This is a genomic window from Pseudomonas sp. GW822-FHT07A10, assembly GCF_058798795.1.
Genome location: NZ_JBXAKV010000002.1, coordinates 1 through 56,072, shown reverse-complemented (window position 1 = coordinate 56,072; position 56,072 = coordinate 1). Strand labels below are relative to the sequence as shown.

The window sequence follows — 56,072 nt, the reverse complement described above, 5'->3', positions numbered from 1 at the left end:
GTGGGTTCGGCGATTGGCTGGATCATGTGGAAAACCCCCAACCGTTCCCGCGACGTGGTGCGGATCAACCTCGCCAAGTGCTTTCCGCAGATGGACCCGGCCGAGCGTGAGCGTCTGGTGGGTCAAAGCCTGAAAGACATCGGCAAGTCTCTGACTGAAAGCGCCTGCGCGTGGATCTGGCCGGCCCAGCGTTCCATTGAACTGGTGCGCGAAGTCGAAGGCCTCGACGTTTTGAAAGAGGCGTTGGCGTCCGGTAAAGGCGTGGTTGGCATCACCAGCCACTTGGGCAACTGGGAAGTGTTGAACCACTTCTATTGCAGCCAGTGCAAACCGATCATTTTCTACCGTCCGCCAAAACTGAAGGCGGTGGATGAGTTGCTGCGCAAGCAGCGGGTGCAATTGGGTAACCGGGTGGCGGCTTCCACCAAGGAAGGCATCCTCAGCGTGATCAAGGAAGTGCGCAAGGGGGGCGCGGTAGGCATTCCGGCTGACCCGGAACCGGCCGAATCCGCCGGGATCTTCGTGCCGTTCTTCGCCACTCAGGCCCTGACCAGCAAATTCGTGCCGAACATGCTCGCCGGTGGCAAAGCGGTCGGCGTGTTCCTGCATGCCCTGCGGCTGCCGGACGGTTCGGGTTACAAAGTGATTCTCGAAGCCGCGCCAGAGGCCATGTACAGCACCGATACCGAAACCTCCTGCGCGGCCATGAGCCAGGTAGTCGAGCGCTACGTGCGGGCTTATCCGAGCCAGTACATGTGGAGCATGAAGCGCTTCAAGAAGCGTCCACCGGGCGAAGCACGCTGGTATTGACGCTGCTGTGGATAACTCAGCAGGCTGCGTTCTATTGATCTTGGCCTGCGTTATCGCTGATCAGTGCGTCTGTCGCTCAAGCTTTTTCAGAAACACCGTCATCTCTTTCTCCGCCTGCTTGTCGCCATGAGCGCGGGCGGCTTCCAGGCCCTGTTCCCAGGCCTGCCGCGCCGCCGCGTAATCCGCCAGCGCCAAATGGGCCTTGCCCAAGAGCTTCCAGGCTGCCGAATACTTCGGATCGAACTCGACGCAGCGTTGGAAATGCTCTGCGGCCTTGGCGTTTTCCCCAAGATCCAGATAACCCTTGCCCAGGCCGAAGCGCAGCAATGAGTTATCCACACCCTTGGCGAGCATTTTTTCCAGGGATTCGATCATTGGGTGGCACCTCTGGTTTTTTGGGGGAGTTCGAAATCGCCTTCGCGGGCAAGCCTCGCTCCTACACGGTTCAGTCGTTCGCATAATAGCTGGACGGCTCAAACCTGGAGCGAGGCTTGCCCGCGAAGAGGTCTTCGGATCAGAAGAAGCTCAACCCCACATGGAACAGCTTCTCCACGTCCCGAATATGCTTCTTATCCACAAGGAACAGAATCACATGGTCGCCGGTTTCGATCACGGTGTCGTCGTGGGCGATGATCACTTCTTCGTCGCGGATGATCGCGCCGATGGTGGTGCCCGGTGGCAGGCCGATGTTTTCGATGGCCTTGCCTATCACCTTGCTCGACTTCGCATCGCCGTGGGCAATTGCCTCGATGGCTTCCGCCGCGCCCCTGCGCAGTGAGTGCACGCTGACAATGTCCCCGCGCCGGACGTGGGCCAGCAAAGTGCCGATGGTCGCCAGTTGCGGACTGATGGCGATGTCGATGTCGCCGCCCTGGATCAGGTCGACGTAGGCCGGGTTGTTGATGATCGTCATCACCTTCTTCGCGCCCAGGCGCTTGGCCAGCAGCGAAGACATGATGTTGGCTTCGTCGTCGTTGGTCAGGGCGAGGAAAATATCGGCGTCGGCGATGTTCTCTTCCAGCAACAGATCCCGGTCTGAAGCACTACCTTGCAACACCACGGTGCTGTCGAGGTTGTCCGAGAGGTAGCGGCAGCGGGCCGGGTTCATCTCGATGATCTTCACCTGGTAACGGCTTTCGATGGCCTCGGCCAGGCGTTCACCGATCTGCCCGCCACCGGCGATGACGATGCGTTTGTAGCTTTCATCGAGGCGGCGCATTTCGCTCATCACTGCGCGAATGTTCGCTTTGGCGGCGATGAAAAACACTTCGTCGTCAGCCTCGATCACCGTATCGCCCTGGGGCAGGATCGGCCGGTCACGACGGAAAATCGCCGCGACGCGGGTTTCGACATTCGGCATGTGTTCGCGTAACTGGCGCAATTGCTGGCCCACCAGCGGCCCGCCGTAGTACGCCTTGACCGCTACCAGCTGCGCTTTGCCTTCGGCGAAGTCGATCACCTGCAATGCGCCCGGATGCTGGATCAGGCGCTTGATGTAATTGGTGACTACCTGTTCCGGACTGATCAGCACGTCGACCGGAATCGCTTCATTGTCGAACAGTTCGGCACGGGTCAGGTACGCGGCTTCGCGGACCCGGGCGATCTTGGTGGGGGTGTGGAACAGGGTGTGGGCGACCTGGCAGGCGACCATGTTGGTTTCGTCACTGTTGGTCACGGCCACCAGCATGTCAGCGTCGTCGGCACCAGCCTGCCGCAGCACGGTCGGCAGCGAGCCGCGACCCTGCACGGTGCGGATGTCCAGCCGATCGCCGAGGTCGCGCAGGCGTTCGCCATCGGTGTCGACCACGGTGATGTCGTTGGCCTCGCTGGCCAAGTGTTCTGCCAGCGAACCGCCGACCTGCCCTGCGCCGAGGATGATGATCTTCATCCAGTCACTCCCTTAAACCCGGTTAACCGCGCGCGGCGGCAATTTTGATCAGCTTGGCGTAGTAGAACCCGTCGTGGCCGCCTTCCTGGGCCAGCAACTGGCGACCATGGGGCTGCTTGATGCCGGCCGCCGTGGCGAGGTCCAGTTCACGGGCGCCTGGCGTGCGGGCGAGGAACGCTTCGATGACTTCGGTGTTTTCGGTCGGCAGCGTGGAACAGGTGGCGTAAAGCAGAATGCCGCCCACCTCCAGAGTTATCCACATGGCGTCGAGCAGTTCGCCCTGAAGCACCGCCAGTGCGGCGATGTCGTCGGGTTGGCGGGTTAGTTTGATATCCGGGTGACGACGGATCACCCCGGTGGCCGAGCATGGCGCGTCGAGCAGGATGCGCTGGAACGGTTTGCCGTCCCACCAGGTGGCGGTATCGCGACCGTCGGCGGCAATCAATTCTGCGCTCAGGCCCAGGCGTGCGAGGTTTTCCCGCACCCGCACCAGACGCTTGGCTTCCAGATCCACAGCCACCACGCCGGCCAGTTTGGGCTCGGCCTCAAGGATGTGGCAGGTCTTGCCGCCCGGTGCGCAGCAGGCGTCCAGCACCCGTTGGCCCGGCGCGAGGTCCAGCAGATCGGCGGCCAATTGAGCGGCTTCGTCCTGCACGCTGATCCAGCCTTCAGCGAACCCAGGCAGGCTGCGTACGTCGGCGGCGGCGTCGAGAATGATGCCGTCGCGACTATAAATACAGGGCTTGGCGGCCACGCCAGCGTCACTCAGCAAGCCAAGGTAAGCGTCGCGAGTGTGATGACGACGGTTGACCCGCAGAATCATCGGCGGGTGTGCGTTGTTCGCTGCGCAAATGGCTTCCCATTGTTCAGGCCAGAAGGCCTTGAGGGATTTTTGCAGCCAGCGCGGGTGGGCGGTGCGCACCACCGGGTCGCGTTCCAGCTCGGCCAGCAGCGCTTCGCTTTCCCGTTGGGCGCGGCGCAGCACGGCGTTGAGCAAGGCTTTGGCCCACGGCTTTTTCAGTTTATCGGCACAACCGACGGTTTCGCCGATGGCGGCGTGAGCCGGGACGCGGGTATAGAGCAGCTGATAAAGCCCCACCAGCAACAGCGCCTCGACATCGGCATCAGCCGCCTTGAACGGCTTCTGCAGCAATTTGGCCGCCAGCGCCGACAAACGCGGCTGCCAGCGAGCCGTGCCGAAGGCCAAGTCCTGGGTGAAGCCGCGATCGCGGTCTTCAACCTTGTCCATTTGTGTCGGCAGAGAACTGTTGAGTGAGGCTTTTCCGTTAAGAACTGCAGCAAGTGCCTTGGCGGCGGCCAGACGTGGGTTCATTGAGCGTCTGCCGTTTGACCGAGGACGGTGCCGACGGCAAATTTCTCACGACGGCTGTTGAACAAGTCGCTGAAGTTCAGTGCCTTGCCGCCGGGTAATTGCAGACGGGTCAGGCACAGCGCCTGTTCACCGCAGGCGACGATCAAGCCGTCCTTGCTGGCGCTGAGGATTTTCCCCGGTGCGCCCTGCCCTTCGGCCAGGCTTGCGGCCAACACTTTCAGCGCTTCGCCGTTCAGCGTGCTGTGGCAGATCGGCCATGGATTGAAGGCGCGAACCAGACGCTCCAGCTCAACCGCCGGGCGGTTCCAGTCGATGCGCGCTTCGTCCTTGTTCAATTTGTGTGCATAGGTGGCGAGGCTGTCGTCCTGCACTTCGCCTTCCAGTGTGCCCGCAGCCAGGCCGGCAATCGCCTGGATCACGGCCGGTGGGCCCATTTCTGCGAGGCGATCGTGGAGGCTGCCGCCGGTGTCTTCGGCGCTGATCGGCGTGGTGACCTTGAGCAGCATCGGTCCGGTATCGAGGCCGGCTTCCATGCGCATCACGGTCACGCCGCTTTCGCTGTCGCCCGCTTCAACGGCACGCTGGATCGGCGCCGCACCGCGCCAGCGTGGCAGCAAGGAGGCGTGGCTGTTGATGCAACCCAGGCGTGGGATATCCAGCACCACTTGCGGCAGGATCAGGCCATAGGCGACCACCACCATCAAATCCGGTTTCAGCGCGGCCAGTTCCGCCTGAGCGTCTTCGTTGCGCAGGGTTGGCGGTTGCAACACCGGGATGTTGTGCTCCAGAGCCAATTGCTTGACCGGGCTTGGCATCAGCTTCTGTCCACGGCCCGCCGGACGGTCCGGTTGGGTGTAGACCGCAACGATCTCGTAAGGACTGCCCAGCAGGGCCTTGAGGTGTTCGGCGGCGAATTCCGGGGTGCCGGCAAAGACAATGCGCAGTGGCTCAGTCATGGAAGCTCTCAATTGCAAAGCATCTTGAAAAGAAAAAGGCTTGCCGCGGCAAGCCTTTGAAAGAAGGGCATCAAGCGTTCTGGCGGTGGAGCTTTTCCAGTTTCTTCTTGATCCGGTCGCGTTTGAGCGTGGACAGGTAATCGACGAACAACTTGCCGTTGAGGTGGTCGCATTCATGCTGGATGCACACGGCGAGCAAGCCTTCGGCGATCAGTTCGTAAGGCTGGCCGTCGCGGTCCAGGGCCTTGATCTTGACCTTTTGCGGGCGATCGACGTTTTCGTAGAAGCCTGGCACCGAGAGGCAGCCTTCCTGGTACTGGCCCATCTCGTCGGTCAGGGTTTCGAACTCGGGGTTGATGAACACCCGCGGTTCGCTGCGGTCTTCGGAGAGGTCCATCACGACGATACGTTTGTGCACGTTGACCTGGGTAGCGGCGAGGCCGATGCCTGGCGCTTCATACATTGTTTCAAACATGTCATCGACCAACTGACGCACTTCGTCGTCCACTACGGCCACTGGTTTGGCGATAGTGCGCAGGCGCGAATCGGGGAATTCGAGGATGTCTAAAATGGCCATAAGCTTAATTGCTGCACGTGTGAGGTAAAGTCGGGTCGATGGCCTGGCGAGTCCGAAGATGCAGGCTACCGTTGTGAACGTAGCTTCCGGTTTTTCAATAATGAGCCGGAGGCGAGCCACGAGGGCTCTGGCGTTTCACGCGAACGTACATAATAAAGGGATTCACCGCATGAGGAAATCACTACTCGCCTTGCTCCTTCTGGCCTCGGCCGGTTTTGCGCATGGGCAAGTGCAACTCAGGGAAGGTTTTCCACAGCAATACACCGTGGTGGCAGGGGACACACTCTGGGACATTTCTGGCAAATACCTGCGTGAGCCGTGGCAGTGGCCGCAGCTTTGGCAAGCCAATCCACAGATTGAAAACCCCAATCTCATCTATCCCGGCGATACGCTGTCGCTGGTCTACGTCAACGGTCAGCCACGCCTGACCCTCAACCGCGGCGCTTCCCGGGGCACCATCAAGCTGTCGCCACGAGTCCGCAGTTCACCGGTGGCCGACGCCATCCCGAGCATTCCGCTGAAGTCGATCAACAGTTTTCTGTTGAGCAATCGTATCGTCGACAAGGTCGAGGATTTCGACAAGGCGCCGTACATCGTTGCCGGCGACGCCGAACGGGTACTCAGCGGCACCGGCGATCGAATCTTCGCGCGTGGCCATTTCGACCCGGCGCAGTCGGTCTACGGCATCTTTCGTCAGGGCAAGGTCTACACCGATCCGCAGAGCAAGGAGTTTCTGGGGATCAACGCCGACGATATCGGTGGCGGCGAGATCATTGCCACTGAAGGGGATGTCGCCACCCTGGCCCTGCAACGCACCACTCAGGAGGTGCGACTCGGCGACCGGTTGTTCAGCGGCGAAGAGCGCTCGATCAATTCGACCTTCATGCCCAGTGCGCCAACCACCGACATCAATGGCCTGATCATCGATGTGCCGCGTGGGGTCACCCAGATTGGCGCGCTGGATGTCGTCACGCTGAACAAAGGGCAGCGCGATGGCCTGGCCGAGGGCAATGTGCTGGTGGTGATGAAAACCGGCGAAACCGTGCGCGACCGGATCACCGGTCAGCCCTTGAAAATCCCCGACGAACGGGCCGGCCTGCTGATGGTATTCCGCACCTACGACAAGCTCAGCTACGGGCTGGTGCTCAACGCATCGCGCTCCTTGGCGGTGATGGACAAGGTGCGAAATCCTTAAGCCTGCTCACAAGTTACCAACAGAGTTATCCACAGCTTATTCCCGATTCTACGGGACCTTATAACGATCAAGGATGATCCATGTCGCTGTCTGCCTGTACGTCCGTTTCCCCTGCGGAACTGGAAGCCCGTTTACGCCTGCACCTTTTGCCTGAACTCGGTCCGGCACGTTTCAAGAAGTTGCTGGAGGCTTTCGGTTCTGCCTCCAAAGCCATCAGCGCACCGGCCAGTGCCTGGCGCGCGTTGGGGCTGCCCCTTGCTTGCGCGGAGGCTCGGCGCTGCAGTGAAATTCGTGATGGCGCCAGCCACGCATTGGCCTGGCTAGAGCGTCCGGGCCAGCATTTACTGATGTGGGACCAACCTGACTACCCCGCGCTGCTGGCGCAAATCAGTGATGCGCCGCCGCTATTATTCGTCGCGGGCGATCCGGGCATTCTGGAAAAACCGCAGTTGGCGATGGTCGGCAGCCGTCGCGCATCGCGACCGGGCATGGATACCGCTAGTGCGTTTTCTCGCAGTCTGGCCAGCGCCGGTTTTGTCATCACCAGCGGTCTGGCCCTGGGCATCGATGCCGCCGCGCATCAGGCGGCTCTGGACGTTGGCGGGCAAACGGTAGGGGTGCTTGGCACGGGACTTGAAAATTTTTATCCACAGCGCAATCGACGACTGGCGGACGCCATGATTGCCTCGGGAAGCGCGGTACTTTCGGAGTTCCCGCTGGACGCCGGGCCTTCCCCGGGCAACTTCCCCCGGCGCAATCGAATCATCAGCGGTTTGTCCCTTGGTGTGCTGGTGGTCGAGGCGAGTATTGCCAGCGGTTCATTGATTACCGCGAGGCTGGCGGCGGAACAGGGGCGTGAGGTGTATGCGATTCCAGGTTCGATTCACCACCCTGGCGCAAAGGGTTGCCATCAGTTGATTCGCGACGGTGCGGTGCTGGTGGAAACCATCGAACACATCCTTGAGGCCTTGCGCGGCTGGCAACGGCTGCCGTTATCCACAGAAACGCCGCAAACGACGGTGACCCATCCACTGCTCATGTTGCTCCACGCGGCGCCTCATACCAGCGAAGCCCTGGCGGTCACCAGCGGCTGGGCCTTGTCGAAAGTGCTGGCGGCGCTGACGGAGCTGGAGATGGATGGCCGGGCGGTCTGTGAGAGCGGTCGATGGTTTGCGCGGGTAAACTAGGTTTTATAAGGAAGATCGGTAAACTGCGCAGAGCCTTATTCCGGAGAGTTTTTTCATGGTTAACAGTTGGCGTGTGCAACAAGCCGCACGAGAAATTCGCGCCGGGGCGGTCATTGCCTACCCAACGGAAGCCGTCTGGGGACTGGGTTGCGACCCGTGGAACGAAGAGGCGGTGGATCGTCTGCTGATGATCAAGGGCCGATCTGTGGATAAGGGCCTGATTCTGGTGGCCGACAATATTCGTCAGTTCGACTTCCTGTTCGAAGACTTCCCGGAGTTGTGGATGGACCGCATGGCCAGCACCTGGCCGGGCCCCAACACCTGGTTGGTGCCGCATCAGAATCTGTTGCCCCAGTGGATTACCGGTGTGCATGAAACGGTGGCGTTGCGGGTCAGCGACCACCCTCTGGTGCGGGACTTGTGTGCGGCGGTCGGCCCGCTGGTGTCGACCTCGGCGAACCCTCAGGGCCGACCGGCGGCACGGACGCGGATTCGCGTGGAGCAGTATTTCCGGGGGCAGGTTGATTATGTACTCGGTGGCAATCTGGGCGGGCGCAAGAATCCGAGTGTGATTCGCGATCTGGCGACGGGGCATGTGGTGCGCCCGGATTAATGTGGCGAGGGGGCTTGCCCCCGTTGGACTGCGCAGCAGCCCCCAACCCGATGATGCGGTCTGCCAGTTAGAACGCGTCGCTCATTGGGGGGCGCTTCGCACCCGAACGGGGCGGTGCGGCGTTCCGACAAGCCCCCTCGCCACAGTCTGGTGTCAGGGCAACAGAATCGTCGAACCAGTCGTACGCCGCGCCGACAACTCAGTCTGCGCCTTCGCTGCATCAGCCAGTGGATACCGCTGGCTGATGTCCACCTTCAGCTTGCCGCTGATGATCATCTCGAACAGTTCATCAGCCATGCGTTGCAGGTTTTCAGCATTGTTGGCGTAGGTCGCCAGCGTCGGCCGGGTCACGTACAGCGAACCCTTGGCCGCGAGAATCCCCAGATTCACCCCATCGACTGCACCTGAAGCATTACCGAAACTCACCACCAGCCCCCGCGGCGCAACGCTGTCGAGCGATGTCAGCCAGGTATCTTTGCCTACACCGTCGTACACCACCGGGACTTTTTTACCGTCAGTCAATTCCAGCACGCGTTGTGCGACGTTCTCATGGCTGTAATCGATGGTCGCCCAGGCACCATTGGCTTTTGCCAGGGCGGCTTTTTCCGCTGAACTGACCGTGCCGATCAGCTTCACCCCCAAGGCTTTGGCCCATTGGCAGGCAAGCGATCCGACGCCGCCGGCCGCGGCGTGAAACAGGATGGTTTCGCCACCCTTGAGCTCATATGTCTGACGCAGCAGGTATTGCACGGTCAGGCCTTTGAGCATCACGCCGGCGGCTTGTTCGAAGCTGATGGCGTCCGGCAGGTGCACCAGGTTGGCTTCCGGCAAGACATGCACGTCGCTGTAGGCGCCCAACGGGCCACTGCCATAAGCCACGCGATCGCCAACCTTGAAGCGGGTGACTTCGCTACCGACTGCGTCGACCACGCCCGCGCCTTCGGCGCCCAGGCCCGATGGCAGGGCTGGCGGTGCATAAAGGCCACTGCGGTAATAGGTGTCGATGAAGTTCAGGCCGATGGCCTTGTTGGTCACGCGTACTTGTTGCGGGCCGGGCTCGGCGGGTTGGTAATCCACGTATTCGAGCACTTCGGGGCCGCCATGGACGCGGAACTGGATACGCTTTGCCATCTGCTCTCTCCTTAGGTCTTTGGCTTCTAGAGTCGTAGCGCCAAGCGCCCTATCGAACTCCCAAGCTTGATCTTCGTCAACTGCGACGGCACAAGGTGCAGTGTTATCCTACGCAGCAATTTGCCGCCGGCCTGTTTGAGCGCCGCGTAGCTTTGCCCGATTCAAGGTGATGCCATGACTACCCGCACCGAGGCCGTAAAAGCCTACCTGCTCGACCTGCAAGACCGCATTTGCGCTGCCCTCGAAGCCGAAGACGGCGGCGCGCGTTTCGTCGAAGACGCCTGGACCCGGCCTGCCGGCGGCGGTGGTCGCACCCGGGTGATTGAGAACGGCGCAGTCATCGAAAAGGGCGGCGTCAACTATTCCCACGTGTTTGGCAGCGGTCTCCCACCGTCCGCCAGTGCTCATAGGCCGGAATTGGCCGGTCGAGGCTTCGAAGCCTTGGGCGTGTCGTTGGTGATTCACCCGCATAACCCCCATGTGCCGACGTCCCACGCCAATGTGCGCTTTTTCATCGCCGAAAAAGAAGGTGAAGAGCCGGTCTGGTGGTTCGGTGGTGGCTTTGACCTGACCCCTTATTACGGCAATGAAGAAGATTGCGTGCATTGGCACCGCGTCGCCGAACAGGCCTGCGCGCCGTTTGGCCCGGACGTTTACCCGCGCTACAAGGCTTGGTGCGACAGCTACTTCCACATCAAGCATCGCCATGAGCCACGGGGCATCGGCGGCCTGTTTTTCGATGACTTGAACGAGTGGGACTTCGATACCAGCTTCGCCTTCATGCGCGCCATCGGCGATGCGTTCATCGACGCGTACCTGCCGATCGTGCAACGTCGCAAGAATGATGCGTTCACCGCCAAACAGCGTGAGTTCCAGGAGTTTCGCCGTGGTCGTTACGTTGAATTCAACCTGGTCTATGACCGCGGCACGCTGTTCGGCCTGCAATCGGGCGGGCGTACCGAGTCGATTCTGATGTCGCTGCCGCCGCAAGTACGCTGGGCCTACGATTGGAAGGCCGAGCCGGGCAGCGAAGAAGCGCGCCTGACCGAATACTTCCTGCAAGACCGCGATTGGTTGGCCAAGGCCTGAACGAGGAATTCTGATGGACCGTTATGTCGTATTCGGTAACCCGATCGGCCACAGCAAGTCGCCGCTGATCCACCGTCTGTTCGCCGAGCAGACCGGGCAGAAACTGGACTACAGCACCTTGCTGGCACCTCTCGACGACTTTTCCGGCTGTGCGTTGGAATTTTTCCGCGAAGGCCGTGGGGCGAATGTGACAGTGCCGTTCAAGGAAGATGCCTATCGCCTGGCGAACAGCTTGACCCAGCGGGCGCAGCGGGCCGGCGCGGTGAATACCCTGAGCAAACTGGCCGATGGCAGTCTGCTGGGCGACAACACCGATGGCGCCGGGTTGGTACGGGACCTGACGGTCAACGCCGGATTCAGCCTCGCGGGCAAACGCATCCTGCTGCTGGGGGCCGGTGGCGCGGTGCGCGGCGCGCTGGAGCCGCTGCTGGCGGAGCAACCGGCGTCGGTGATCATTGCCAACCGCACCGTGGAAAAAGCCGAATTGCTGGCGCAATTGTTTGCCGATCTGGGGCCGGTGTCGGCCAGCGGTTTCGACTGGCTGCGCGAGCCGGTGGACCTGATCATCAACGCCACATCCGCCAGTTTGTCCGGCGATGTACCGCCGATTGCCGGCAGTTTGATCGAACCGGGCAAGACGGTTTGCTACGACATGATGTACGGCAAGGACCCAACCTCGTTCTGCCGTTGGGCCAGTGAACATGGGGCTGGTGTGTCGATGGATGGCTTGGGCATGTTGGCCGAGCAGGCGGCGGAAGCTTTCTATCTGTGGCGCGGTGTGCGCCCGGATACGGCGCCGGTGTTGGCCGAACTTCGCCGGCAACTGGCGCTGTAGTTCTGTGGCGAGGGAGCAAGCTCCCCCGCCACAGGTTATCTGTTTGTCATAACAGTGGCGTTTAGTCCTCAAACCGGATCGGGCATTTCTCCGGCCCTTCCAGCTTCCTCAATTCCTCCACCACTTGGGGCCGTGCCTGCCGCAGGGTCAGGCTGCGATCCTGACGCAGCAGCCGTCGTGCTTCCTGGTGCAGCATTTCCACGCCCGAGTAGTCGATGAAGTTGATCTGCTGCGCCTCGATCACCACCCGTGGGCCTTGCATCCGTTGCAGGCGCACTTGCAGGTAATGGCTGGCGCCGAAAAAGATCGAACCGCCGACCCTCAGAATGTCTTCGTCGCCATCACGCCAGTGCTGCACCCGTGGCTGTGAGGTGCGTTTGAGGTAGAAGAACAGTGACGCCAACACCCCGGCGTAGATCGCCGTCTGCAACTCGAGCAACAGGGTGGCGACACAGGTCAGCGCCATGACCAGGAATTCGGCATGGCTGACCCGCAACAACGCACGAATGCCGCGATGATCCACCAATCCCCAAGCGATCAAAAGGATGCTGCCAGCCATAGCCGGGATCGGGATATGCGCAATCAATGCCGCACCGAAGATCGCGAACAGCGCCACCCACAGCGCCGAAAAAACCCCGGCCAGCGGTGAACAGGCTCCGGCATCGTAGCTCAGGCCCGAGCGAGTGAAGGAACCGGCGGACAGCGAGCCGGAAAAAAACGCCCCAACCATGTTCGAGAAACCCTGGGCGCGAACTTCCTGATTGGCATCGAGCAACTGTTGCGAGCGGGCCGACAGGGAGCGGGCAATCGACAGGCTCGTCACCAGCCCGAGCATGCCGACCGCCACCGCACTGGGCAGCAGGCGCAATATCAGGTCCAGATCCAGCGGCAGCGGGCTGAAGGGCGGCAGCCGCCCGACAAACGCGCTGACCAGCTTCACATGACCGAACATCGCTGGCCACAGCCACACCAGCAATCCGCTCAGGGCCAGCGCGATCAACAGCGTCGGCCAGCGCGGCACCAGCAGTTTCAGCACGATGCCAACCGCGACCGTGGCCAGGCCCAGCAGCAGCGAGGGTTTGTCCACTTCGCCCAGATGATTGAGCAGCATCATCAAGCTGTTGAGCGCCGTGGCCTGGTTGGGCACATCCAGCCCCAGCAGGTTCGGCAGCTGCCCGATGGCAATCACCACCGCCGCGCCGAGGGTGAAGCCCAGCACCACCGAGTGAGAGACGAAATTCACCAGGGCGCCGAACCGCAGCAAACCCAGCAACCACTGGAAAATGCCCGCAAGGAAAGTCAGAAGCAGGATCAGCGTGACGTAGTCTTGCGATGCAGGGACGGCCAGAGGACTGACGCTGGCGTACAGGACGATGGAAATGGCCGCCGTAGGGCCGCAGATCAAATGCCACGACGAACCCCAGAGGCAGGCAATCAGCACCGGGATGATGGCGGCGTACAGGCCATATTCCGGTGGGAGGCCGGCGATCAGGGCGTAGGCAATCGATTGTGGCAACGCGAGAATCGCGCCGCTCAGGCCGACGATCAGGTCACGACCAACGCTGGCGCGGGTTTGCCGGGGCAACCAGGTCAGGAAGGGAAAGAGTGAATGGCGGCTGGGGAAGGCCATGGGTCCTCTCGGTACGGGGTAAATCGTCAGGGTAAAGCATTGGCTCGTAGTGGGCAGATCATTGTGGCGAGGGAGTTTGCTCCCGCTCGGCTGCGCAGCAGTCGCAAATCCGGACAACTCGGTGAGGCTGATAAACCGAGTTTGCCGAAATGGGAGTGCTACGCCCTCCAGCGGGAGCAAGCTCCCTCGCCACAGGGAAACCTTACAACTTGGCTTTGACCGCTGGCAGAGCATCCTTGCCATCCACGGTCTTCACGCCCTCCAGCCATTTATCCAGCACCACCGGGTTGGCCTTGATCCACGCCTTGGCCGCGTCGGCGTTGCTGACTTTTTTGTTCACCACCTCGGCCATGATGCTGTTCTCCATTTCCTGGGTAAAACTCAGGTTGGTGAGCAGTTTGCCGACGTTCGGGCAGGCCTGTGCATAACCTTTGCGGGTCAGTGTATAAACGCTACCGGTGTCACCGAAGTACTTCTCGCCGCCCTTCAGATAATGCATTTTCAACTGCACGTTCATCGGGTGTGGCGTCCAGCCGAGGAAGGTCACGAACTTCTGTTTCTTCACCGCGCGGGACACTTCGGCCAGCATTGCTTGCTCGCTGGACTCGATCAGTTTCCACTGACCCATGTCGTAGTCATTCTTCTTGATGATCTCTTGCAGCGAAATGTTCGCCGGGGCGCCTGAGCCGATGCCATAGATCTTCTTGTCGACTTCTTTTGGATGTAGCTCGGCGTACTTGTTCAAGTCGTTAAAGTTATGCACACCCGCGTCCCAGACGTAATCCGGGACCGCCAGGGTGAACTCGGTGCCGTCGAGGTTCTTCGCCAGTTGTGTGACATCGCCGTTGGCCACGAACTTGTCGTAGAAGCCTTGCTGCGCCGGCATCCAGTTGCCGAGGAAGACGTCCACCTGGCCATCCTTCAGACCGCCAAAGGTGATCGGCACCGCCAGCGTGTCGACCTTGGCCTTGTAGCCCATGCCGTCCAGCAGAAACCCGGTGATGGCGTTGGTGGCGGCGATGTCGCTCCAGCCGGGGTCGGCCATCTTCACCGTTTCGCAGCTTTGCTCGGCGTACGCCGAGGCGCTGCCCAGAGCCAGAAGCCCGACTGTCATTACTGTGGATAACTTTTGCATGGACGTCCCCTTAACATTATTGGTTTTGGCAGGGTTGTGGATAACGGGCTTTACGCTCCAGATCGTCGAGGTCGATGTGGTTGCGCATGTACTGCTGACTGGCGTCCACCAGCGGCTGGTGATCCCAGCTCTTCAGCTTGCCGATGGTCAGGGCGCCGGCGACGAAACGCCGGCGCCGCTGACTGGCGAGCACCTGTTGGTGGATCGCCGGGATATTCCATTTAGCCCGTGCTTCGGCGAGAAAATCCTCGAACAGCTGACGATATTGCGGCGAATGGCTGAGTTCTTCCTGTTCATGCGGGTCGTTGTGCACGTCGAAGAGCAGGCAAGGGTCGTCTTCGCTGTAGATGAATTTGTAGGCGCCGCGCCGAATCATCATCAACGGGCTGATGGTGCCTTCGGCCATGTATTCACCGAACACCTCGTCGTGACCGCCCTGCCCTTGCAGGTGTGAAACCAGCGAGCGGCCGTCCAGCGGCAGGCCTGGCTCCAATGAGCCGCCGGCCAGTTCCACAAAGGTCGGCAGCAGGTCGGCGGTGGATACTGCCGCGCTGACCCGTCCGGCGCCGAATTGCCCCGGCGCGCTGATCAGCAGCGGTACGCGGGCGGCCATTTCGTACCAGTGCATCTTGTACCAGAGACCACGCTCGCCGAGCATGTCGCCGTGGTCACCGGAGAACACGATGATGGTGTCATCGATCAGCCCGGTTTCCTCGAGTGTTTGCAGGAGCTTGCCGACGTTACTGTCGATATAGCTGCACGCACCAAAGTAGGCACGGCGCGCGTCGCGAATTTTATCCACAGGCAGCGGCTTGTCCCACAGGTCATAGACTTTGAGCAGGCGCTGGGAGTGAGGATCGAGTTCATCCTGTGCGGGTGTTTCCGGCAAAGGGATGTCGGCGTCGTCGTACAGATCCCAGAACGCCTTGGGAATCGTGTACGGGTCGTGTGGGTGCGTCATCGACACGGTCAGGCAGAACGGCTGATCGCCATCCTCGCGGATGTGATCGAACAGGTATTGCTGGGCCTTGAACACCACCTCTTCGTCGAAATCCAGCTGATTGGTGCGCACGCAGGGCCCGGCTTGCAGCACCGACGACATGTTGTGGTACCAGGTCGGCCGCACGTCCGGCTCGTCCCAGTTCACCGCCCAACCGTAGTCCGCCGGGTAGATGTCGCTGGTCAGCCGTTCTTCATAGCCGTGCAACTGGTCCGGGCCGCAGAAGTGCATCTTGCCCGACAGCGCGGTGCGGTAACCGAGGCGCCGCAGGTAGTGGGCATAGGTCGGAACGTCGGCGGGGAAATCGGCCGCATTGTCGTAGGCGCCGATCTTGCTCGGCAACTGACCGCTGACCAGGGTGAAACGTGACGGTGCACAGAGCGGGCTGTTGCAGTACGCGGCGTCGAACACCACACCTTCGGCGGCGAGGCGGCTCAGATTCGGCAGTTTGATGGGCGAAGGGCCGTAGAACGGCAACATTGGCGCGGCCATTTGATCGGCCATGATGAAAAGAATATTTTTGCGCTTCATGTGATCGCGGCATTCCATAGTGGATATTTATGCGAGAGTGCTGTGGTCGAGCATGCAACCCATGGAATTTGTGGTAAAGCCCATGCCAGGCAATGACTAGGATAAGCACAGCTTATGTATGACGCCCTCGGTGATTTGTCTCTGGACCTGCTGCGTGTCTTTGAGGCCGCGGCCCGCCAACGCAGCTTTACTGCTGCTGCAGTGGAGCTCGGCACCACGCAACCGGCCATCAGTCAGCAGATCAAACGATTGGAGGAGCAGCTCGCTACACGATTGTTTGACCGCATTTATCGCGGTATCGAACTGACCGAGGCTGGCGCGATTCTGTTTGAGCAAGTTCAGCTCGGTTTACAGAATATCGACGCCGGATTGAGCGCGATCAGTGCACAGCAGCAACACGAAGTGTTGCAGGTGGCCACCGACTTCGCCTTCGCCGCGTACTGGCTGATGCCACGGCTGCACCGCTTCCATACCGCCCATCCTCAAGTGGACGTCAGCCTGGTTACCAGTGAGCGCAGCCACAACATGCTGCGCACTGATATCGATGTGGCGGTGCTGTTCGGCGATGGCCGGTTCAAGCAAGGCGAGAGCCATTGGTTGTTCAGTGAAGAAGTGTTTCCGGTGTGCAGCCCGCTGCTCTTGAAGGATCGTCCCCTGCCCTTGCCGGCTCAGTCATTGCTGGAGTTTCCGCTGCTGCACCTGCGAGGCGAACACAGCAGCAACTGGTTCGACTGGAGCGGCGTGTTTCGCGAACTGGGGATCACGTCGGCGCCAGCGCCGGGGCAACTGCGCTTCGACAATTACACCTTGCTGATTCAAGCGGCGATTGGCGGCCAGGGCGTTGCGATCGGTTGGCGGCACCTTGTGGATAACTTGCTGGCGCAAGGTCTGTTGTGTCGACCTATTGCCGAGACGGTGATTTCGAGGCTGGGTTATTACGTGGTCCTGCCCCAGCGCAAACGGCGCGGGGCGTTGATTCAAACATTTGTGGATTGGTTGATGGCGGAACAGGCCAGCAGTGCGCAATCGCTTAATGGCCTTCCTTTGCCATCGATTGCGGTATGAGGGCTTTACGGTTCCGAAGTCGCGACAAAATTCACATGCTGACCGACATGCAAATTCAGCCATAACTCGTCGGCAATCCCGACGGCAACTCGGTTCAGCCGTTCCAGCGGTTCGGCCAGGCCAGGTTCCAGGCTCGTACTGACGTGACTGAAATGCTCGATGGACAGTCCTGGTACGCCGCGTGGGGCATTCACCAGGGTCCAGTGCAATGGGCTGCTTTGCAGTGCCTCGCGGATTTCTTCTGCGGCGTGGCGTTGCAGTTCGTCTTCTATCTCCGGATCGTCCAGCACCTCGAAATCACCCACCACAAACAACCGCGCGATACCCGCGGCCTGCATGCCGTCAATCAGTGCATCCACTGCCAGCACCTGCTCGACCGGGCCAGGCACGATGGATTTTTCGATGTGTTCGCTGTTCATCGGCAACCCCGGCGCATCCAGCAGGCAGATCACCGCCGAACAGCCGGCCACGCTTTGCTTGACCCGCTTGGCATCGAACAGATTGCCGGACTTGGTGCGCAATCCGGGGCGTGGCGCGAGTGCCGTCAGGTCATCGAGAATCGCGATCACTTCATGTTGGCGCCGCAGCATTTCCGCCATCAGCGCACTGCCAAGGCTACTCATGGCACCATAAAGCACTACCTTCACTACCGGGGTTTCGGCATTTTTCATGGCTGTGCTCCGAACGTCCTGCCTATATAGCGTGAGACCTGCAGGGAACGGTGTGGGTTCGACCAGGTATAAAGAGGTTTCAGATGCAACAGATCAAGGGCTACCACGCCCATGTCTATTTCGACGCCAATACTCTCCCGCAGGCCCGGGCCTTGTGTGAGCAGGCCGCGCAATTGTTTCCACTGAAGATGGGCCGCGTGCATGAACGCCTGGTCGGCCCGCACCCGGACTGGAGCTGCCAATTGGCCTTCGAGCCGCAACATCTTGGCGAGGTATTGCCGTGGCTGGCGCTCAATCGCAAGGGGTTGGTGGTGTTCCTGCACCCGGAGACCGGCAACGATCTGCTCGACCACACCGAACACGCGATCTGGATGGGTGCGATCCGGCCGCTGGACCTGTCTGTTTTCTGATCAGAGTTGTTCTTCGGCATCGCCAGGCAAATGTTCGTCCAGATGCAGCCAGGGCAACCGACTGTCCGTCCAGATATGCCGCTCGGCCGGCGCCTGCTCAGGGTGGTCGAGGGTGGCGATGGTCACGTCGATGCTTTCGGGACTGAGCGTTGTCACCAGCGCCAATTGCGCCCCGCAGTTGGGGCAGAAATACCGCGTGCAAGTGGATGATGAGCCATACCGGGATGGCGTACCCGCGACCCAGGCAAATGCCGAGGCAGGCACGGTGATCCAGGTGGTCACGATCCCGCCGCTGACCCGCCGGCAAATCGAGCAATGGCAGTGGGCGATATCCTGCAACGGCCCGCTGAATTGATAGCGGATTTGCCCACAGTGGCAGCCGCCAGTGTGAAGTTCGCCCATGTTTTTTCCTCCTGAGCCCGTGTTTGCTGACTTTCAACCCGGCCGACGACCGGTCGTACATTCGGTCAATGCTTTCATCCGCGAAAGCTGGCTGAAAGCTTCCCCGATTAGGATCGCCTCACTGCCGGCAACAGACCGGTTGGCCAACGCGAGTGTTTCATTGCCCGCCCGGCCCATTTAACAACAACAATGGTGATTCTGATGTCCGCTCCTATCCGCCTCTTCGCTGCACCTCCGCCCGTACGTTTCGTGCTTTCCGTTCTGCGCTGACCTCATCGGTTCGCCCATTCCCTAGCCGCGCTACGCCTGGAGTATTCCTATGCTGACTTTCCTTGGCTTTGCCATGGTCATCACGTTCATGTTCCTGATCATGACCAAGCGCCTGTCCGCGCTGATCGCCCTGATTATTATCCCGATCATCTTCGCCCTGTTCGGCGGTTTCTCGCCGAAGATCGGCCCGATGATGCTCGAAGGCATCACCAAGCTTGCGCCGACCGGCGTGATGCTGATGTTCGCCATCCTCTACTTCGCCCTGATGATCGACTCCGGCCTGTTTGACCCGGCCGTGCGCAAGATCCTCAAACTGGTCAAGGGCGACCCGTTGAAAGTGTCGGTCGGTACCGCCGTGCTGGCGCTGATCGTGTCCATGGACGGTGATGGCGCCACCACTTACATGATCTGCGTGGCCGCTATGCTGCCGCTCTACAGCCGCATCGGCATGAGCCCGCGGATCATGGCCGGTCTGATTATCCTCGCCGGTGGCGTGATGAACATGACCCCTTGGGGCGGTCCGACCGCTCGTGCGGCCAGTGCGCTGCATGTGGACCCGTCCGCGATCTTCGTGCCGATGATTCCGGCAATGCTGGCTGGTGTGGTGGCGATCCTGGCGATTGCCTATGTCTACGGTAAACGCGAGCGTGCGCGTCTGGGTGAACTGCATCTGGTCGGTGATGAAATCGACCACAGCGAAATCAGCGTTTCGCAGTTCCCGGACGCCCGTCGTCCAAAACTGATCTGGTTCAACGGCGCGCTGACCCTGGCACTGATGGGCACCTTGATCGCCGGCCTGCTGCCGTTGCCGGTGCTGTTCATGGTGGCGTTCAGTATCGCGATGATCGTCAACTATCCTTGCCTGCAACAGCAGAAAGATCGAGTGGCGGCCCACGCCGGTAGCGTGTTGGCGGTGGTCGGGTTGATCTTTGCCGCGGGTATCTTCACCGGTATCCTGACAGGCACCGGCATGGTCGACGCCATGTCCAAGAGCCTGCTGGCGGTCATCCCGGATTTCCTCGGCCCGTACCTGGCCGTGATCACTGCGCTGGTGAGTATGCCGTTCACGTTCTTCATGTCGAACGACGCATTTTATTACGGCGTGTTACCAGTGCTTGCCGAAGCCGCCAGTCATTACGGTATAACCGCGGTAGAAATGGCACGTGCCTCGATCGTCGGTCAGCCCGTCCACTTGCTGAGCCCGCTGGTACCATCGACTTACCTGTTGGTGGCCCTGGCCGGTATCGAATTCGGTGATCATCAGCGGTTCACCTTGAAGTGGGCGGTGCTGGTTTGCCTGTGCATACTGGTGGCGGCCTTGCTGATGGGGATATTTCCACTGTTCAGCACGCTATAAGCCAAGACTCGCCATGAGGGGTCCAGGCTTTGTTTGAAGCCTGGGCCCTTCGTGGTTTAAACACATCCTCAAAGGAATACACATGGAATGGCTGACCAACCCTGAAATCTGGGTTGCCTTCTTCACCCTGACCGCCCTGGAGATCGTCCTGGGTATCGACAACATCATCATGATCTCGATCCTGGTCAGCCGCATGCCCAAACACATGCAGGCGCGTACCCGGATCTTTGGCCTGGCGCTGGCCATGGTCACGCGGATTCTGTTGCTGCTGTCGATCACCTGGGTCATGCGTCTCACCGCGGACCTGTTCGAAGTGTTCGGCCAGGGTATTTCCGGGCGTGACCTGATCCTGTTCTTCGGTGGTCTGTTCCTGCTGTGGAAAAGCTCGCAAGAGATGTATCACGCGCTGGAAGGCGAGGATGAAACCAGCGACGAGCCAAGTGGCAAGGGCGGTAACTTCCTCTACACCATTATCCAGATCGCGATCATCGACATCGTGTTCTCGCTGGACTCCGTCATCACTGCCGTTGGCATGGTGTCCCACGTACCGGTCATGGTCGCGGCAATCATCGTCGCAGTGCTGGTGATGATGTGGGCTTCCGGCACCATCAGCGAGTTCATCGACAGGCACCCGTCGCTGAAAATGCTGGCGCTGTCTTTCCTGTTGATCGTCGGTACCGTGCTGATTGCCGAATCCTTCGATGTGCATGTGCCGAAAGGCTACGTCTACTTCGCCATGGCGTTCTCGCTGGCAGTGGAAGCGATCAACATCAGGATGCGCACCGCGATTGCGAAAAAACGTACACAGCAAGAGCCGGTGAAACTGCGCAAGGATGTTCCGGGTCAGTAACCCGAACACCCTGCTGTGACAAAGGGGCCTTCGGGCCCCTTTGTCATGTCTGCATCAAACTGTTTTCATGACAGTTTTGTTTCAATCGCTTCTTTAGCTATGCGATGCTGGCGTCCAGACCGTTAGCCAACTACAGCTTAAGTACAGAACGTAAAAGAACGCGGTACCGTCGACTTGCCCCGCTGGGGCGCTACCACCACAGGGGGCCTGTATGCTCACCCTGCTCAATTTGTTATCGGCCGTGGCCTTGTTGATCTGGGGCACGCACATCGTCCGAACCGGCATCCTGCGGGTTTATGGCTCCAACTTGCGCCATGTGATCGGCCAGAACATGGCCAGGCGCTGGCTGGCGTTTATCGCCGGGATCATGGTGACCGCCATGGTCCAGAGCAGCAACGCCACCGCCATGCTCGTCACTTCTTTTGTCGGTCAGGGCCTGATGGCGCTGACCCCCGCCCTGGCGACCATGCTCGGCGCCGACGTCGGTACCGCGCTGATGGCGCGGGTACTGACCCTCGACCTGTCTTGGCTGTCGCCGCTGCTGATTTTCCTCGGGGTGATTTTCTTTCTGTCGCGCAAGCAGACCCGGGTCGGGCAGATGGGACGGGTCGGCATCGGTCTGGGGCTGATCATTCTGGCGCTGCAACTGATCGTTGAGGCCGCCACGCCGATCACTCATGCTCAGGGGGTGAAGGTGATTTTCGCCTCACTGACCGGCGACATCCTGCTCGATGCGCTGGTCGGTGCACTGTTCGCGATGATTTCATACTCCAGCCTGGCCGCCGTATTGCTGACCGCGACCCTCGCCGGTGCCAGCGTGATCAGCCTGCCAGTGGCCATCGGCCTGGTGATCGGCGCCAACATCGGCAGCGGCGTTCTCGCCTTCCTCAGCACCAGCATGCAGAACGCCGCCGGCCGTCAGGTGGCGCTGGGCAGCCTGTTGTACAAACTGATTGGTCTGCTGCTGATCATTCCGGTGCTTGATCCGTTGGTGCACTGGATCGACAGCTTCGACTTCAGCGCTCAGGAAATGGTCATCGGCTTCCACCTGCTCTACAACACCGCGCGCTGCCTGATCCTGTTGCCCAGCGTCGGGCTGATGGCCAGGCTCTGTGCGTGGCTGCTGCCGGAGCGGCCGGACATCAACGGCACGGCCAAACCGCGGCACCTTGACCCGACGGCATTGGTGACCCCCAGCCTGGCGCTGGCCAATGCCGCCCGGGAAACCCTGCGCATCGGCGATCTGGTCGACAACATGCTCGAAGCCATGCTCGCCGTACTGCGTGGCAAACAGACCGCCGTTACCCAGGAAATCCGACGCCTGACCGATGATGTCGAAGCGCTCTACAGCGCGATCAAACTCTATCTGGCGCAAATGCCTCGGGAAGACCTCAGCGAACAAGATAGCCAACGGTGGGCTGAAACCATCGAGCTGGCGATTAACCTGAAACTGGCCAGTGACCTGATCGAACGCATGCTGCGCAAGGTTCAGCAGCAGAAAACCGCGCAGCGGCGGTCGTTTTCCGAGGTCGGTCTGGAAGAATTGGCGGGCCTGCACAGCCAGCTGATTGCCAACCTGCGCCTGGGGTTGTCGGTGTTCCTCAGTTCCGATCCGGAAAGTGCTCGCCAGTTACTGCGTGAGAAACGTCGCTTTCGCGCACAGGAACGCCGCCTGGCCCACGCTCATGTCAGTCGTTTGCACCGTAAGATTGTGCAAAGCATCGAGACCAGTTCGCTGCATCTGGAGCTGATCGCTGACATGAGGCGCCTCAATTCGCTGTTTTGCAGCAGTGCCTATGCGGTGTTGGGCACTTCGGACACCGGTGCTCTGGCGGTCGACGATTTGGCTGACATCACTCATTCACCCTGAACGTCCACAGTTGCCTGAAGTCTGTTGTACTTACGCTGTCGTACGGAAACTCGTTATGCGCTGTCTGCTATTCGCTTGTCTGTTGCTCGGCGCCCTGCCTTCATTTGCCCTGGATCGCTTTCAGGTCGAGGGCTATACGCTGCCCAACGGTCTGCAATTGGTCCTCAAACCGGGCACCGAGCGCGGGCATGTGGCGATTCGGCTGGTAGTCGGCGTGGGTCTGGATGATTTCAGCTGCGCCGACAAGGAGCTGCCGCATCTGCTCGAACACTTGCTGTTCAGCGGCATCGACGCCACCGGCGAAGGTGGTCTGGAGGAGCGCATGCAGGCCCTGGGTGGTGAGTGGAACGCTTACACCAGCAACGCCGACACCACGTTCGTCATCGAAGTACCGGCGAAAAACCAGCGTAAGGCACTTGATCTGTTGTTGGCGCTGCTGACCCAGACCCGTATCGACGACAACGCGATCAACGTCGCCAAGCAGGTGGTCGAGCGCGAAGACGGTGGCCATTATTCGCACCTGCAACGTTGGCTGGATCGCCAGGACCTGGGCCACACCGCCAGTAATCAATTGGCGGTGGAACTGGGCCTCAAATGCCCGGAGCGCGCCGAAGTCAATCACCTGACCCGCGAGCAACTGGAGAAGGTGCGCAAAGCCTGGTACGCGCCCAACAACATGACCCTGATCGTGGTCGGCGAGCTCGACCGTCTGCTGCCGGCCTATCTGGAACGGGCGTATGGCGCGCTCGTAGCCGTCGAGCCTGCCGATCACTTGCCCTTGCCGACAATCCAGGCCAGCGCGGCCCACGAGCGTACTCTGAGCCACGGTTTTGTCGGTGGCGGCGCCAAGTTGCACTGGCTGGTACCGGAGCCGGTGCAGGAAGACCAACCCGACGAAACGTTCGATCTGCTCAAGGATTACCTGGACTGGGCGCTTTATCGCCAACTGCGTCTGGTCCATGGGTTGTCCTATGGGCCCTCGGCCGAGCGTGAGGTGTTTGGCGGAGTGGGCTTCATGAGCCTGAACGCCGACCTTGAACGCGGCGACGTGCCGGCAGCTGAACAGGTGCTGGATGAGCTCAAAGCCGGTTTGCTCAAGGACGGTCTCGACGCCACCACCTTCGCCCGCCTCAAGCAGGCCGCCATCGCCCGTCAGGCCTGGGCCGTGCAAGGCAACAGCGCCCTGGCGGATTACTACTGGAGTGCCCTTGGAGACTACGAGGATGGCCATTTCACCAACCCGGCCAAGGCACTGCAAGAAGTGACGCTGGCCGAGGCGAACAAGGCGATGCGTGAGTTGCTGCTGCAACCGGGGTATTTGCGGATCGAAAAGCCGTTGGTGAGTTATGACCAGTTGATGTGGGCGATTGCCGGGGGATTTGGATTGATGGTGCTTGGGGCATTGGGTTGGCGTGTTCACGGCAGAAAGTAGTTATTTCCATGTGGCAACGGGTTTTGTGTGGCGAGGGGGCTTGCCCCCGTTGGGCTGCGAAGCGGCCCTAAAAAGGGTATCTCGATTTATCCGGCACACACATCGGCCAATTTTGCGACTGCTGCGCAGCCGAACGGGGCGATGCGGCGTTCCGACAAGCCCCCTCGCCACAGGACCCCTCGGACGGTACCCTGTCGGGGATTTTTCCCACGACTATTGTGAACCGCCGAATGCCGACTCTGACCCTGTACATACAGCGCATCCTGGAATTGATGAAGCGCTACCCCGGGGTCATCGCGCTCGGCGGTTTCATATCCGGGGTCGGCAGCTTCATCTTGGTGGATCGCCAACAAAGCCTGGCGACTTGGATCACCACCATCATGCTGGTCAGCTGGGTCTGGCTGATGCTGGAAAACAGCCTCACTGAGTTGTTCGCCAAGGTCTTCAAGCGCGAAATACCCCAGCCCCTGCTGCGTTATGCGACGCAGATGATCCACCAGGAAAGCCTGTTCTTCGTCCTGCCGTTCTTTTTCATCACCACCACCTGGAACAGCGGCCAACTGTTTTTCACGGGGTTGTTGGGCATGGCGGCGCTGATCTCGATCATCGACCCGCTCTACTACAAGTGGTTGGCGCCGCGCCGCTGGGCGTTCCTGGCGCTGCATACCCTGACCCTGTTCGCCGCCCTGCTGACCGCCCTGCCCGTCATCCTGCACCTGACCACCTCCCAGAGCTTCAAACTGGCGCTGGGCATTGCCATGGTGCTGTCGTTCCCGAGCCTGGCGTCAATCTTCCCGATTCGGACCGTGCGCAATGCGCTGGCGATCCTCAGCATCACCGTCGGTATTGGCGCTGTCGGCTGGGTGCTGCGTTCCTGGGTTCCGCCGGCCACCCTGTGGATGACCGATGTGGCGATCAGCACCCAAATGCAGGACCGCACCCCCGGCAAGAGCCTGGAAGAAGTCAGCGCCGAGCAGATTCGTGGCGACGGTTTGTACGCCTACACCGCGATCAATGCCCCACGTGGGCTGGACGAGCGGATTTATCACGTCTGGATGTTCAACGGTAAAGAGGTCGACCGCATCCCTCTGGATATCCACGGCGGGCGTAAGGAAGGCTACCGTGCCTGGACCCACAAGCAGAATTTCCCCGGCAATCCCGCGGGTAAATGGCAGGTTCGGGTGCTCACCGAAGACGGCCAGTTGATCGGCGTGCTGCGCTTCAAGGTCATGGACAGCACACCCATCAAAGATAAGTAACGCGGTTCGTGCTATTAATCTGGTCTGCGCAATTGCCGAACAAGCAGGAGCTTATGACCAGCAGCACAACGCCCGGCAGTGTCCGACTGGATACCTCGCACATCCCAGCCATGCTGCGGGTCACGGGTGACTGGACGCTCGCTCATTACGCCGATCTCAGCCACCTGAGCGAAAAGCTCCGTGGCCAATACGACAACAACACCCCCATCGACCTCAACGGCCTCGGTGCCCTGGACACGGCGGGTGCATCGCTGTTGGTGGAGTTGCTGGGTTCCGAGCGTCTGGGCAAGTCCGCCGAACACCCTGATTGCACCCTTTCCTCCGCCGATCGCGCCTTGCTGCAGACGGTGTATTGCTCGCTGACTGATTTCTGCGTGCCGATCAAAGAACCGGAAATCAGCGTCGGCATTCAACTGCTGACCCGTATCGGCCGCGCGGTCGATGCGGTCTGGCAGGACACCCTGCAGGTGCTGGGTTTTGTCGGCCTGATCCTGCAAACCATCGCGCGCGGGCTGTTTTGTCCCAAGCGCTGGCGCCTCACGCCGATGGTCGCGCACATTGAGCAGACCGGCCTCGACGCCGCTCCCATCGTCGCCCTGCTGACCTTTATGGTGGGCGCCGTGGTAGCGTTTCTCGGTGCGACTGTGCTGGCGAGCTTCGGCGCGAGCATTTTTACCGTGGACCTGGTGGCGTTTTCTTTTTTGCGGGAATTCGGCGTGTTGCTCACTGCGATCCTGATGGCCGGCCGCACCGCCAGCGCGTTTACCGCGCAGATCGGCTCGATGAAGGCCAACGAAGAAATCGACGCGATCCGCACCCTCGGCCTCGATCCGATGGAGTTGCTGGTGGTGCCGCGGGTATTGGCGTTGCTGGTGGCGCTGCCGATGCTGACCTTCCTGGCGATGTTGTCGGGGATTGTCGGCGGTGGCGTGGTGTGTGCGCTGTCGCTGGATATATCGCCGGCGATGTTCCTGTCGCTGCTGCAATCGGACATCGGCGTTCAGCACTTCCTGGTGGGGATCGTCAAAGCGCCGATTTTTGCGTTCCTGATCGCCGCCATCGGCTGTCTTGAAGGCTTCAAGGTCAGCGGCAGCGCCGAGTCCGTCGGCGCGCACACCACGTCGAGTGTGGTGCAGTCGATTTTCGTGGTGATCGTCCTCGATGCCGTGGCCGCATTGTTTTTCATGGAGATGGGCTGGTGAGTCGTCTACCCCGAGCGCCTTCCGAGGCGGTGATCGAAGTCCGTGGGCTGTGCAATCGCTTCGGCAGCCAGAGCGTGCACGAGAACCTCGACCTGGATTTGTACAAAGGCGAAATTCTTGCGGTGGTCGGTGGTTCCGGCAGCGGCAAGTCGGTGCTGTTGCGCAGCATCGTCGGCTTGCGCCAGCCCAGCGAAGGGCTGGTGAAGGTCTTCGGCAAGAACTTGCCGAGCCTGTCGGAGCACGAGCGTTCGCTGGTCGAACGGCGCTTCGGTGTGTTGTTCCAGAAAGGCGCCCTGTTCTCTTCGCTGACGGTGACCGAGAACGTCGCCCTGCCCCTGATCGAACACGCCGGCCTGAGCCGTACCGATGCCGAGCACCTGGCGGCGGTGAAACTGGCATTGGCCGGATTGCCGTTGTCGGCGGCCGACAAGTACCCTGCTTCACTGTCTGGCGGCATGATCAAGCGCGCCGCCCTGGCCCGGGCGCTGGCACTGGACCCGGACATTCTGTTTCTCGACGAGCCCACCGCAGGTCTCGACCCGATTGGCGCGGCGGCGTTCGATCAATTGATTCTGACGCTGCGCGACGCGTTGGGTTTGAGTGTGTTTCTGGTCACCCACGACCTCGACACGCTCTACACCATCACCGACCGGGTGGCGGTGCTGGCGCAAAAGAAAGTACTGGTGGCGGATGCCATCGACAAGGTTTCGGAAACCGACGACGCGTGGATTCACGAATACTTCCATGGCCCTCGCGGCCGCGCGGCGCTGACGGCCGCTAACCAGCTCAACGAGGTCTGACATGGAAACCCGAGCCCATCACGTATTGATCGGCCTGTTCACCGTCATAGTGGTGGCAGGCGCCCTGCTCTTCGGTCTGTGGCTGGCCAAGTCCAGCGTCGACACCGAATTCAAGGATTACGAAATCGTCTTCAACGAGGCGGTCAGCGGTTTGTCCAAGGGCAGCGCCGTGCAGTACAGCGGGATCAAGGTCGGCGACGTAGTGACGCTGCGCCTGGACCCGAATGATCCGCGCCGGGTGTTGGCGCGGATCCGCCTGGGTGGCGATACCCCGATCAAGGAAGACACCCAGGCTAAACTGGCGCTGACCGGGATCACTGGCACCTCGATCATTCAGCTCAGCGGTGGTACACCGCAAAGTCCGACGCTCAAGGGCAAGGGCGGCAATTTGCCGACCATCGTGGCATCACCCTCGCCTATCGCCCGTTTGATGAGCGACAGTAACGATCTGATGACCGGTGTGAACGTGTTGATGCAGAACGCCAATCAGATGTTTTCTTCGGAAAACGTCGAGCGCATCAGCAAAACCCTTGAGCATCTGGAGCAAACCACCAGCACCATCGCCGACCAGCGCGGCGACATTGGTCAGGCCATGCAGCAACTGGCGTCGATCGGTAAACAGGCCTCGGCCACACTCGAGCAAACCGCAGGGCTGATGCGCAACGCCAACGGCCTGCTCAACGATCAGGGCAAGCAGATGTTTGGCAGTGCCGAGCAAGCCATGAAGTCCCTGGAACAGAGCAGCGCGACCCTCAACTCATTGCTCACCACTAATCAGGATTCCCTCAACAACGGCATGCAGGGCCTCAATGGCCTGGCGCCGGCAGTGCGTGAGTTGCGCGATACCTTGAGCTCGCTGCGCACCATTTCCCAGCGGCTTGAGGCCAACCCCAGCGGTTACCTGCTGGGCAGTGACAAGAACAAGGAGTTCACGCCATGAAGCTGATCCCGTTAGCCTTGGCTGTTGGTTTTGCGCTGACCAGTGCCTGCTCGATTCTGCCCAAGTCCGAGCCATCCGATGTCTACCGGTTGCCCTCGGCCCAGAGCGGCGCACCGGCCAATCACAGCACGGCGCTGCACTGGTCGTTGCGGCTGGCCAAGCCACAGACCAGCGAAGCCTTGAACAACCCGAAGATCGCCGTGATCCCTCAGGGTGACCTGATCAGCAGCTACAAGGCTTCCCGCTGGAGCGACCCGGCGCCGGTGCTGCTGCGCAATCGTCTGCTCGATGGTTTCCAGCGTGACGGTCGGGTGCCGTTGCTCAGCACCGATGACAGCAATCTGCAGGCGGACCTGGAGCTGGGCGGCAACCTGCAGGCGTTCCAGACCGAATACCAGGGCACGACGGCGAGCGTGGTCGTGCGGCTGGATGCATTGCTGGTGCGTGGGTATGACCAGCGCATCCTCGCCAGTCGGCGCTTTGAAGTGCGCCAGCCGTTGAGCGATGTGAAGGTGCCGGCGGTGGTCGCCGGGTTCGGCCAGGCCAGCGACCAGTTGACGGCGCAGGTGGTGGCCTGGACGGTGGAGCAGGGTCAGAAAGTCGTGCCGCCGCTGAGGCCCTGAAGCCACCGCTGAAAGGAGCGGGCTTGCCCGCTCCCACAGGGTTTTCGTTTAACCGAAGAACCAGTAGCAAACCCCGATGGCCCCCAGCACCCCGCCAAGCTCCGCCAGCAGCGCACAGCCCACCGCATGCCGTGCACGCTGGATGCCCACCGCGCCGAAGTACACCGCCAAGACATAGAAAGTCGTTTCGGTACTGCCCTGGATCGTTGCCGCCACCAGCGCCGGGAAGCTGTCCACCCCCTCGGTCTTCATGGTTTCGATCAGCATTGCCCGGGCGGCACTGCCGGAAAAGGGTTTGACCAATGCGGTCGGTAAGGCATCGACAAAGCGCGTGTCCCAACCGGCCCACGCCACCAGGTGACGAATCCCGTCCAGACCGAAGTCCAGCGCTCCGGATGCTCGCAGCACACCCACGGCGCAGAGCATCGCCACCAGATACGGCAACAGGTTCTTGGCGACGTCGAAGCCTTCTTTGGCGCCTTCGACGAATGCCTCGTAGACCTTCACCTTGCGTAATGCGCCGATGATCATAAACAGCATGATCAAGCCGAACAGTGTCACGTTGCCGAGGACCGATGACAGGCTCGCCAGCGCGGTCGCCGAGAGCGTCGCCAGCAGTGCCATGAAGCCGCCAAGGGCGAGGGCGCCGGGAATCAGGTACGCCAGCACCACCGGGTCCCAGATGCGCAGGCGTTGCATGAACGCTACGGTCAGGAAGCCGACGATGGTTGAGCAACTGGTGGCGAGCAGGATCGGCAGGAACACCAGCGTCGGATCGGGCGCGCCTTGCTGGGCGCGGTACATGAAGATCGTCACGGGCAGCAGGGTCAGGGAGGAGGCGTTGAGCACCAGGAAGAGAATCTGCGCGTTGCTGGCGATCGTCGCACTGGGGTTGAGCTCTTGCAGCGCCTTCATGGCTTTGAGGCCGATTGGTGTGGCGGCGTTGTCCAGGCCCAGGCCGTTGGCGGCGAAGTTCAGGGTGATCAGGCCGATGGCGGGATGACCGGCCGGCACTTCCGGCATCAGGCGCAGGAACAGCGGCCCCAGCGCTTTCGCCAGCCACTCGACGATCCCGGCCTTCTCGGCGATCCGCAGAAAGCCCAGCCAGAGGGTGAGGGTGCCGAACAACAGGACCATGACCTCGACCGATAATTTGGCCATGGCGAAAATACTTTCCACCATCGCCGCAAAGATCCCGGCGTTACCACCGATCAGCCACTGCGCCAGCGCCGATACGGCTGCCACGATGAAGAAGCCAAGCCACAGGCCATTAAGCATCAGTCAAATCCCCCGGAAGATGCGGCGAATGATAGCGGGGTAGGCAGAAACGACAAACCCCGGATTTCTCCGGGGTTTGTTGGGGGCTCTTGTGGGAGCGGGCATTAGTTGCTGGAGGTTTCACCAACCGGCAGCTTTTCCTTGCTGCGCCAGTGCGGCAGGGAGTTCCAGTAGCGCTGGCCCTTGGCGTCGTCGTACATGCCTTCCCAACGCGAGATGACCAGCACGGCCAAGGCGTTGCCGATCACGTTCAGCGCGGTACGGGCCATATCCATGATGCGGTCGACACCGGCGATGAATGCCAGGCCTTCCAGCGGAATACCGACGCTGCCCAGAGTGGCCAGCAACACCACGAAGGACACGCCCGGTACGCCGGCGATGCCTTTGGAGGTGACCATCAGGGTCAGCACCAGCAGCAATTGCTGGCTGATCGACAGGTCGATGCCGTACAGCTGGGCAATGAAGATCGCCGCGATGCTTTGGTACAGGGTCGAACCGTCGAGGTTGAACGAGTAGCCGGTCGGTACCACGAAGCTGCAAATGGCTTTCGGCGCGCCGTAGGCTTCCATTTTCTCGATCACGCGCGGCAGCACGGTTTCGGAACTGGCGGTGGAGTAGGCCAGGACCAGCTCATCCTTGAAGATGCGCATCAGCTTGATCACCGAGAAGCCGAACAGGCGAGCGATCAGGCCCAGCACCACGAAGGCGAAGAAGGCGACGGCGAAGTAAACCAGGACGACCAGCTTGGCCAGTGGCAGCAGGGAGGCGAAGCCGAAGTTGGCCACGGTCACCGCGATCAGTGCGAACACGCCGATCGGGGCGTAGTTCATGATCATGTGGGTGACTTTGAACATGCTTTCCGACACGCCCTGGAACATCTTCACCAGAGGTTCGCGCAGGTCCGATTGCAGGCTCGACAGACCGAGACCGAACAACACGGAGAAGAAGATGATCGGCAGCATCTCGCCGCGCATCATGGCCGCAAAGATGTTCGACGGGATCAGGTTGAGGATGGTTTCGATGAACGCGTGTTCATGCTGAACCTCGGCAGCAGTGGCCTGGTACTTGGAAATATCCACAGTACCCAGGGTGCTCATGTCGATGCCGCTGCCCGGATGGACCACGTTGGCCAGCACCAGACCGACCAGAATGGCGATGGTGGTGACGATCTCGAAGTAAATGATGGTCTTCAGACCGATACGCCCGAGTTTTTTCGCGTCCCCAACGCCAGCGATGCCGACGACCAGCGAGGAGATTACGATCGGGATCACGATCATCTTGATCAGACGGATAAAGATATCGCCTGCCGGTTGCAGGACGTTGCTGATCCACCAGGCCTTTTCAGCGCTGAAGTGGTTGAGCAGTGCACCTATTGCTATCCCCAGAACCAGACCGATGAGGATCTGCCAGGCGAGGCTAAGCTTTGCCTTCTTCATATCTTTACCCTTACTTGCGTTTGACTCAGGTCGATGCATGAACTGCAACGCTCAATTGCGAAGCCGTCTTGCACCAACCCCCGTATAAGGTCCCCGCGAGCGAGCATTTACAGCTCTCTGGCAGCGAAAAAGGCGCAACTATTCCGATGCGGGGAAGCGCCGTCTAATGCCGTAAACGCCTACCCTATGCCGAATCGGCATGAGATTTTTCAACTGAAACCCACGTCCCAGCCGGTTCGAATGCGACATTTCGGCAGGTATAAGTGCCGTGAACCGGCCATTTCAGCGCCGGTTGATGTTTTTTTTAACCAGTGAAAATTTAGGAGATGTCCTACGTTCGACTGCGATTTTTCTTCTCATGAAAGTCAGAGCTTTCTCGATATACGGTCACGAAGAAACACCGCGAAACGGTTTTGCGGGGAATATGCAGCAAGAACATATGAGCAGAATGCTCTAGATCAACGTTTTGCACGTTGAAGCTCTCTGCAAGTCCGTCGAGCCACGCTAGGCCGACGAACTTGCGTCGCAGCTTCACCTGACCCGGCCCTTGCGCGGCTACTCCCTGTACCCGTAGGTCACTCCGACCCTGAAGCAGTCAGAACGTCCCGACCCCTTGGTCATGCGTCTACCGTCCTCGGGTAGCGCAGTGGAAAGAAGCGTGAGGCCTCTTTCGTGTTTCGAACTCAATACCGGCGTGGATCTTTCTTCAGTCGCGCCATCCACATCTTCTGCATGCCTTCGTCCGGTTTACCGAGTAAGCGGTAGTCGGCATGTCGCGTGGGTGGCCGCGATCGTCATGGCACTGCCGCCCAGAAGCAGGGCGGCCGCCAATGTCTTTAATCAAAACACACATATCAACCTCGACCGCGACGGCCAAAGAAGAAGGAAGCAATGAACATCACCAGGAATACGACAAAGAGAATCTTGGCGATACCCGTGGCGGTGCCCGCGATACCACCGAAGCCCAATACTGCAGCGATGATGGCAATGATCAGGAATGTGATTGCCCAGCTCAACATGGTGATTCTCCTTACGCTTCTATTTAAGGATGTTGCTTGTGGTGCTTTTCCCGGCGCGTTGAGCGCGCCAAGTTCGTTTGCTTAAAACACCCAACGTTCCAGGGAGGGCGTCTCGTCCACAGGCCGGGCCTGGTCGACGCCCATCATTCGCATTGAGGCGTTGTCAGCCGGGTTGCTGCTGACGGCGCTGAAGTGGGTTTGGGGGGGATGTGGAATCGAAAGGTGCACTGGCGCCGGTTGCTCGCTCTGCTCCCAACGCATGTACTGCTGGCCACCAATCAGGGTGATCAACAATGCCAACAGGGCAAACAAGCCTTGCTGGACATGCAGTGGCGAAAGACGCAATTGGGCGGCACTTTGGCGATTCATCCTGAAGTTCCTCCCATACGGGTAGTGATCTTTGGCGGGTGCTGGTTCATTAAATGCCCTGATTACCTAGATCATTGCAGCCTGCATGCCAGCTTTAATAAAGAATAAATACGATAAAAATCAATTGGTTATTGTGTTTGTAGAAATCGTTTTGGACGCATCCTGCACGATGATCCGTTTGCAGTCGTGCGTAATGCACGATGAGTTCGCAGGCACTTTCAATATTTTTGGAATTGCGGGGAGGGCGTAGATGTCAGAAAGGGACGCAGGCAATCGCTGAAAGAATGGTCTGTAAATAAAAGTTCAAATAAATCAGTGTATTAGCTTCACTTTGAGTAGATAGATAGCCTGTTGTGGCTGGAATCGACCAGAATCAATCATGCAACTTGCCCGATTTTTCCGGGACTAACCAAGAACACCTATTAAAGGAGCGTAGGAACATGGAATCAGCCACTGAGCATCAAGGCCGCATTCTGCTGGTGGACGACGAGTCCGCCATCCTTCGAACCTTTCGCTATTGCCTCGAAGACGAAGGCTACAGCGTGGCCACCGCGACCAGCGCCGCTCAGGCCGAAGCCTTGTTGCAGCGTCAGGTTTTCGATCTGTGCTTCCTCGATTTGCGCCTGGGTGAAGACAACGGCCTAGATGTGCTGGCCCAGATGCGGATTCAGGCGCCCTGGATGCGTGTAGTGATCGTTACCGCTCACTCGGCCGTGGACACTGCCGTGGATGCGATTCAGGCCGGTGCCGCCGACTATCTGGTCAAACCTTGCAGCCCCGATCAGTTACGTCTGGCCACTGCCAAACAGCTGGAAGTGCGGCAACTCTCGGCACGTCTGGAAGCCCTCGAAGGTGAAGTGCGTAAACCCAAGGAGGGGCTGGACTCCCACAGCCCGGCGATGAAAGTGGTGCTTGAAACCGCACGCCAGGTCGCCAGTACCGACGCCAACATTCTGATTCTCGGAGAGTCCGGCACCGGTAAAGGTGAGCTGTCACAGGCCATTCATGGCTGGAGCAAACGCCAGAAGAAATCCTGCATCACCATCAACTGCCCGTCCCTGACAGCGGAATTGATGGACAGTGAACTCTTCGGCCACAGCCGTGGCGCGTTCACCGGTGCCAGCGAAAGCACCTTGGGGCGTGTCAATCAGGCTGATGGCGGAACGTTGTTTCTCGACGAGATCGGCGATTTTCCCCTGACCTTGCAGCCAAAGCTGCTGCGTTTTATCCAGGACAAGGAATACGAGCGTGTGGGCGACCCGGTGACCCGTCGCGCCGACGTGCGAATCCTCGCGGCCACCAACCTCAACCTTGAAGACATGGTCCGCGACGGTCGTTTTCGTGAAGACTTGCTCTATCGGCTGAACGTTATCACCTTGCACCTGCCGCCGCTTCGCGAACGCAGGGAAGACATTCTTAACCTGGCTGACCGTTTCCTGGCGCGCTTCGTCAAGGAGTACTCGCGTCCGGCCCGGTGTTTCAGCGACGAGGCCCGCGAGGCGCTGCTCAGCTACCGCTGGCCCGGCAATATCCGCGAGCTGCGCAACGTGGTGGAACGGGCGAGCATTATTTGTCCGCAGGAGCGGGTCGAGATCAGCCACTTGGGCATGGCCGAAGCTCCGACCAACAATACGCCACGCATTGGCGCCGCGTTGAGCCTGGATGAGTTGGAGAAAGCCCACATCGGCGCGGTCCTTGCCACCGCCGATACCCTGGATCAGGCGGCCAAGACCCTGGGTATCGATGCCTCGACCCTGTACCGCAAGCGCAAGCAGTACAACTTGTGAGCCGCACCCGATGAAACTGGCGATGACGTTGCGCACCCGGTTGTTCCTGAGTATTTCAGCCTTGATCACCGTGGCGCTGCTCGGGCTGTTGCTCGGGCTGGTCAGCGTGATGCAGATGGCCGGCACGCAGGAGGCCCTGATCCGTGACAACTTCGTCAGGCTGGATCTGGGATTGAAGCTGCGTCAGACCCTGGGTGATCAACTGATCATCATGCTCGGCGAGAAACCTGATCCCGCGGCGTTCGAGGCATCCAGACAGCATTACCTCGAATTGCTCGATGAAGGCATTGCTCGCGAGCCGTCCAGCGAGGGCGCCCAGTACGGTTTCAAAAAGGCCAAGGCTGATTACCAGAGCTTTCTGCAGGCCTACGATCTTTCCCGCGATACGGCACAGGTGCTCACTGGGGGCGGGGATCTCACGGAAAAATTCAACACGTTGCGCAACGGTTTGATCTCCGAACAGAAGCGCGCGCTGGATAACATCAGTGAAACCGAACGCCAGGCCCGGGACCGCGCGTTGCTGATTGCCGGCCTGCTCGGGTTGATCGGGGTGGGGGTGCTGTTCATCGGGTTCATTACCGCCCATGCGATCGCCCAGCGTTTCGGAGCCCCGATCGAGGCCCTGGCGGCGGCCGCTGACAACATCGGCCAAGGCAATTTCGAAGTGACTCTGCCGATTTCCTCCGCGGTGGAAATGAACCAGCTGACCCGGCGTTTCGGAATCATGGCCGAGGCCCTGCGTGAACACCAGGCAACCAATATCGACGAACTGCTCGCCGGCCAGCAACGTCTGCAAGCGGTGCTCGATAGCATCGACGACGGTTTGCTGATCATTGATCGTCAAGGTCATCTTGAGCACCTCAATCCGGTGGCTCAGCGCCAGTTAGGCTGGGACACCGAGCGTCTCGGCCAAGGGCTGGGCACGGCACTTGAGCGTCCCGAGCTGGATGAACAGCTGCACCTGGTGCTGCGCGGCGGCACCTTGGAGCAAGTGCCGGACGACCTGAGCATCGAGGTTGACGGGGAGTCGCGATTGCTGACGTATAGCCTGACGCCGGTCAGCCATACCCAGGGTCATATCCTCGGCGCCGTGATGGTGTTGCATGACGTCACCGAGCAGCGTGCCTTCGAACGGGTGCGCAGCGAGTTCGTCTTGCGTGCTTCCCATGAGTTACGCACGCCAGTCACCGGGATGCACATGGCATTCGGCCTGTTCCGCGAGCGGGCGCATTTTGCCGAGGACTCCCGTGAGGCCGACTTGCTGAACACCGTGAATGAAGAAATGCAGCGCTTGATGCAGTTGATCAACGACCTGCTGAATTTCTCTCGCTATCAGAACGGCCTGCAAAAACTCACCCTGGCGCCGTGCTCCATCGAAGATTTGCTGGAGCAGGCCCAGGCACGCTTTGCCGGCCCGGCGCAGGAGAAGGGCATTGAGCTGTTGGTGGAAGTGCAGGGAGCTTTGCCGCGGCTGCAAGCCGATCAGGCGCAACTGGAGCGGGTGCTCGATAACCTGATCGACAACGCCTTGCGCCATACCTCCCGCGACGGGCTGATACGTTTGCAGGCTCGACGTCATGGGGAGCGGGTGATTATCAGTGTCGAAGACAACGGCGAAGGCATTGCCTACGGCCAGCAAGGGAGGATATTCGAGCCTTTTGTTCAGGTTGGCCGCAAGAAGGGCGGCGCCGGGCTCGGTCTGGCGCTGTGCAAGGAGATCGTGCAGTTGCACGGTGGGCGGATGGGCGTGTATTCACGGCCAGGGCAGGGTTCGCAGTTCTACATGGCGCTGGCGGTATAAGCCTGAACCCTCTCAGTCTTCGTCATCCAGACGCCGCGTTGCTTGTCGGCGGCCACGGGTAATCAATTCGATGAATTGCACAGCGCTCAATGGGTGTGCGAACAGCCAGCCCTGACCGAACTTCACCCCCTCGCTGCTCAGAAACTCTGCCTGGGCTTCATATTCGATGCCTTCGGCAATCACCTTGAGTTGCAGGGCCTGGGCCATGCGAATGATGTGCGGTGCCACGCCGCTGCTGGCGGCGTCATGACCCAGCGCGTCGATAAATGCCTTGTCGATTTTCAGGCAGTCCACGGGCAGTGTTTGCAGGTAGGCGAGGCTGCAATAGCCAGTGCCGAAGTCATCGATCAGCACCTGATGCCCGACATCGCGCAAGGCCTGCAGGTTTTCTCTGGCCACCACGACATCAACCAATCCGCGCTCGGTCACCTCAAAGGCAATCTGTTTGGCGGCTACACGGTGCAAGGCCAGCAGGCGCGCCATCACCTGACCGATACGCGGCACCATGACGTCGCAGGCCGCCAGGTTGACCGAGATATACAACTGCGGATTGGCGCGCAACAGTTGTCCGAGCTGTTCCAGCAGGCGCTGTAATACGAAATCAGTCATCTGGCGGATCTGGCCGGTGTTTTCCGCCATGGGAATGAACAGCTCGGGGCTGGTCAAGGTGCCGTCCGGCCTTCGCCAGCGCAGCAAGGCTTCGGCTCCGACACAGTTGCGACTGTCGAGGTCGAAGATCGGCTGATACAACACCTGCAATTCGCCTCGTTGTATCGCGCCGTGCAGTTCAGCATCCAGTGATTGACGCTGGCGCACCAGCAGAAACACCAGAATGCCTACGCAGGCACTGAGTGCGAGGCTGGCCGGAAGCAGCCACCACCAAACGGCCGGCACATGCATCCCGGTACGCGGGGTGATCAGCACCAGTTGGTATTCGGGAGTGTTGGTCGGCATTCGGTAAATCAGGCGGGTAGGGGTGACTTGCAGTGCATCGTGATTTTTCGGGGGCCAGGGTTGCGTCGGGGGCCACTCCTGCTCGGCACCGAGCACGGGAATCGCGCGGGTGTCGTGGTCGAGCACCACCAACAGGCTGCTCCCCGGAGACAGATCAACCATGTCGGTCAAATGCCCGCGAGACGTAGCCACCCGGAAATTGCCACGCCCCAGCATCAGTGCGGCGCGGTTCTCATCGGGTTCGGTAGTGGTGTTTAACCAATAGCTGTAGGTGGGGCCCTCGATGTCCGGTGGCCGGATCACTGACAGCCCTTCCTGACGGGGGCGGTTGGAGCAGATTCCTGAAGCATCCATGTAAGCGGCTTCGTAAACGAAGCGGTAATTGAAGCTGACCTGCTGCAATGTGGCGATCATTTCATCATCGCAGCCCCGCAGCGGTTGAGCTTCAAGGTCGTCGAGGCTTTCGCGCAGTTGCCCGAACAGCTGCTCCAGACGGACCAGAAAGCGCTCCCCCTGGGCGTTCATCTCCTGGCTTTCGTTGTCCTCGACCTGATGCATCGCAATGAACAGACTGCCGGTCATCAGCAGCGTGGCACTCAAGGCAGCCGCCAGCGTCGCCAGAAACCAAGGGCGATAGAACCAGCTACGCAGCCTCTCTCGAGCAGCCGTCATCATGGAATATCCGAAGGATTACCAATGAGTTATAGCTGCTGATTGGGAAAAGGCCCTGACCGTCGGGCGGGCGTCATTATTTTGTCTGATTCAACACCTGGAGAAGCGCCGCGGTTTGCGCGTCCGGAGTGCCGTCGAAACGGGACGGGCGAAAATGCAGCTGAAAAGCCGCCAGCACATTGCGTGTCGCTACATCCAGTTCGCCGGTTTGTGGCGTGGCGTAGCCCAGGCGGGCAAGTTGCGCTTGAAACCAGCTGATGCTTGGCAGCTGCGCGGCGAACTGCGCTTGCTGACGCGCCACGGCCTGCTCGTTCGGCCAGATTCCCAGGCCTTCGGCCGCCAGGCGTTTCCAGGGGAACAGCGGGCCAGGGTCGAGCTTGCGCATGGGGGCGATGTCGCTATGGCCGATGATATGGCGAGGGCTGATGCCCTGGCGCTTGCTGATGTCCTTGAGCAGAAAGATCATCGACTGAACCTGGGCTTCGCTGTAGGGATACCAGAGGCGCCCGGTCGGGGTGTCCTGGAAGCCTGGATTGACGATTTCGATGCCAATGGAACTGGAATTCAGCCAGGTCCGGCCTTGCCATTGGCTTTCGCCGGCGTGCCAGGCCCGAAGATTTTCATCCATCAGCTTATAGATGGTGGCGTGCTCGTCGTCGCCGATCAGGTAATGGCTGCTGACTTCGCCATGGGTCAGCAATTGCAGCGAGTCCTCCAGGGATGCGGAGGTGTAATGCATCACCACGAACTGAATACGGCTGTCGTGATTGACTGAAGGGTGGCTGGTGTCAATCCGGGGACCGCTGGCGCAACCGGCTAATACAAGCAGCGAAGCAATAAGAGCAAGAAATTTCATGGTGGAGGCAATACACGCGAGACAATAATGCAACAGTGTAACGTATTGCCTTGCGCGCCGACCGCAAAAGCGCGCCTTTAAACAAAATGGAACAATTAACTGTCAGCCCAGTTCTATCCGGTTGCGGCCGGTATTTTTCGCGCGATATAGCGCCTGATCGGCTCTTTTAAGCACCAGGTCGCTATGCTCGCCCGGTCTGAAGGCGGTCAGTCCCATGGAAATGGTGATAGTGACTCGCTCGCCCTTGAAGTGGAACGGGCAAGCTTCGATCGATGCGCGCAGGGTTTCCAGCAGTTTCGCGCCGACCATCGGCGCCGTGGCAGGCATCAACAGCACAAACTCCTCACCGCCAAACCTGGCTATGAAGTCCGTCCCGCGCAGACGCTTGCGCAGCACACTGGCGATGATTTTCAGCACCTTGTCGCCCGCCAGATGGCCGTAGTTGTCGTTGATGCGTTTGAAATGGTCGAGGTCGAGCATCGCCAGCAACAGGGTGTTGCCGTGTTGTTGCCATTGACTGATTTCGTGGTCCAGCCGTTCGCTCCAGGCCGCTCGATTCGGCAGGCCGGTCAACGGATCGATCAAAGCCTTCTGGCGCTGTTCTTCGAGGTGCTCGCGGTAGCCCAGCGCTTCCTGCTCCATGTGGGCCACCCTTTCAGCCAGGCTTTGCAGGCGGGCCGCGACTTCCTGCTCGCGCTCGTCGCGTTGCTTCTGGTGCTGGTCCATGGTGCCGAGCAGGCCTTCGAGATGGTCTTCCAGCATGTGCTTGAGGTCATCGAGGTCCGCCGCGTCCTGCATGCTGCTTTGCAGGCCGTCGACTTGCTCGCGAATCTGCGTGTCCATCACCCGCGCGGCAGAGCGGTTGTCGGCGTGGCCTTCGCTGGCGGCTTGCAGGTTGCTCTGAAATGATTCGAGGCGTTCGTTGAGTCGCTGCAGATAGGCTTCGAATTCGTGTTGGCCGCTGTCAGTAATGGCCAGCATTAATGTTGCCAGATCATCGAGGATCGGTAGCAGCTCGTACCAATTCAGGCCGTTTTGAAGACGATTGCGCATCGCTTCGGCTTGCGGTCGATGGCGCTCGGGCAGCGTCAGGTCGTCGAGAAGGCCCAGCAGAGTGTCTTCGATGTGCTTGGCCACAGAGCTGTAGGACGGTTCCGGTGAGTCCGGCAGGGCATACAGAATGTCGTGTTCTGGCGTTTGCGGATCGCTGGCCTCCGGGATCAGTTCATCCGGGTTGATTGCCGACGGAGCCTGGGTGGCCGGTACGGCGATCGATGGAACCGGCTCTTGCGGCTCTTGCGGCTGTTCGATGTTCGGCTGGGTTTGTGGCTCTGGGGCCTGGCTGCTCGTGGCCTCTGGCTCCAGGACGGGCGGGACGAACGCCACGACTTCGGCTATGGGTGCCGTTGTTGCTGTCGGCGCCGGAGTGTCCACGGGTTCAGCGGGCGTAGCGGCGGGCAGGGCAGCTTCAACGGTTGGCATTACCGCTTGCGGTTTGTTGGCGGCTGGCGCGAGATTGACCGTCGCGATTGGGAGCTCGGCCAGTTGTGCGGCAACCGGTTCGACAGGTTGCGGGGCAGGCATGTGCAATTCGGGGGCGGCGATCTGTGGCGCAGCCTCATCTGCATCCCGGCCACCGAACAGGCGTTGCAGAAAACCCGGACGACCCGGTTCCACAGGGTTCTCCAGCAGGCTCAAGGCTTTGCCTTGCAAGCCGCTCAGCTCGCTGAGCAGCAACGGGATTTCGCGAGCCTGGCCGACACGTCCGTCCAGCTGCTTGGCGAAACTCTTCAGTGGCCGGCTCACTTCCCGTGGCAGCGGCAATGCTTGCAACTGGGAGACCAGCGCCGTCAGTGCGGCGCTGACTTGATCAACCCGGGTTTCCCGGCGCTGCTCGGAGTCGAGCACGGCTTTTTCCAGGCGCGGCAGCAAGGCTGCCAGGCCGGCGTCCATGTCGTCTGTGCGTACGACTTCGCGCATTTCCTTCATGCATTGGTCAACGGCGCGATCGGTACCTTCGGCAGCCAGGGTGCTGCGCACCAGCCCGCGACGCAGCAGATCGAGCCGGGCGTCCCATCGACGTTCGAGCTTTTCCTGTTGTTCGATGCTTTTGAGGTATTTCTCTTTCCAGCGCTGTGCTTCGTCGCTCATTCAGGCAGGACTCAACGCGGGGAATGCATCGGCCGTGAGCGAGCCCGGCAGACGAATTTCTACCGCGACCGGCAGGTGATCGGAAATGGGTTGTGCCAGCACCTCGACCTTTTCAAGCGTCAGGGTGGGGCTGAGCAGAATGTGGTCCAGGCAGCGCTGTGGGCGCCAGCTGGGAAAGGTCGCTTCCATCTGCGGCGCGAGCAGGCCTAAATCGCGCAGCGGGGAATGTTGCAGCAAGTCACCGGCATGGGTATTCATATCGCCCATCAGCACCTGGTGCTTATAACCGCCGATCAACTCGCGGATGTAAGCCAGTTGCATGCTACGGGCGCGAGCGCCCAGCGCCAGGTGCATCATCACCACCACGAGCGCCTCCGGACCTTCGCCGAAGCGCACCAGAATGGCCCCGCGACCCTTGGGCCCCGGCAGCGGATGATCCTCGATCGCCCACGGGCGCAGGCGACTGAGCACGCCATTGCTGTGCTGGCCGAGATGACCGAGATTGCGATTGAGTTGTTGATACCAATAAGGGAAGGCGCCGAGCTGCGCCAGGTGTTCGACCTGATTGACGTAGCCCGATCGCAGGCTGCCGCCATCGGCTTCCTGCAAGGCGACCAGATCGAAGTCGCCCAGCAGATTGCCGATTTTTTGCAGGTTGTCGGCACGCCCGGTGTGCGGCAACAGATGCTGCCAGCCGCGGGTCAGATAGTGCCGATAACGCTCGGTACTGATGCCGACCTGGATATTGAAACTGAGCAAACGCAGACGGCTGTCCACGGGCAACCCCGTCGATTCCAGGTGATGCTCGTTGACCCGCGGGTCGTGCAGGCCAACGATGCGTTCAGTTCCCCAGCGGCGCATGGCAGGTGCCGCGCTTAGTTGGCAACGGCCTTGGTTGCCGCTCGCTCTTTGGCGACCAGTTGGTCGGCCAGTTTCAACGCTTGTTCGGCGCCGCCGGCAGAACCGATGTCAAAGCGATACTTGCCATTGACGATCATGGTAGGCACCCCGGTGATTTCGTATTTCTTGGCAAGCTCTTTGGCTTTGTTGATCTGGCCCTTGATGGCGAAGGAGTCGAAGGTGGCCAGGAATTTGTCCTTGTCTACACCTTGGGTCGCCAGGAAGTCCGCCATGTCTTCTTTATCGGTCAGCTTCTTGTGTTCTTTCTGGATTGCGTTGAACACCGCAGCATGAACCTTGCTCTCGACACCCATGGCCTCAAGCGTCAGGAACATCTGGCCGTGGGCATCCCAAGGGCCGCCAAACATGGCCGGGATACGCACGAAATTCACGTCGGAGGGCAGCTTTTCAACCCATGGGTTGATGACGGGTTCGAAGGCATAGCAGTGCGGGCAGCCGTACCAGAACAGCTCCACGACTTCGATCTTGCCAGGCTCGGCCACTGGGACCGGGTTGCTCAGTTCGACATAGGGCGCTTCAGGTTTTTCGGCGGCTTGGGCAGTCATGCCGAACAGGCTGGCAGCGACGAGTGCGGCGCTGATGATCAGATTACGCATGCTTTACTCCTGGACAATTTGGGCGCCTCGCGCGACCTGTTTTCAGACAGATTCCGGCGGGCTTGAGTTCTGTAGTGTAACGGCAGCGGCCACAAAAAAGGGCAGCCAAAGCTACCCTTTTTATGTTTGCATCGACGGATTAATCGAGAGTTAACGTTGCAAGAGATGTACATCACTCACAACGCTCGATCACAGGCCTTAGTGCAAGCCTTGAATATAGCTGGAGACGGCGGCGATATCTTCGTCGCTCAGCTTTTTAGCGATGCTTTGCATTGGTTTGGTGTCGCCGTCGTTGGTCCGGCCACCTTCTTCTTTTCTGAATTCGGTCAGTTGCTTGCCGACGTACTGGGCATGCTGGCCGCCCAGGTGCGGGAAGCCGGCAGCTGCGTTGCCTGCGCCATTGGGCGAGTGGCAGCCGGTGCAGGCTGGCAGGCCTTTAGCCAGGTCGCCACCGCGGAACAGTGCTTCACCGCGTGCCACGATTTTCGGGTCGGCGGCACCAACGCTGCCTTTCTGGCTGGCGAAGTAGGCGGAGATATCGGCCAGGTCCTGATCGCTGAGGTTGGTCAGCAGGCCGGTCATTTCCAGTACCGTGCGTTTGCCGGACTTGATGTCGTGCAGCTGCTTGTTCAGATAACGCTCGCCCTGGCCTGCCAGTTTCGGAAAGTTAGGCGCCATGCTATTGCCATCCGGGCCATGACAGGCGCCACATACTGCGGCTTTCGCCTGACCAGCAGTCGCATCACCTGCAGCATGGGCAATACCGGAGATCCCCACGGTCAACAGCAGACTCACGATCAATTTGTTCATCAGCTAATCCAACTACGGCTAAGGGTTAAAGAGTTATGGACCGGGTTTACTCGCTCATCCACTGGATGATGGCTCGGTAATCCTCGGCACTGCAGTCCATGCACAAACCACGCGGCGGCATCGCCTTGAAACCCTGGGTCACGTGTTGCACCAGCGTCTCCATACCTTTCGCCAACCTCGGCGTCCAAGCTTCCTGATCGCCCTTGCGGGGCGCCATGGGTAGTTGGCCGGAATGACAGGCACCACAAACACGGTTGTACACAGCTTCCGGATCCTGTGTAGCCTGAGCGCTGTAAAGCGGCATCAAGACACCGGCAGCTAGCAGCCATTTCGTCATAAAACGACCTTTTCAGGGTTGAGAGCGTGCTGCGTTCTAATGCGCAATCAAGGTCAATCGCTCTCGTGAACTTCATCCTACGCTGGGACAAAGCGCACACAAAATCTGCGGCATTATATACTGGCGTCACTGAAACGGAAACGACACTGCTTGCCGCGTCCATTCCCGGCGCCGCCCACATCGGAAATCCCATGCAACTCAAGAATCCCATCCTCGGCCTGTGCCAACAGTCCACCTTTATGCTCAGCGCCGCCAAAGTCGACCAATGTCCCGACGACGAAGGCTTTGAAGTGGCCTTCGCCGGGCGTTCCAATGCCGGCAAGTCCAGCGCGTTGAATACTCTGACCCACGCCAGCCTGGCGCGAACCTCGAAAACACCGGGTCGCACGCAGCTGTTGAACTTCTTCAAGCTAGACGATGAACGCCGTCTGGTCGACCTGCCGGGGTACGGTTATGCAAAAGTACCGATCCCGTTGAAGATGCACTGGCAGCGTCACCTGGAAGCCTATCTGGGTGGCCGTGAGAGTTTGAAAGGTTTGATTCTGATGATGGACATCCGTCATCCAATGACCGACTTCGACCTGTTGATGCTCGATTGGGCCGTCGCCAGCGGCATGCCGATGCATATTCTGCTGACCAAGGCCGACAAACTGACCTACGGCGCGGCAAAAAACACGCTGCTCAAGGTTCAATCGGAAATCCGCAAGGGTTGGGGCGATACGATCACTATCCAGCTGTTTTCGGCCCCCAAACGCATGGGGCTGGAAGAAGCCTACACCGTACTGGCGGACTGGATGGAGTTGGCGGACAAGGGTGCCGAGGCTGCCGAGTAAGGCTCTCGAGACCAATCGGCAGGCAAAAAAAACCCCGGACTTCGTATGGGGAGGGAGAAGTTCCGGGGTTCAAGTTCCGGACCGCTAGGGCGGGGTCCAGATATCTGCCAACACTTAACACAACATAGGAGCATCGAAGGGCTTCACCAGCCATTCAGTATCTCTGAGTGGCGGTTCACGGATTTAGTTCAGACTATTTTCAAAATCCTTTGGAAATAATCACTGTCGTTTTTCGCTCTATAGCCCTTCGTCATGTGCTGCGGCGCCAGGCCGCAGCACAAACGTCTTTTCAGGCGGCTCAGTGCGCCTCATCCCAGTTGTTGCCTACGCCCACCTCGACCAGAAGCGGTACGTCCAGTTGTGCAGCGTTGCTCATGTGCACGCGAATCTCCTCGCGTACCTGGTCGACCAGGTCCTCACGCACCTCGAGCACCAATTCATCGTGTACCTGCAGGATGACTTTGGCGTCCAGGCCTGACGATGCCAGCCAGTTGTCCACCGCCACCATGGCTTTCTTGATGATGTCCGCCGCGGTGCCTTGCATCGGGGCGTTGATCGCCGTGCGCTCGGCAGCTTTGCGCAGGGCCTGGTTTTTCGCGTTGATTTCCGGCAAGTACAGGCGACGACCAAAGATGGTTTCGACGAAGCCTTGCTCGGCGGCCTGGGCGCGCGTGCGTTCCATGTACTGCAGCACGCCGGGATAACGAGCGAAATAACGGTCGATGTAGGCCTGGGACTGTTTGCGGTCAACGCCAATCTGCTTGGCCAGACCAAACGCGCTCATGCCGTAGATCAAGCCGAAGTTGATGGCTTTCGCACTTCGACGCTGATCGTTGGTGACCGCATCCAGCTCAACGCCGAACACTTCTGCGGCCGTGGCCCGGTGGACATCGAGGTTGTTGCGGAAGGCATGCAGCAAGCCTTCGTCCTTGGCCAGGTGCGCCATGATCCGCAGTTCGATTTGCGAGTAATCCGCGGCCAGCAGTTTGTAGCCTTTCGGCGCGACGAACGCCTGACGAATCCGGCGACCTTCGGCGGTACGAATCGGAATGTTCTGCAGGTTCGGGTCGATGGATGACAAACGCCCGGTGGCTGCGACAGCTTGCTGGTAAGACGTATGAATGCGCCCGGTGCGTGCGTTGATCTGCTCTGGCAAGCGGTCGGTGTAGGTGCTTTTGAGCTTGCTCAGCGAGCGGTATTGCATCAGCACCTTGGGCAGCGGGTAGTCCTGTTCGGCCAACTCGGCCAGCACGGCTTCGGCAGTCGACGCCTGACCCTTGGCGGTTTTGCTGAGTACGGGCAAACCGAGCTTTTCGTAGAGGATCACGCCCAGTTGCTTCGGCGAGCCGAGGTTGAATTCTTCACCGGCAATGGCAAAGGCCTCACGCTCAAGGGCGACCAGTTTCTCACCCAGCTCGACGCTCTGGATGCCCAGCAGGTTGGCATCTACAAGCGCGCCCTGGCGCTCGATACGGGCCAGGACCGGCATCAGCGGCATTTCAATCTCGTTGAGCACTTTGACCAGGCTTGGTGTCGCGGCCAGTTTTTCCTGCAATACCAGATGCAGGCGGAAGGTGACATCGGCGTCTTCGGCGGCATAGGGGCCCGCCAGCTCTAGGGAAATCTGGTCGAAGGTCAGCTGTTTGACGCCTTTGCCCGCAATCTCCTGGATGTCGGTCTTGCTTTGGCCCAAGTATTTGAGCGCCAGGCTGTCCATGTCGTGGCGGGTGGCCGTTGAGTCCAGTACGTAGGACTCGAGCATGGTGTCGTAGGCAATACCCCGAACAGTAATCCCGTTGTTCTGATCGCCACCGATGGCGCAATTGGCGAGGATATTGGTGTCGTACTTCGCATGTTGGCCGACTTTCAGTTTATTCGGGTTTTCCAGCAGCGGTTTCAACGCCAGCAGTACGGTGTCGCGATCCAGTTGCTCTGGCACGCCCATGTAGGAATGGGTCAGCGGAATGTAGGCTGCTTCGTTGGCCGCGACAGAGAACGACAGGCCTACCAGTTGCGCGTGTTGGGGGTCGTTGCCGTTGGTTTCGGTGACCAAGGCGATCAGCGGCGCTTTTTCGAGCTTGTCCAGCCAGGCCTCGAAGCGCTTCTGGTCGAGGATGGTTTCGTATTTCGCTTCGGCGGCACCCGGCTGCTCTTGGACAGCCTCGACGATGTCCTGGCCTGAGCGCTTGGCTTCGCGCTGGTTCTCTTCGAACCAGCTTTTGAATTCCAGCAGGGAATACAGCTCGGCAAGTTTGTCGTGATCCGGTGGTCCCATATGCAGGTCGTCGAGGCCGAAGTCCAGCGGTACGTCGATCTTGATGGTTGCCAATCGATAAGAAAGAAAGGCCATTTCCTTATGTTCTTCGAGCTTGGCCGGCAGGGTCTTGGCGCCGCGAATCGGCAGGGTCGGGACGATATCGAGCTGTGCATAGAGCTCGGTCAGGCCGCCATTCACGCCAACCAGCAGGCCGGAAGCGGTCTTGGGACCGATACCCGGAACGCCCGGGATGTTGTCGGACGAATCGCCCATCAGGGCCAGATAATCGATGATCTGCTCGGGAGCGACGCCGAATTTCTCCTTCACGCCTTCCACGTCCAGCGTGCTACCAGTCATCGTATTGACCAAGGTAATGTGCCCGTCGACCAGTTGCGCCATGTCCTTGTCGCCGGTGGAAATCACCACCGGGCGGTCCGCGGCCGCGCTGCTGCGGGCCAGGGTGCCGATCACATCGTCCGCTTCGACGTTGTCCACGCACAGCAATGGAAAGCCCAAGGCTTTGACGCTGGCGTGCAGCGGCTCGATCTGGACCCGCATATCGTCAGGCATGCTTGGACGGTTGGCCTTGTACTCGGCGAACATCGCGTCGCGGAACGTCCCGCCCTTGGCGTCGAACACCACGGCGAACGGGCTGTCCGGGTACTGCTTGCGCAGACTCTTGAGCATGTTCAACACGCCCTTGACCGCACCGGTCGGCAGGCCTTTGGACGTGGTCAGCGGTGGCAGCGCATGAAAAGCGCGGTACAGGTAAGAAGAACCGTCCACCAGGACGAGGGGGGCTTGGCTCATGAGCAGGATCAACCTTTTCGGCGGGTCCGGCGCTAGAATAGCGGGACCGTTGACGACAAAGGGACAAGGTTATCATGCGCACACTAAATCGCTTGTTGCTGGCTGGCTTCTTTGCAATCACTCCGTTGGCTGTCATGGCGGCGGATGACAAGCCCTCGGCGGACCCGGAAGTAACGATCCGCACGGAAGGCGATAAAACCATTCAGGAATACCGGCAGAACGGTTTTCTGTATGCCATCAAGGTCACTCCGAAGGGCGGTAAACCGTACTTCCTGGTGCGCGCTGATGGCTCGGAGGGTAACTATATCCGCTCGGATCAGCCGGATATGCTGATCCCTGCGTGGGAAATCTTTAAGTGGTAAGCGGTTCTTAACTTTAATCGGCGCTTGCTATGTAGCGGCGCCCGTACTGGCAGTTTTAACCATGTCTGTGTTCACCCCCCTGGCTCGGCCCGAGCTGGAAACCTTTCTCGCCCCTTACGGGCTCGGCCGCCTGCTTGATTTCCAGGGGATCGCCGCCGGTAGCGAAAACACCAATTTCTTTATCAGCCTGGAGCAGGGCGAGTTTGTCCTGACCCTGGTCGAGCGCGGTCCGGTGCAGGAGATGCCGTTCTTCATCGAACTGCTCGATGTGCTGCACGACGCCAACCTGCCGGTGCCTTATGCCCTGCGCACCACCGACGGCGTCGCTTTGCGCGAACTGGCCGGTAAACCCGCGCTGTTGCAGCCACGTCTGGCGGGCAAGCACATCAAGGACGCCAACGCCCAGCATTGCGCTCAGGTCGGCGAGCTGCTGGCTCACCTGCACCTGGCGACCCAGGCCAACATGATCAAGCGCAAAACCGATCGCGGCCTGGACTGGATGCTGGAAGAGGGCACGCAGTTTCTCTCGCACCTGAACGCCGAGCAAAGCGATTTGCTGCAACGGGCTCTGGAAGAGATCACCCAGCAGAAGACGAAAATTCTGGCGCTGCCGCGGGCCAACATCCATGCGGATCTGTTCCGCGACAATGCGATGTTCGAAGGCACGCACCTGACCGGGTTGATCGACTTCTACAACGCTTGTTCAGGGCCGATGCTCTATGACGTGGCAATTGCCTTGAACGACTGGTGTTCGGACGAGCAAGGGCAGCTCGACGGGGCTCGGGCGCGGGCGTTGCTGGGCGCTTATGCCGCGCTGCGACCGTTCACCGCTGCCGAAGCTGAGCTGTGGCCGACCATGCTGCGCGTGGCGTGCGTGCGATTCTGGTTGTCGCGGTTGATTGCGGCGGAGTCTTTCGCTGGGCAGGACGTGTTGATTCACGATCCGATGGAATTTCAGCTGCGCTTGGCACAGCGGCAGAAGGTCGACACGCCGCTGCCTTTCGCCCTCTAAAAGCTTCGCGGGCAAGCCTCGCTCCAGGATGTGCGCGATCCCTGTAGGAGCGAGGCTTGCCCGCGAACGATTCACCACCAAACTTCCCGCTTACAACGACTCCAGGCACCCGGCCAAATCATTCCCCAACTTTTCCAGCACCTGCTCATACCCTTGGGCAGTCGCTGGTGTGTATCCGCCCAATGCATCCAGCTCCGCCAGTTTCACCGGTAGCCCGGCCACCAGGGTTTCTGCCAGGCGCGGGCGCAGCGGCGGTTCGCTGAACACGCAAGTTTTGCCGACTTCCTGCAACCGCGTGCGCATCGCCGCGACGTGCTGGGCACCGGGCTGCACTTCGGCTGCGACACTGAACACGCCGGCATGCTTGAGGTCGTAGGCGTCTTCGAAGTAGTCAAAGGCTTCGTGGAACACAAAGTAAGGTTTGTTCGCGATGCCTGCCAGGCGAGCCTTCAGGCGTAGGTCCAAGGCATCCAGGCGCTCATCGAAGGCTTTGAGGTTGCTCTGATAGCGCGCTGCGTTAGCCGGATCGGCTGCACTCAGATCGGCAGCCATTTTGCTGGCGATCACTCGGGCGTTGATTGGGGACAACCACAAGTGCGCATCGAGGCTGCCAGGGCGATGATCGTGGTCATGCTCGTCGGCTTCTTCGGCGTGGGAGTGGCTGTCTTCGGCGAAATGTCGCAGTTTCAGGCCAGGCAAATCCTGCACTGCGACGCTGGGCAGCGTACGACCTTTCAGTACGCGAGGCAGGAAACCTTCCATGTCCGGACCGATCCAGTAAACCAGGTCTACCGACTGCACCTTCCGTACGTCGGATGGGCGCAAGGCATAGTTATGCGGTGATGCCCCGGGCGGCAGCAACACTTCCGGAATCGCCACACCCTCCTGTACCGCAGCAGCAATCAGCTGCAGCGGCTTGATGCTGGTAAGGACGTTGACTTCGGCCTGGGCTGAACCGATCAGCAGAAAACTTGCGACAAATGCGACAAAGATAGAAAAAAGTCGGGACACGATGACCACTCGAAGAGGCGAGAACGGGTAACATAATAACGTCTCTCACAACACTCGTCGCCGCTCATGCCTAAAACACCGATTGCCAGTCGTCCCCACGACCACTCTCATTGCGTCCATAGCGCATTGTCTGAGGCCGATGCCTTGTGCGCACGTCAGGGGCTACGCCTGACCGCTTTGCGCCGGCGGGTGCTGGAACTGGTCTGGCAAAGCCATAAACCGCTGGGTGCCTACGACATTCTGGCGGTGCTCAGCGAGCAGGACGGCCGCCGTGCTGCGCCGCCGACCGTGTATCGCGCGCTGGATTTTCTGCTGGAAAACGGCCTGGTACACCGCATCTCCTCGCTGAACGCCTTCGTCGGCTGCAATCACCCGGAACACGCTCACCAAGGCCAGTTCCTGATTTGCCGCCAATGCCACGCCGCCATCGAGCTTGAACAGAAGTCCATCAGCGACGCGATCGTCGGCAGCGCCAGGGACGTCGGATTTATCGTCGAGGCCCAGACCGTTGAAGTCATCGGTCTCTGCTCGGGTTGCCAGGGGGCTTAATGAGCAATGCGCTGATCCGTCTTGAGCAGGTGGCCGTCACTTTTGCCGGGCAAAACGTGCTGGATAACATCGAACTGAGCGTCGAGCCGGGGCAGATCGTTACCCTGATCGGCCCTAATGGCGCCGGTAAAACCACGCTGGTGCGCGCGGTGCTCGGTCTGTTGAAGCCGGACAGCGGCAGCGTCTGGCGCAAGCCGAAGTTGCGCGTCGGTTACATGCCGCAAAAACTCCATGTCGATCCAACCCTACCGCTATCAGTGCTGCGTTTTTTGCGTCTGGTCCCTGGCGTGGACCGCGCTCGGGCCTTGGCGGCGCTCAAGGAAGTCGGCGCCGAGCAGGTGATCGACAGCCCGGTACAAAGTGTTTCCGGTGGCGAAATGCAGCGAGTACTGCTGGCCCGGGCATTGCTGCGCGAGCCGGAGTTGCTGGTGCTCGATGAGCCGGTACAAGGCGTCGACGTGGCCGGTCAAGCCGAGCTCTATAGCCTGATCACACGCCTGCGCGACCGTCATGGCTGCGGCGTATTGATGGTCTCTCACGATTTGCATCTGGTGATGAGCACCACCGACCAGGTGGTGTGTCTGAATCGCCATGTCTGCTGCTCCGGGCATCCTGAGCAGGTCAGCGGCGATCCCGCGTTCGTCGAACTGTTCGGAAAGAACGCACAAAGTCTGGCGATTTATCACCATCATCACGACCACGCTCACGACCTGCATGGCTCGGTGGTCATTGCGACCCCGTCGGCCCATACCCACGTTCATGGAGATAGCTGCAAGCATGGCTGATTTTCTGCTTTTCGCCCTGCTTGCAGGTCTGGCCTTGGCGTTGGTCGCGGGCCCGCTGGGTTCGTTCGTAGTCTGGCGGCGCATGGCTTATTTCGGCGACACCCTGTCCCATGCCGCGCTGCTGGGCGTGGCGCTGGGCTTTCTGCTGGATGTCAGCCCGACCGTGGCTGTCACCGTAGGCTGCCTGTTGCTGGCAGTGTTGCTGGTGACGCTGCAACAGCGGCAGCCATTGGCGTCTGACACGCTGTTGGGAATTCTCGCACCGAGCACGCTCTCCCTGGGCCTGGTGGTACTAAGCTTCATGCATGAAGTGCGGATCGACCTGATGGCCTATCTGTTTGGCGACCTGCTGGCGATCAGCCCGACCGATCTGGCCTGGATCCTCGGCGGCAGCGCGGCGGTGCTGGTATTGCTTGTCACGCTGTGGCGACCCTTGCTGGCGATCACCGTGCATGAAGAACTGGCCAGGGTGGAAGGTTTGCCGGTGGCGGCGTTGCGTCTGGTCCTGATGTTGCTGATCGCCGTGGTGATTGCGGTGGCGATGAAAATCGTCGGCGTGTTGCTGATTACTTCGTTACTGATTATTCCGGCGGCTGCGGCACAACGTCACGCCCGCTCGCCGGAGCAGATGGCACTGGGCGCGAGCCTGCTGGGCATGCTCGCGGTGTGTGGCGGGCTGGCGTTGTCCTGGTTCAAGGACACCCCGGCTGGCCCGTCGATTGTGGTGGCGGCCGCCGCGCTGTTTCTGCTGAGTTTTGTCCTGCCCCGCCGAGGGGTGTAGACTTGCTCGTTTTTTGCGCAAATAGAGAGTCGCAGGAATGAAGCCGTTCGCCTCCCGTTATCTGCTCCTTGTCGCATTTTCGCTGCTACTGGGTGCTTGCCAAAGCACGCCGCCGGCGGCCACCGAGGCCCCCGATGCACGGGCCACGGCTATTGCACAACTGGAACAAAGCCTGGCCAGCAGCGAGCTGGCCACCGCCGAGGATCAATTGGCGGCCTTGCAGGCCGAGTCGCCCAACGATCAATCCCTTGAGCAATACCAGCGGCAATTGGCCGAAGCCTATTTACTGCGCAGCCAGATCGTGTTGCAAAAAGGTGATGTGAATGCCGCGGCCACTGCCCTCAGCCGTGCCCGGGTATTGATGCCCAAGGCCCCGGCGCTGACCGGTGGCGTTAACAATGCCATCGTTCATGCACGCAAGGCTGAACTGGATAAAGCCGAAGCGGCCCTCAAGGCTGCCGAAGCCAGACCGCAGGCCAAAGTGATCGACCCGACGGCTGAAAGCACGACGGTGGCATTGAACCTCAACGATATGAGCAAACTTCGTCGTCAACTGGATGCTATCGCCGCCGATGTGGTGAATTATCAGTGCGACGTGAGCATTCAGGTTCCCCGTACTCAGGACTACCCATGGTTGGCCACGTTGCTGACCAAACGGGTGAAGAAGCTGGATTCTGGGTTTGATCTGAAGCTTGAGAAGCAGATTCTGCGCAATATTCCGGCGCAGATGGTTTTGAGCCCTCGCAAGCCATAAAGAAAAGATCGCAGCCTGCGGCAGCTCCAACGGACCGTTTAGGAGCTGCCGCAAGCTGCGATCTTTTGCTTTTCTAGATGCATCAGGCCGCAATTGCCTCGGTCCCAGGTTCCTACCTTTGATCGCCTTATTGCCAAATCGCTGGTTGAAGGCGAAATAAATGCTAAGAACCTCTATACGGACAGGCTAAAATGCGCGCCCGGCTAACCGCTGATCCTTTTCTAACGCGCCCCACAAGGTTCGCTACGTGATCGAGTTTCAAAACGTCCACAAAACTTACCGCGTCGCCGGTAAGGATATTCCCGCCCTGCATCCGACCAGTCTGACGATTGAGAACGGTCAGGTCTTTGGCCTGATCGGCCATTCCGGTGCGGGAAAAAGTACCCTGCTGCGCCTGATCAACCGCCTGGAAAACTCCAGTGGCGGCAAGATCATCGTCGATGGTGAAGAAGTCACAGCGCTGGATGCCAACGGCCTGCGACGTTTCCGTCAGCAGGTCGGGATGATTTTCCAGCACTTCAACTTGCTGGCGTCCAAGACCGTGGCCGATAACGTTGCGCTACCGCTGACCCTCGCCGGTGAGCTGTCGCGTAGCGAAATCGACCAGCGTGTGGCGCAGTTGCTGGCGCGGGTTGGCCTGGCCGACCATGCGAAAAAATACCCGGCGCAACTGTCCGGTGGTCAGAAGCAGCGTGTCGGCATCGCCCGCGCCCTGGCAACCAAGCCGAAAATTTTGCTGTGCGACGAAGCCACCAGTGCCCTCGACCCGCAGACCACGGCGTCGGTTTTGCAATTGCTGGCCGAGATCAATCGCGAGCTGAAGCTGACCATTGTTCTGATCACCCACGAGATGGATGTGATTCGTCGAGTCTGCGATCAGGTGGCGGTGATGGATGCCGGTGTGATCGTCGAGCAAGGTTCGGTGGCCGAAGTGTTCCTGCACCCCAAGCACCCGACCACCAAGCGCTTCGTCCAGGAAGACGAGCAGATCGACGAGAACGAACAGCGCGACGACTTCGCTCATGTGCCGGGCCGCATCGTGCGTCTGACCTTCCAGGGCGAAGCGACCTACGCACCATTGCTGGGTACCGTCGCCCGGGAAACGGGCGTGGACTACAGCATCCTGGCCGGTCGTATCGATCGCATCAAAGAGGTTCCCTACGGCCAATTGACCCTGGCCGTCACCGGTGGCGACATGGAAGCGGCGTTTGCTCACTTCACCGCAGCTGATGTCCATATGGAGGTGCTGCGCTGATGGAAGCCCTGACTGTTCTGTTTTCCAATGTTGACTGGTTCGAGATCTGGGTCGCCACCTGCGACACACTCGTGATGCTTGGTGTCTCACTGTTCTTCACGGTGTTGATTGGCTTGCCGCTGGGCGTATTGCTTTTCCTCACATCTCCGCGTCAGTTGCTAGAGCAAAAGCAGGTGTATTCGGCAGTTGCTCTGGTGGTCAACTTGTTGCGTGCGTTACCGTTCATCATTCTGTTAATCGTGATGATTCCACTGACCCAACTGATCACTGGAACTTCACTGGGGGTCGCTGGCACCATTCCGCCACTGGTAGCGGGAGCTGCACCTTTTTTTGCGAGGCTGGTTGAAACGGCATTGCGAGAAGTAGATCGCGGCATTATTGAAGCTACCCAGGCCATGGGCGCAACGACCCGGCAAATCATCACCAATGCTCTATTACCGGAGGCCAAACCCGGCATTATTGCAGCCATTACCGTCACCTCGATCGCACTAGTCTCGTACACAGCCATCGCGGGAGTCGTGGGGGCTGGTGGTCTCGGCGACCTAGCGATTCGTTATGGTTATCAGCGTTTCCAGAACGATGTGATGTTTGTCACGGTGATACTGCTTCTGGTACTGGTCCATGTGCTGCAAAGCGTTGGCGACCGAATGGTGATCCGTGTTTCCCACAAATAATAGCAACGTCGGCGTTGATGCCGATGACGTCCGCCAGACGCAATCAAGGAGCCGTTAGATGAAAAAACTACTCGTCGCATTCGCTGCCATTGCAGCCTTTTCCGCCCACGCTGCCGACACCTTGACCGTTGCGGCCACCCCGGTGCCCCACGCGGAAATCCTCGAGTTCGTTAAACCAGCCCTGGCCAAAGAAGGCGTGGACCTGAAAGTCAAAGTCTTCACCGACTACATCCAGCCGAACGTACAGGTGGCCGAGAAGCGTCTGGACGCCAACTTCTTCCAGCACCAACCGTACCTGGATGAGTTCAACAAGGCCAAGGGCACCAACCTCGTCAGCGTTGCCGGTGTGCACCTGGAGCCGCTGGGCGCTTACTCCAGCAAGTACAAGAAACTGGAAGAGCTGCCGGGCGGCGCCAACGTGGTGATCCCGAACGACGCCACCAACGGCGGCCGTGCGCTGTTGCTGCTGGAGAAGGCTGGCCTGATCAAGTTGAAGGATTCGAAAAATATCCTGTCGACCGTGAAGGACATCACCGAGAACACCAAGGATCTGAAATTCCGTGAACTGGAAGCCGCGACCATCCCCCGCGTGCTGACTCAGGTCGACCTGGCGCTGATCAACACCAACTACGCGCTGGAAGCCAAGCTCGATCCGTCCAAGGACGCGCTGGTCATCGAAGGCAGCGACTCGCCGTACGTGAACATCCTCGTTGCCCGTCCGGACGACAAGGACAGCGCGGCAATGCAGAAACTGGTTGCTGCCCTGCACAGCCCGGAAGTGAAAGCCTTCATTCTCGAGAAGTACAAAGGCGCGGTATTGCCGGCGTTCTGATCGGCTGACGTAAACGAAAAAGGGGCGCATTGAATTGAATGCGCCCCTTTTTTTGTCTGTTTGCCCCGTTCTGTAGGAGCCAGGCTTGCCGGCGAAGGCGCCCGTGAGA

General features: G+C 59.9%; 53 protein-coding genes and 1 pseudogene (1 of these 54 running past the window's edge). 29 read left to right on the top strand and 25 right to left on the bottom strand.

Annotation, left to right across the window (positions count from 1 at the left end; all coding sequences use genetic code 11):
• Positions 1 to 810 carry the 3' portion of a lysophospholipid acyltransferase gene (locus AC1RL4_RS03725; RefSeq protein ID WP_019580330.1) on the top strand. It extends 78 nt beyond the left edge of the window, so 810 of the gene's 888 nt are visible here — the last part of the coding sequence; the start codon falls outside the window, past its left edge; the stop codon is at positions 808 to 810.
• Positions 811 to 870: 60 nt separating this feature from the next.
• Here AC1RL4_RS03725 and AC1RL4_RS03720 read toward each other — a convergent pair whose 3' ends face one another.
• From AC1RL4_RS03720 to def, 5 genes are all read right to left on the bottom strand, one after another.
• Positions 871 to 1,185: a tetratricopeptide repeat protein gene (locus AC1RL4_RS03720; RefSeq protein WP_019580329.1), complete on the bottom strand. Its 315-nt coding sequence runs from the start codon at positions 1,183 to 1,185 to the stop codon at positions 871 to 873.
• Between the two features lie 139 nt (positions 1,186 to 1,324).
• Complete coding sequence (gene trkA / locus AC1RL4_RS03715; RefSeq protein WP_018927309.1) at positions 1,325 to 2,698, bottom strand: Trk system potassium transporter TrkA; 1,374 nt, start codon at positions 2,696 to 2,698, stop codon at positions 1,325 to 1,327.
• 22 nt (positions 2,699 to 2,720) lie between these two features.
• Positions 2,721 to 4,031, bottom strand: coding sequence for a 16S rRNA (cytosine(967)-C(5))-methyltransferase RsmB (rsmB, locus tag AC1RL4_RS03710; RefSeq protein WP_019580328.1), 1,311 nt, complete (start codon positions 4,029 to 4,031; stop codon positions 2,721 to 2,723).
• Positions 4,028 to 4,987: a methionyl-tRNA formyltransferase gene (gene fmt / locus AC1RL4_RS03705; protein WP_018927307.1), complete on the bottom strand. Its 960-nt coding sequence runs from the start codon at positions 4,985 to 4,987 to the stop codon at positions 4,028 to 4,030. Before fmt ends, rsmB begins: the two co-directional genes overlap by 4 nt.
• Positions 4,988 to 5,057: 70 nt before the next feature.
• Positions 5,058 to 5,564 carry a peptide deformylase gene (gene def / locus AC1RL4_RS03700; protein WP_007941507.1) on the bottom strand — a complete coding sequence of 169 codons (507 nt, stop codon included), beginning with the start codon at positions 5,562 to 5,564 and terminating at the stop codon, positions 5,058 to 5,060.
• A 169-nt stretch (positions 5,565 to 5,733) separates the two neighbouring features.
• On the opposite strand from def, the gene AC1RL4_RS03695 reads away from it, so the two are divergent.
• The 3 genes from AC1RL4_RS03695 (at position 5,734) to tsaC (ending at position 8,559) form a co-directional block, all read left to right on the top strand.
• Positions 5,734 to 6,759 carry a LysM peptidoglycan-binding domain-containing protein gene (locus AC1RL4_RS03695; protein ID WP_019580326.1) on the top strand — a complete coding sequence of 342 codons (1,026 nt, stop codon included), beginning with the start codon at positions 5,734 to 5,736 and terminating at the stop codon, positions 6,757 to 6,759.
• 80 nt (positions 6,760 to 6,839) lie between these two features.
• Positions 6,840 to 7,946 (top strand): DNA-processing protein DprA, encoded by a 1,107-nt coding sequence (gene dprA / locus AC1RL4_RS03690; protein ID WP_096481551.1) that lies wholly within the window; start codon positions 6,840 to 6,842, stop codon positions 7,944 to 7,946.
• A gap of 55 nt (positions 7,947 to 8,001) precedes the next feature.
• Positions 8,002 to 8,559 (top strand): L-threonylcarbamoyladenylate synthase type 1 TsaC, encoded by a 558-nt coding sequence (gene tsaC, locus AC1RL4_RS03685; protein WP_230174645.1) that lies wholly within the window; start codon positions 8,002 to 8,004, stop codon positions 8,557 to 8,559.
• 153 nt (positions 8,560 to 8,712) lie between these two features.
• Here tsaC and AC1RL4_RS03680 read toward each other — a convergent pair whose 3' ends face one another.
• Positions 8,713 to 9,690 (bottom strand): NADPH:quinone reductase, encoded by a 978-nt coding sequence (locus AC1RL4_RS03680; RefSeq protein ID WP_019580323.1) that lies wholly within the window; start codon positions 9,688 to 9,690, stop codon positions 8,713 to 8,715.
• A gap of 174 nt (positions 9,691 to 9,864) precedes the next feature.
• Here AC1RL4_RS03680 and hemF point away from each other — a divergent pair, with 174 nt between their 5' ends.
• Together hemF and aroE are read left to right on the top strand one after the other, a co-directional pair.
• Positions 9,865 to 10,779 carry an oxygen-dependent coproporphyrinogen oxidase gene (gene hemF, locus AC1RL4_RS03675; RefSeq protein WP_018927302.1) on the top strand — a complete coding sequence of 305 codons (915 nt, stop codon included), beginning with the start codon at positions 9,865 to 9,867 and terminating at the stop codon, positions 10,777 to 10,779.
• A 13-nt stretch (positions 10,780 to 10,792) separates the two neighbouring features.
• Positions 10,793 to 11,614 (top strand): shikimate dehydrogenase, encoded by an 822-nt coding sequence (gene aroE, locus AC1RL4_RS03670; RefSeq protein WP_018927301.1) that lies wholly within the window; start codon positions 10,793 to 10,795, stop codon positions 11,612 to 11,614.
• Positions 11,615 to 11,675: 61 nt separating this feature from the next.
• On the opposite strand, the gene AC1RL4_RS03665 is transcribed toward aroE, so the two are convergent.
• The 3 genes from AC1RL4_RS03665 to betC form a co-directional block, all read right to left on the bottom strand.
• Entirely contained in the window at positions 11,676 to 13,244 is a 1,569-nt protein-coding gene (locus AC1RL4_RS03665; protein WP_019580322.1) for a SulP family inorganic anion transporter, read from the bottom strand.
• A 202-nt stretch (positions 13,245 to 13,446) separates the two neighbouring features.
• The gene (gene choX / locus AC1RL4_RS03660; RefSeq protein ID WP_019580321.1) at positions 13,447 to 14,379 is read right to left on the bottom strand and encodes a choline ABC transporter substrate-binding protein; all 933 of its coding nucleotides are present in this window, start codon (positions 14,377 to 14,379) and stop codon (positions 13,447 to 13,449) included.
• A gap of 16 nt (positions 14,380 to 14,395) precedes the next feature.
• Positions 14,396 to 15,910 carry a choline-sulfatase gene (gene betC, locus AC1RL4_RS03655; RefSeq protein WP_019580320.1) on the bottom strand — a complete coding sequence of 505 codons (1,515 nt, stop codon included), beginning with the start codon at positions 15,908 to 15,910 and terminating at the stop codon, positions 14,396 to 14,398.
• Positions 15,911 to 16,024: 114 nt separating this feature from the next.
• Between betC and AC1RL4_RS03650 the strand changes: the two genes are divergently transcribed.
• Positions 16,025 to 16,975 (top strand): choline sulfate utilization transcriptional regulator, encoded by a 951-nt coding sequence (locus tag AC1RL4_RS03650; protein WP_204124265.1) that lies wholly within the window; start codon positions 16,025 to 16,027, stop codon positions 16,973 to 16,975.
• Positions 16,976 to 16,980: 5 nt separating this feature from the next.
• On the opposite strand, the gene AC1RL4_RS03645 is transcribed toward AC1RL4_RS03650, so the two are convergent.
• Positions 16,981 to 17,646, bottom strand: coding sequence for an NAD(P)-dependent oxidoreductase (locus AC1RL4_RS03645; protein ID WP_019580318.1), 666 nt, complete (start codon positions 17,644 to 17,646; stop codon positions 16,981 to 16,983).
• A gap of 83 nt (positions 17,647 to 17,729) precedes the next feature.
• Between AC1RL4_RS03645 and AC1RL4_RS03640 the strand changes: the two genes are divergently transcribed.
• Positions 17,730 to 18,056 (top strand): DOPA 4,5-dioxygenase family protein, encoded by a 327-nt coding sequence (locus AC1RL4_RS03640; RefSeq protein ID WP_230174647.1) that lies wholly within the window; start codon positions 17,730 to 17,732, stop codon positions 18,054 to 18,056.
• Here AC1RL4_RS03640 and AC1RL4_RS03635 read toward each other — a convergent pair whose 3' ends face one another.
• Entirely contained in the window at positions 18,057 to 18,458 is a 402-nt protein-coding gene (locus AC1RL4_RS03635) for a GFA family protein (RefSeq protein WP_230174649.1), read from the bottom strand.
• A gap of 319 nt (positions 18,459 to 18,777) precedes the next feature.
• Between AC1RL4_RS03635 and AC1RL4_RS03630 the strand changes: the two genes are divergently transcribed.
• From AC1RL4_RS03630 to AC1RL4_RS03590, 9 genes are all read left to right on the top strand, one after another.
• Complete coding sequence (locus tag AC1RL4_RS03630; protein WP_018927294.1) at positions 18,778 to 20,085, top strand: CitMHS family transporter; 1,308 nt, start codon at positions 18,778 to 18,780, stop codon at positions 20,083 to 20,085.
• Positions 20,086 to 20,167: 82 nt separating this feature from the next.
• The gene (locus AC1RL4_RS03625) at positions 20,168 to 20,935 is read left to right on the top strand and encodes a TerC family protein (RefSeq protein ID WP_019580315.1); all 768 of its coding nucleotides are present in this window, start codon (positions 20,168 to 20,170) and stop codon (positions 20,933 to 20,935) included.
• 211 nt (positions 20,936 to 21,146) lie between these two features.
• Positions 21,147 to 22,805, top strand: coding sequence for a Na/Pi cotransporter family protein (locus tag AC1RL4_RS03620; protein ID WP_230174651.1), 1,659 nt, complete (start codon positions 21,147 to 21,149; stop codon positions 22,803 to 22,805).
• A gap of 55 nt (positions 22,806 to 22,860) precedes the next feature.
• Positions 22,861 to 24,237 carry a M16 family metallopeptidase gene (locus AC1RL4_RS03615; RefSeq protein ID WP_230174653.1) on the top strand — a complete coding sequence of 459 codons (1,377 nt, stop codon included), beginning with the start codon at positions 22,861 to 22,863 and terminating at the stop codon, positions 24,235 to 24,237.
• Positions 24,238 to 24,467: 230 nt separating this feature from the next.
• The gene (locus AC1RL4_RS03610) at positions 24,468 to 25,496 is read left to right on the top strand and encodes a DUF5924 family protein (protein WP_018927290.1); all 1,029 of its coding nucleotides are present in this window, start codon (positions 24,468 to 24,470) and stop codon (positions 25,494 to 25,496) included.
• Positions 25,497 to 25,549: 53 nt separating this feature from the next.
• Positions 25,550 to 26,698, top strand: coding sequence for an MlaE family ABC transporter permease (locus AC1RL4_RS03605; protein WP_096481540.1), 1,149 nt, complete (start codon positions 25,550 to 25,552; stop codon positions 26,696 to 26,698).
• Positions 26,695 to 27,498: an ABC transporter ATP-binding protein gene (locus AC1RL4_RS03600; RefSeq protein WP_096481539.1), complete on the top strand. Its 804-nt coding sequence runs from the start codon at positions 26,695 to 26,697 to the stop codon at positions 27,496 to 27,498. Before AC1RL4_RS03605 ends, AC1RL4_RS03600 begins: the two co-directional genes overlap by 4 nt.
• A 1-nt stretch (position 27,499) precedes the next feature.
• The gene (locus tag AC1RL4_RS03595; protein ID WP_019580311.1) at positions 27,500 to 28,438 is read left to right on the top strand and encodes an MlaD family protein; all 939 of its coding nucleotides are present in this window, start codon (positions 27,500 to 27,502) and stop codon (positions 28,436 to 28,438) included.
• Positions 28,435 to 29,061 (top strand): ABC-type transport auxiliary lipoprotein family protein, encoded by a 627-nt coding sequence (locus AC1RL4_RS03590; RefSeq protein WP_019651219.1) that lies wholly within the window; start codon positions 28,435 to 28,437, stop codon positions 29,059 to 29,061. Before AC1RL4_RS03595 ends, AC1RL4_RS03590 begins: the two co-directional genes overlap by 4 nt.
• Positions 29,062 to 29,109: 48 nt before the next feature.
• On the opposite strand, the gene AC1RL4_RS03585 is transcribed toward AC1RL4_RS03590, so the two are convergent.
• The 5 genes and pseudogenes from AC1RL4_RS03585 to AC1RL4_RS03565 all read right to left on the bottom strand — a co-directional run bounded on the left by AC1RL4_RS03585 (position 29,110) and on the right by AC1RL4_RS03565 (position 33,163).
• Positions 29,110 to 30,339: a nucleoside recognition domain-containing protein gene (locus tag AC1RL4_RS03585; RefSeq protein ID WP_019580309.1), complete on the bottom strand. Its 1,230-nt coding sequence runs from the start codon at positions 30,337 to 30,339 to the stop codon at positions 29,110 to 29,112.
• Between the two features lie 104 nt (positions 30,340 to 30,443).
• Complete coding sequence (gene gltP / locus AC1RL4_RS03580; RefSeq protein WP_018927284.1) at positions 30,444 to 31,775, bottom strand: glutamate/aspartate:proton symporter GltP; 1,332 nt, start codon at positions 31,773 to 31,775, stop codon at positions 30,444 to 30,446.
• Positions 31,776 to 32,458: 683 nt separating this feature from the next.
• Positions 32,459 to 32,563 (bottom strand): annotated as a pseudogene (locus tag AC1RL4_RS03575) (inhibitor of vertebrate lysozyme family protein); the annotation flags it as partial.
• Positions 32,564 to 32,629: 66 nt separating this feature from the next.
• Positions 32,630 to 32,794: a DUF1328 domain-containing protein gene (locus AC1RL4_RS03570; RefSeq protein ID WP_003177151.1), complete on the bottom strand. Its 165-nt coding sequence runs from the start codon at positions 32,792 to 32,794 to the stop codon at positions 32,630 to 32,632.
• A gap of 81 nt (positions 32,795 to 32,875) precedes the next feature.
• Positions 32,876 to 33,163, bottom strand: coding sequence for a hypothetical protein (locus AC1RL4_RS03565; RefSeq protein ID WP_028940066.1), 288 nt, complete (start codon positions 33,161 to 33,163; stop codon positions 32,876 to 32,878).
• A 440-nt stretch (positions 33,164 to 33,603) separates the two neighbouring features.
• On the opposite strand from AC1RL4_RS03565, the gene algB reads away from it, so the two are divergent.
• Both algB and AC1RL4_RS03555 read left to right on the top strand, forming a co-directional pair.
• A complete protein-coding gene (gene algB, locus AC1RL4_RS03560) occupies positions 33,604 to 34,950 on the top strand; it encodes a sigma-54-dependent response regulator transcription factor AlgB (protein WP_018927282.1) in 1,347 nt (448 codons plus the stop codon).
• Between the two features lie 10 nt (positions 34,951 to 34,960).
• Positions 34,961 to 36,751: a KinB sensor domain-containing domain gene (locus AC1RL4_RS03555; protein ID WP_230174655.1), complete on the top strand. Its 1,791-nt coding sequence runs from the start codon at positions 34,961 to 34,963 to the stop codon at positions 36,749 to 36,751.
• Between the two features lie 12 nt (positions 36,752 to 36,763).
• Here AC1RL4_RS03555 and AC1RL4_RS03550 read toward each other — a convergent pair whose 3' ends face one another.
• The 7 genes from AC1RL4_RS03550 to AC1RL4_RS03520 all read right to left on the bottom strand — a co-directional run bounded on the left by AC1RL4_RS03550 (position 36,764) and on the right by AC1RL4_RS03520 (position 44,048).
• On the bottom strand, positions 36,764 to 38,380 hold the full coding sequence (locus tag AC1RL4_RS03550; protein ID WP_019580306.1) for an EAL domain-containing protein: 1,617 nt from the start codon (positions 38,378 to 38,380) through the stop codon (positions 36,764 to 36,766).
• A gap of 73 nt (positions 38,381 to 38,453) precedes the next feature.
• Complete coding sequence (locus AC1RL4_RS03545) at positions 38,454 to 39,233, bottom strand: N-acetylmuramoyl-L-alanine amidase (protein ID WP_019580305.1); 780 nt, start codon at positions 39,231 to 39,233, stop codon at positions 38,454 to 38,456.
• Positions 39,234 to 39,335: 102 nt separating this feature from the next.
• The gene (locus tag AC1RL4_RS03540) at positions 39,336 to 41,384 is read right to left on the bottom strand and encodes a GGDEF domain-containing protein (protein WP_019580304.1); all 2,049 of its coding nucleotides are present in this window, start codon (positions 41,382 to 41,384) and stop codon (positions 39,336 to 39,338) included.
• Complete coding sequence (locus AC1RL4_RS03535; RefSeq protein ID WP_007940704.1) at positions 41,385 to 42,245, bottom strand: endonuclease/exonuclease/phosphatase family protein; 861 nt, start codon at positions 42,243 to 42,245, stop codon at positions 41,385 to 41,387.
• Between the two features lie 14 nt (positions 42,246 to 42,259).
• Entirely contained in the window at positions 42,260 to 42,901 is a 642-nt protein-coding gene (locus AC1RL4_RS03530; RefSeq protein WP_019580303.1) for a thiol:disulfide interchange protein DsbA/DsbL, read from the bottom strand.
• A gap of 198 nt (positions 42,902 to 43,099) precedes the next feature.
• The gene (locus tag AC1RL4_RS03525; protein ID WP_007940706.1) at positions 43,100 to 43,711 is read right to left on the bottom strand and encodes a c-type cytochrome; all 612 of its coding nucleotides are present in this window, start codon (positions 43,709 to 43,711) and stop codon (positions 43,100 to 43,102) included.
• A gap of 46 nt (positions 43,712 to 43,757) precedes the next feature.
• Positions 43,758 to 44,048, bottom strand: a complete 291-nt coding sequence (locus AC1RL4_RS03520) for a c-type cytochrome (protein WP_003196231.1) — start codon at positions 44,046 to 44,048, stop codon at positions 43,758 to 43,760.
• Between the two features lie 191 nt (positions 44,049 to 44,239).
• Here AC1RL4_RS03520 and yihA point away from each other — a divergent pair, with 191 nt between their 5' ends.
• Positions 44,240 to 44,881, top strand: a complete 642-nt coding sequence (yihA, locus tag AC1RL4_RS03515) for a ribosome biogenesis GTP-binding protein YihA/YsxC (protein ID WP_007940707.1) — start codon at positions 44,240 to 44,242, stop codon at positions 44,879 to 44,881.
• A gap of 298 nt (positions 44,882 to 45,179) precedes the next feature.
• Here yihA and polA read toward each other — a convergent pair whose 3' ends face one another.
• A complete protein-coding gene (polA, locus tag AC1RL4_RS03510; RefSeq protein ID WP_230174657.1) occupies positions 45,180 to 47,948 on the bottom strand; it encodes a DNA polymerase I in 2,769 nt (922 codons plus the stop codon).
• Between the two features lie 74 nt (positions 47,949 to 48,022).
• On the opposite strand from polA, the gene AC1RL4_RS03505 reads away from it, so the two are divergent.
• Both AC1RL4_RS03505 and AC1RL4_RS03500 read left to right on the top strand, forming a co-directional pair.
• Positions 48,023 to 48,310, top strand: a complete 288-nt coding sequence (locus tag AC1RL4_RS03505; protein ID WP_028940060.1) for a DUF2782 domain-containing protein — start codon at positions 48,023 to 48,025, stop codon at positions 48,308 to 48,310.
• A gap of 61 nt (positions 48,311 to 48,371) precedes the next feature.
• The gene (locus AC1RL4_RS03500; RefSeq protein WP_018927273.1) at positions 48,372 to 49,322 is read left to right on the top strand and encodes a homoserine kinase; all 951 of its coding nucleotides are present in this window, start codon (positions 48,372 to 48,374) and stop codon (positions 49,320 to 49,322) included.
• Positions 49,323 to 49,412: 90 nt separating this feature from the next.
• Here AC1RL4_RS03500 and AC1RL4_RS03495 read toward each other — a convergent pair whose 3' ends face one another.
• Positions 49,413 to 50,333: a zinc ABC transporter substrate-binding protein gene (locus AC1RL4_RS03495; protein WP_230174659.1), complete on the bottom strand. Its 921-nt coding sequence runs from the start codon at positions 50,331 to 50,333 to the stop codon at positions 49,413 to 49,415.
• 66 nt (positions 50,334 to 50,399) lie between these two features.
• On the opposite strand from AC1RL4_RS03495, the gene zur reads away from it, so the two are divergent.
• From zur to AC1RL4_RS03460, 7 genes are all read left to right on the top strand, one after another.
• Positions 50,400 to 50,882, top strand: a complete 483-nt coding sequence (zur, locus tag AC1RL4_RS03490; protein WP_026286509.1) for a zinc uptake transcriptional repressor Zur — start codon at positions 50,400 to 50,402, stop codon at positions 50,880 to 50,882.
• Positions 50,882 to 51,667 (top strand): zinc ABC transporter ATP-binding protein ZnuC, encoded by a 786-nt coding sequence (znuC, locus tag AC1RL4_RS03485; RefSeq protein ID WP_007940713.1) that lies wholly within the window; start codon positions 50,882 to 50,884, stop codon positions 51,665 to 51,667. The genes zur and znuC overlap by 1 nt, the downstream gene beginning before the upstream one ends.
• A complete protein-coding gene (gene znuB / locus AC1RL4_RS03480; RefSeq protein WP_019580298.1) occupies positions 51,660 to 52,448 on the top strand; it encodes a zinc ABC transporter permease subunit ZnuB in 789 nt (262 codons plus the stop codon). The genes znuC and znuB overlap by 8 nt, the downstream gene beginning before the upstream one ends.
• 37 nt (positions 52,449 to 52,485) lie before the next feature.
• Positions 52,486 to 53,202 carry a PA5502 family lipoprotein gene (locus tag AC1RL4_RS03475; RefSeq protein ID WP_064615672.1) on the top strand — a complete coding sequence of 239 codons (717 nt, stop codon included), beginning with the start codon at positions 52,486 to 52,488 and terminating at the stop codon, positions 53,200 to 53,202.
• 247 nt (positions 53,203 to 53,449) lie between these two features.
• A complete protein-coding gene (locus tag AC1RL4_RS03470) occupies positions 53,450 to 54,457 on the top strand; it encodes a methionine ABC transporter ATP-binding protein (protein ID WP_007940716.1) in 1,008 nt (335 codons plus the stop codon).
• Entirely contained in the window at positions 54,457 to 55,131 is a 675-nt protein-coding gene (locus tag AC1RL4_RS03465; protein ID WP_111453134.1) for a methionine ABC transporter permease, read from the top strand. Before AC1RL4_RS03470 ends, AC1RL4_RS03465 begins: the two co-directional genes overlap by 1 nt.
• Positions 55,132 to 55,189: 58 nt before the next feature.
• On the top strand, positions 55,190 to 55,963 hold the full coding sequence (locus AC1RL4_RS03460; RefSeq protein WP_018927267.1) for a MetQ/NlpA family ABC transporter substrate-binding protein: 774 nt from the start codon (positions 55,190 to 55,192) through the stop codon (positions 55,961 to 55,963).
• Positions 55,964 to 56,072 lie beyond the last annotated feature (109 nt).

Coding starts and splice junctions, on each gene's coding strand:
- AC1RL4_RS03720 (WP_019580329.1), bottom strand. CDS start 1,185: ATGATCGAATCCCTGGAAAAAATGCTCGCCAAGGGTGTGGATAACTCA.
- trkA (WP_018927309.1), bottom strand. CDS start 2,698: ATGAAGATCATCATCCTCGGCGCAGGGCAGGTCGGCGGTTCGCTGGCA.
- rsmB (WP_019580328.1), bottom strand. CDS start 4,031: ATGAACCCACGTCTGGCCGCCGCCAAGGCACTTGCTGCAGTTCTTAAC.
- fmt (WP_018927307.1), bottom strand. CDS start 4,987: ATGACTGAGCCACTGCGCATTGTCTTTGCCGGCACCCCGGAATTCGCC.
- def (WP_007941507.1), bottom strand. CDS start 5,564: ATGGCCATTTTAGACATCCTCGAATTCCCCGATTCGCGCCTGCGCACT.
- AC1RL4_RS03695 (WP_019580326.1), top strand. CDS start 5,734: ATGAGGAAATCACTACTCGCCTTGCTCCTTCTGGCCTCGGCCGGTTTT.
- dprA (WP_096481551.1), top strand. CDS start 6,840: ATGTCGCTGTCTGCCTGTACGTCCGTTTCCCCTGCGGAACTGGAAGCC.
- tsaC (WP_230174645.1), top strand. CDS start 8,002: ATGGTTAACAGTTGGCGTGTGCAACAAGCCGCACGAGAAATTCGCGCC.
- AC1RL4_RS03680 (WP_019580323.1), bottom strand. CDS start 9,690: ATGGCAAAGCGTATCCAGTTCCGCGTCCATGGCGGCCCCGAAGTGCTC.
- hemF (WP_018927302.1), top strand. CDS start 9,865: ATGACTACCCGCACCGAGGCCGTAAAAGCCTACCTGCTCGACCTGCAA.
- aroE (WP_018927301.1), top strand. CDS start 10,793: ATGGACCGTTATGTCGTATTCGGTAACCCGATCGGCCACAGCAAGTCG.
- AC1RL4_RS03665 (WP_019580322.1), bottom strand. CDS start 13,244: ATGGCCTTCCCCAGCCGCCATTCACTCTTTCCCTTCCTGACCTGGTTG.
- choX (WP_019580321.1), bottom strand. CDS start 14,379: ATGCAAAAGTTATCCACAGTAATGACAGTCGGGCTTCTGGCTCTGGGC.
- betC (WP_019580320.1), bottom strand. CDS start 15,910: ATGAAGCGCAAAAATATTCTTTTCATCATGGCCGATCAAATGGCCGCG.
- AC1RL4_RS03650 (WP_204124265.1), top strand. CDS start 16,025: ATGTATGACGCCCTCGGTGATTTGTCTCTGGACCTGCTGCGTGTCTTT.
- AC1RL4_RS03645 (WP_019580318.1), bottom strand. CDS start 17,646: ATGAAAAATGCCGAAACCCCGGTAGTGAAGGTAGTGCTTTATGGTGCC.
- AC1RL4_RS03640 (WP_230174647.1), top strand. CDS start 17,730: ATGCAACAGATCAAGGGCTACCACGCCCATGTCTATTTCGACGCCAAT.
- AC1RL4_RS03635 (WP_230174649.1), bottom strand. CDS start 18,458: ATGGGCGAACTTCACACTGGCGGCTGCCACTGTGGGCAAATCCGCTAT.
- AC1RL4_RS03630 (WP_018927294.1), top strand. CDS start 18,778: ATGCTGACTTTCCTTGGCTTTGCCATGGTCATCACGTTCATGTTCCTG.
- AC1RL4_RS03625 (WP_019580315.1), top strand. CDS start 20,168: ATGGAATGGCTGACCAACCCTGAAATCTGGGTTGCCTTCTTCACCCTG.
- AC1RL4_RS03620 (WP_230174651.1), top strand. CDS start 21,147: ATGCTCACCCTGCTCAATTTGTTATCGGCCGTGGCCTTGTTGATCTGG.
- AC1RL4_RS03615 (WP_230174653.1), top strand. CDS start 22,861: ATGCGCTGTCTGCTATTCGCTTGTCTGTTGCTCGGCGCCCTGCCTTCA.
- AC1RL4_RS03610 (WP_018927290.1), top strand. CDS start 24,468: ATGCCGACTCTGACCCTGTACATACAGCGCATCCTGGAATTGATGAAG.
- AC1RL4_RS03605 (WP_096481540.1), top strand. CDS start 25,550: ATGACCAGCAGCACAACGCCCGGCAGTGTCCGACTGGATACCTCGCAC.
- AC1RL4_RS03595 (WP_019580311.1), top strand. CDS start 27,500: ATGGAAACCCGAGCCCATCACGTATTGATCGGCCTGTTCACCGTCATA.
- AC1RL4_RS03590 (WP_019651219.1), top strand. CDS start 28,435: ATGAAGCTGATCCCGTTAGCCTTGGCTGTTGGTTTTGCGCTGACCAGT.
- AC1RL4_RS03585 (WP_019580309.1), bottom strand. CDS start 30,339: ATGCTTAATGGCCTGTGGCTTGGCTTCTTCATCGTGGCAGCCGTATCG.
- gltP (WP_018927284.1), bottom strand. CDS start 31,775: ATGAAGAAGGCAAAGCTTAGCCTCGCCTGGCAGATCCTCATCGGTCTG.
- AC1RL4_RS03570 (WP_003177151.1), bottom strand. CDS start 32,794: ATGTTGAGCTGGGCAATCACATTCCTGATCATTGCCATCATCGCTGCA.
- AC1RL4_RS03565 (WP_028940066.1), bottom strand. CDS start 33,163: ATGAATCGCCAAAGTGCCGCCCAATTGCGTCTTTCGCCACTGCATGTC.
- algB (WP_018927282.1), top strand. CDS start 33,604: ATGGAATCAGCCACTGAGCATCAAGGCCGCATTCTGCTGGTGGACGAC.
- AC1RL4_RS03555 (WP_230174655.1), top strand. CDS start 34,961: ATGAAACTGGCGATGACGTTGCGCACCCGGTTGTTCCTGAGTATTTCA.
- AC1RL4_RS03550 (WP_019580306.1), bottom strand. CDS start 38,380: ATGATGACGGCTGCTCGAGAGAGGCTGCGTAGCTGGTTCTATCGCCCT.
- AC1RL4_RS03545 (WP_019580305.1), bottom strand. CDS start 39,233: ATGAAATTTCTTGCTCTTATTGCTTCGCTGCTTGTATTAGCCGGTTGC.
- AC1RL4_RS03540 (WP_019580304.1), bottom strand. CDS start 41,384: ATGAGCGACGAAGCACAGCGCTGGAAAGAGAAATACCTCAAAAGCATC.
- AC1RL4_RS03535 (WP_007940704.1), bottom strand. CDS start 42,245: ATGCGCCGCTGGGGAACTGAACGCATCGTTGGCCTGCACGACCCGCGG.
- AC1RL4_RS03530 (WP_019580303.1), bottom strand. CDS start 42,901: ATGCGTAATCTGATCATCAGCGCCGCACTCGTCGCTGCCAGCCTGTTC.
- AC1RL4_RS03525 (WP_007940706.1), bottom strand. CDS start 43,711: ATGAACAAATTGATCGTGAGTCTGCTGTTGACCGTGGGGATCTCCGGT.
- AC1RL4_RS03520 (WP_003196231.1), bottom strand. CDS start 44,048: ATGACGAAATGGCTGCTAGCTGCCGGTGTCTTGATGCCGCTTTACAGC.
- yihA (WP_007940707.1), top strand. CDS start 44,240: ATGCAACTCAAGAATCCCATCCTCGGCCTGTGCCAACAGTCCACCTTT.
- polA (WP_230174657.1), bottom strand. CDS start 47,948: ATGAGCCAAGCCCCCCTCGTCCTGGTGGACGGTTCTTCTTACCTGTAC.
- AC1RL4_RS03505 (WP_028940060.1), top strand. CDS start 48,023: ATGCGCACACTAAATCGCTTGTTGCTGGCTGGCTTCTTTGCAATCACT.
- AC1RL4_RS03500 (WP_018927273.1), top strand. CDS start 48,372: ATGTCTGTGTTCACCCCCCTGGCTCGGCCCGAGCTGGAAACCTTTCTC.
- zur (WP_026286509.1), top strand. CDS start 50,400: ATGCCTAAAACACCGATTGCCAGTCGTCCCCACGACCACTCTCATTGC.
- znuC (WP_007940713.1), top strand. CDS start 50,882: ATGAGCAATGCGCTGATCCGTCTTGAGCAGGTGGCCGTCACTTTTGCC.
- znuB (WP_019580298.1), top strand. CDS start 51,660: ATGGCTGATTTTCTGCTTTTCGCCCTGCTTGCAGGTCTGGCCTTGGCG.
- AC1RL4_RS03475 (WP_064615672.1), top strand. CDS start 52,486: ATGAAGCCGTTCGCCTCCCGTTATCTGCTCCTTGTCGCATTTTCGCTG.
- AC1RL4_RS03465 (WP_111453134.1), top strand. CDS start 54,457: ATGGAAGCCCTGACTGTTCTGTTTTCCAATGTTGACTGGTTCGAGATC.
- AC1RL4_RS03460 (WP_018927267.1), top strand. CDS start 55,190: ATGAAAAAACTACTCGTCGCATTCGCTGCCATTGCAGCCTTTTCCGCC.